The 55,886-nt window shown below is 68.1% G+C and carries 52 protein-coding genes and 3 pseudogenes (2 of these 55 only partly in view); 26 read left to right on the top strand and 29 right to left on the bottom strand.

Translation table 11 applies throughout. From position 1 onward, the window contains the following. Positions 1-601, bottom strand: partial view of a hypothetical protein gene (locus DU484_RS09995; RefSeq protein ID WP_114585912.1) — the 5' portion only. It extends 62 nt beyond the left edge of the window; the window shows 601 of its 663 coding nt (coding positions 1-601); its start codon is at positions 599-601; its stop codon lies off the left edge, out of view. A gap of 131 nt (positions 602-732) precedes the next feature. Between DU484_RS09995 and DU484_RS09990 the strand changes: the two genes are divergently transcribed. The 5 genes from DU484_RS09990 to DU484_RS09970 are packed head-to-tail and all read left to right on the top strand — an operon-like array spanning position 733 to position 5,386. Beyond that, positions 733-1,581, top strand: a complete 849-nt coding sequence (locus DU484_RS09990) for a 16S ribosomal RNA methyltransferase A (RefSeq protein WP_114585911.1) — start codon at positions 733-735, stop codon at positions 1,579-1,581. Continuing rightward, on the top strand, positions 1,574-2,695 hold the full coding sequence (locus tag DU484_RS09985; protein ID WP_114585910.1) for a mechanosensitive ion channel family protein: 1,122 nt from the start codon (positions 1,574-1,576) through the stop codon (positions 2,693-2,695). Before DU484_RS09990 ends, DU484_RS09985 begins: the two co-directional genes overlap by 8 nt. Continuing rightward, on the top strand, positions 2,688-3,281 hold the full coding sequence (locus DU484_RS09980; protein WP_114585909.1) for a HemK2/MTQ2 family protein methyltransferase: 594 nt from the start codon (positions 2,688-2,690) through the stop codon (positions 3,279-3,281). The genes DU484_RS09985 and DU484_RS09980 overlap by 8 nt, the downstream gene beginning before the upstream one ends. A 57-nt stretch (positions 3,282-3,338) precedes the next feature. Further along, positions 3,339-4,325, top strand: a complete 987-nt coding sequence (locus tag DU484_RS09975; RefSeq protein ID WP_114605826.1) for a 5-methyltetrahydropteroyltriglutamate--homocysteine methyltransferase — start codon at positions 3,339-3,341, stop codon at positions 4,323-4,325. Next, positions 4,322-5,386 carry a methionine synthase gene (locus tag DU484_RS09970; RefSeq protein ID WP_114605825.1) on the top strand — a complete coding sequence of 355 codons (1,065 nt, stop codon included), beginning with the start codon at positions 4,322-4,324 and terminating at the stop codon, positions 5,384-5,386. Before DU484_RS09975 ends, DU484_RS09970 begins: the two co-directional genes overlap by 4 nt. Here the strand turns inward: DU484_RS09970 and DU484_RS09965 are convergent. From DU484_RS09965 to DU484_RS09940, 6 genes and pseudogenes are all read right to left on the bottom strand, one after another. Then, the gene (locus DU484_RS09965; protein WP_114605824.1) at positions 5,383-5,589 is read right to left on the bottom strand and encodes a TOBE domain-containing protein; all 207 of its coding nucleotides are present in this window, start codon (positions 5,587-5,589) and stop codon (positions 5,383-5,385) included. The genes DU484_RS09970 and DU484_RS09965 overlap by 4 nt on opposite strands. A gap of 71 nt (positions 5,590-5,660) precedes the next feature. Beyond that, entirely contained in the window at positions 5,661-6,104 is a 444-nt protein-coding gene (locus tag DU484_RS09960; RefSeq protein WP_114605823.1) for a metal-dependent hydrolase, read from the bottom strand. Between the two features lie 92 nt (positions 6,105-6,196). Beyond that, complete coding sequence (locus DU484_RS09955) at positions 6,197-7,447, bottom strand: RNA-guided endonuclease InsQ/TnpB family protein (RefSeq protein ID WP_114605822.1); 1,251 nt, start codon at positions 7,445-7,447, stop codon at positions 6,197-6,199. 157 nt (positions 7,448-7,604) lie between these two features. Then, positions 7,605-8,345, bottom strand: a complete 741-nt coding sequence (locus tag DU484_RS09950; RefSeq protein WP_114605821.1) for a hypothetical protein — start codon at positions 8,343-8,345, stop codon at positions 7,605-7,607. A 22-nt stretch (positions 8,346-8,367) separates the two neighbouring features. Beyond that, a pseudogene (locus tag DU484_RS09945) lies at positions 8,368-10,033 on the bottom strand (ammonium transporter). 1 nt (position 10,034) lies between these two features. Continuing rightward, positions 10,035-11,978, bottom strand: coding sequence for a primary-amine oxidase (locus tag DU484_RS09940; protein ID WP_222844825.1), 1,944 nt, complete (start codon positions 11,976-11,978; stop codon positions 10,035-10,037). A gap of 237 nt (positions 11,979-12,215) precedes the next feature. Between DU484_RS09940 and DU484_RS09935 the strand changes: the two genes are divergently transcribed. After that, on the top strand, positions 12,216-13,001 hold the full coding sequence (locus tag DU484_RS09935; protein ID WP_114585902.1) for a TrmB family transcriptional regulator: 786 nt from the start codon (positions 12,216-12,218) through the stop codon (positions 12,999-13,001). Here DU484_RS09935 and DU484_RS09930 read toward each other — a convergent pair whose 3' ends face one another. Genes DU484_RS09930 through DU484_RS09920 form a run of 3 tightly spaced genes read right to left on the bottom strand, consistent with a single transcriptional unit; the run spans position 13,002 to position 15,436 of the window. Continuing rightward, positions 13,002-13,712 (bottom strand): hypothetical protein, encoded by a 711-nt coding sequence (locus DU484_RS09930; RefSeq protein ID WP_114585901.1) that lies wholly within the window; start codon positions 13,710-13,712, stop codon positions 13,002-13,004. Continuing rightward, entirely contained in the window at positions 13,709-14,026 is a 318-nt protein-coding gene (locus DU484_RS09925; RefSeq protein WP_114585900.1) for a 2Fe-2S iron-sulfur cluster-binding protein, read from the bottom strand. Before DU484_RS09925 ends, DU484_RS09930 begins: the two co-directional genes overlap by 4 nt. A gap of 6 nt (positions 14,027-14,032) precedes the next feature. Continuing rightward, positions 14,033-15,436, bottom strand: coding sequence for a selenium-binding protein SBP56-related protein (locus DU484_RS09920; protein ID WP_114585899.1), 1,404 nt, complete (start codon positions 15,434-15,436; stop codon positions 14,033-14,035). Positions 15,437-15,590: 154 nt separating this feature from the next. Here DU484_RS09920 and DU484_RS20815 point away from each other — a divergent pair, with 154 nt between their 5' ends. Continuing rightward, positions 15,591-16,346: a bacterio-opsin activator gene (locus DU484_RS20815; protein ID WP_262342765.1), complete on the top strand. Its 756-nt coding sequence runs from the start codon at positions 15,591-15,593 to the stop codon at positions 16,344-16,346. Here DU484_RS20815 and ndk read toward each other — a convergent pair. Genes ndk through rpl7ae form a run of 4 tightly spaced genes read right to left on the bottom strand, consistent with a single transcriptional unit; the run spans position 16,310 to position 17,561 of the window. Continuing rightward, positions 16,310-16,774 carry a nucleoside-diphosphate kinase gene (gene ndk, locus DU484_RS09910; RefSeq protein ID WP_114585897.1) on the bottom strand — a complete coding sequence of 155 codons (465 nt, stop codon included), beginning with the start codon at positions 16,772-16,774 and terminating at the stop codon, positions 16,310-16,312. The genes DU484_RS20815 and ndk overlap by 37 nt on opposite strands. Then, positions 16,771-16,968 carry a 50S ribosomal protein L24e gene (locus DU484_RS09905; protein WP_114585896.1) on the bottom strand — a complete coding sequence of 66 codons (198 nt, stop codon included), beginning with the start codon at positions 16,966-16,968 and terminating at the stop codon, positions 16,771-16,773. The genes ndk and DU484_RS09905 overlap by 4 nt, the downstream gene beginning before the upstream one ends. Next, entirely contained in the window at positions 16,968-17,192 is a 225-nt protein-coding gene (locus tag DU484_RS09900; RefSeq protein WP_049936843.1) for a 30S ribosomal protein S28e, read from the bottom strand. Before DU484_RS09900 ends, DU484_RS09905 begins: the two co-directional genes overlap by 1 nt. A gap of 6 nt (positions 17,193-17,198) precedes the next feature. After that, positions 17,199-17,561 (bottom strand): 50S ribosomal protein L7Ae, encoded by a 363-nt coding sequence (rpl7ae, locus tag DU484_RS09895; protein WP_049936844.1) that lies wholly within the window; start codon positions 17,559-17,561, stop codon positions 17,199-17,201. 228 nt (positions 17,562-17,789) lie between these two features. Between rpl7ae and tmcA the strand changes: the two are divergent. Then, positions 17,790-20,005, top strand: a pseudogene (gene tmcA, locus DU484_RS09890) (tRNA(Met) cytidine acetyltransferase TmcA). Between the two features lie 6 nt (positions 20,006-20,011). On the opposite strand, the gene DU484_RS09885 reads toward tmcA, so the two are convergent. Then, positions 20,012-20,761 carry a GNAT family N-acetyltransferase gene (locus DU484_RS09885; RefSeq protein WP_114585894.1) on the bottom strand — a complete coding sequence of 250 codons (750 nt, stop codon included), beginning with the start codon at positions 20,759-20,761 and terminating at the stop codon, positions 20,012-20,014. 41 nt (positions 20,762-20,802) lie between these two features. Further along, positions 20,803-21,132 carry a 4Fe-4S dicluster domain-containing protein gene (locus DU484_RS09880; protein ID WP_114605820.1) on the bottom strand — a complete coding sequence of 110 codons (330 nt, stop codon included), beginning with the start codon at positions 21,130-21,132 and terminating at the stop codon, positions 20,803-20,805. 134 nt (positions 21,133-21,266) lie between these two features. Here DU484_RS09880 and DU484_RS09875 point away from each other — a divergent pair, with 134 nt between their 5' ends. Beyond that, positions 21,267-21,482 carry a hypothetical protein gene (locus tag DU484_RS09875; protein WP_114585892.1) on the top strand — a complete coding sequence of 72 codons (216 nt, stop codon included), beginning with the start codon at positions 21,267-21,269 and terminating at the stop codon, positions 21,480-21,482. A 17-nt stretch (positions 21,483-21,499) separates the two neighbouring features. Here the strand turns inward: DU484_RS09875 and DU484_RS09870 are convergent, their stop codons facing one another. From DU484_RS09870 to DU484_RS09860, 3 genes are read right to left on the bottom strand one after another with little or no spacing between them, the layout of a single operon-like run. Then, a complete protein-coding gene (locus DU484_RS09870; protein WP_114605819.1) occupies positions 21,500-23,176 on the bottom strand; it encodes an aldehyde ferredoxin oxidoreductase family protein in 1,677 nt (558 codons plus the stop codon). A gap of 57 nt (positions 23,177-23,233) precedes the next feature. After that, a complete protein-coding gene (locus tag DU484_RS09865) occupies positions 23,234-24,562 on the bottom strand; it encodes an aminotransferase family protein (RefSeq protein WP_114585890.1) in 1,329 nt (442 codons plus the stop codon). 50 nt (positions 24,563-24,612) lie between these two features. Then, entirely contained in the window at positions 24,613-26,367 is a 1,755-nt protein-coding gene (locus DU484_RS09860; RefSeq protein ID WP_114605818.1) for a glutamate--tRNA ligase, read from the bottom strand. 182 nt (positions 26,368-26,549) lie between these two features. Here DU484_RS09860 and DU484_RS09855 point away from each other — a divergent pair. The 3 genes and pseudogenes from DU484_RS09855 (at position 26,550) to DU484_RS09845 (ending at position 29,454) form a co-directional block, all read left to right on the top strand. Further along, a pseudogene (locus DU484_RS09855) lies at positions 26,550-27,961 on the top strand (APC family permease). Beyond that, positions 27,962-28,705: a universal stress protein gene (locus DU484_RS09850; RefSeq protein ID WP_114585887.1), complete on the top strand. Its 744-nt coding sequence runs from the start codon at positions 27,962-27,964 to the stop codon at positions 28,703-28,705. A 23-nt stretch (positions 28,706-28,728) separates the two neighbouring features. Continuing rightward, entirely contained in the window at positions 28,729-29,454 is a 726-nt protein-coding gene (locus tag DU484_RS09845) for a fumarylacetoacetate hydrolase family protein (RefSeq protein ID WP_114605817.1), read from the top strand. 3 nt (positions 29,455-29,457) lie between these two features. On the opposite strand, the gene DU484_RS09840 is transcribed toward DU484_RS09845, so the two are convergent. Next, on the bottom strand, positions 29,458-30,414 hold the full coding sequence (locus DU484_RS09840) for a D-2-hydroxyacid dehydrogenase (RefSeq protein WP_114605816.1): 957 nt from the start codon (positions 30,412-30,414) through the stop codon (positions 29,458-29,460). A gap of 82 nt (positions 30,415-30,496) precedes the next feature. On the opposite strand from DU484_RS09840, the gene DU484_RS09835 reads away from it, so the two are divergent. Beyond that, on the top strand, positions 30,497-31,864 hold the full coding sequence (locus DU484_RS09835) for an NAD(P)/FAD-dependent oxidoreductase (protein WP_114585884.1): 1,368 nt from the start codon (positions 30,497-30,499) through the stop codon (positions 31,862-31,864). A 517-nt stretch (positions 31,865-32,381) separates the two neighbouring features. Here DU484_RS09835 and DU484_RS09830 read toward each other — a convergent pair. The 4 genes from DU484_RS09830 to DU484_RS09815 form a co-directional block, all read right to left on the bottom strand. After that, entirely contained in the window at positions 32,382-32,777 is a 396-nt protein-coding gene (locus tag DU484_RS09830) for a hypothetical protein (RefSeq protein WP_114585883.1), read from the bottom strand. Between the two features lie 287 nt (positions 32,778-33,064). Continuing rightward, positions 33,065-34,054: a ring-cleaving dioxygenase gene (locus tag DU484_RS09825; RefSeq protein ID WP_114605815.1), complete on the bottom strand. Its 990-nt coding sequence runs from the start codon at positions 34,052-34,054 to the stop codon at positions 33,065-33,067. Between the two features lie 69 nt (positions 34,055-34,123). Further along, positions 34,124-34,357, bottom strand: a complete 234-nt coding sequence (locus DU484_RS09820; protein WP_114585881.1) for a hypothetical protein — start codon at positions 34,355-34,357, stop codon at positions 34,124-34,126. 120 nt (positions 34,358-34,477) lie between these two features. After that, positions 34,478-35,890, bottom strand: coding sequence for a cytochrome P450 (locus DU484_RS09815; RefSeq protein ID WP_114605814.1), 1,413 nt, complete (start codon positions 35,888-35,890; stop codon positions 34,478-34,480). Between the two features lie 101 nt (positions 35,891-35,991). Between DU484_RS09815 and DU484_RS09810 the strand changes: the two genes are divergently transcribed. After that, a complete protein-coding gene (locus tag DU484_RS09810; protein WP_114585879.1) occupies positions 35,992-37,062 on the top strand; it encodes a hypothetical protein in 1,071 nt (356 codons plus the stop codon). A 3-nt stretch (positions 37,063-37,065) separates the two neighbouring features. Here the strand turns inward: DU484_RS09810 and DU484_RS09805 are convergent, their stop codons facing one another. Beyond that, positions 37,066-38,079, bottom strand: coding sequence for a sodium:calcium antiporter (locus DU484_RS09805; protein ID WP_245957226.1), 1,014 nt, complete (start codon positions 38,077-38,079; stop codon positions 37,066-37,068). A gap of 120 nt (positions 38,080-38,199) precedes the next feature. Here DU484_RS09805 and DU484_RS09800 point away from each other — a divergent pair, with 120 nt between their 5' ends. Together DU484_RS09800 and DU484_RS09795 are read left to right on the top strand one after the other, a co-directional pair. After that, entirely contained in the window at positions 38,200-39,516 is a 1,317-nt protein-coding gene (locus DU484_RS09800) for an MFS transporter (protein WP_114605812.1), read from the top strand. 3 nt (positions 39,517-39,519) lie between these two features. Next, entirely contained in the window at positions 39,520-41,163 is a 1,644-nt protein-coding gene (locus tag DU484_RS09795; RefSeq protein WP_114605811.1) for a potassium channel family protein, read from the top strand. Positions 41,164-41,221: 58 nt separating this feature from the next. On the opposite strand, the gene DU484_RS09790 is transcribed toward DU484_RS09795, so the two are convergent. After that, positions 41,222-42,238 carry an alcohol dehydrogenase catalytic domain-containing protein gene (locus DU484_RS09790; RefSeq protein WP_114605810.1) on the bottom strand — a complete coding sequence of 339 codons (1,017 nt, stop codon included), beginning with the start codon at positions 42,236-42,238 and terminating at the stop codon, positions 41,222-41,224. 132 nt (positions 42,239-42,370) lie between these two features. Between DU484_RS09790 and eif1A the strand changes: the two genes are divergently transcribed. Both eif1A and ggt read left to right on the top strand, forming a co-directional pair. Further along, entirely contained in the window at positions 42,371-42,655 is a 285-nt protein-coding gene (eif1A, locus tag DU484_RS09785) for a translation initiation factor eIF-1A (RefSeq protein WP_049936888.1), read from the top strand. A gap of 216 nt (positions 42,656-42,871) precedes the next feature. Beyond that, complete coding sequence (ggt, locus tag DU484_RS09780) at positions 42,872-44,494, top strand: gamma-glutamyltransferase (protein ID WP_114605809.1); 1,623 nt, start codon at positions 42,872-42,874, stop codon at positions 44,492-44,494. Here the strand turns inward: ggt and DU484_RS09775 are convergent. Then, complete coding sequence (locus tag DU484_RS09775) at positions 44,491-45,588, bottom strand: putative sulfate/molybdate transporter (protein WP_114605808.1); 1,098 nt, start codon at positions 45,586-45,588, stop codon at positions 44,491-44,493. The two genes, ggt and DU484_RS09775, sit on opposite strands and share 4 nt — an antisense overlap. Positions 45,589-45,871: 283 nt before the next feature. Here DU484_RS09775 and DU484_RS09770 point away from each other — a divergent pair, with 283 nt between their 5' ends. The 8 genes from DU484_RS09770 to DU484_RS09735 all read left to right on the top strand — a co-directional run bounded on the left by DU484_RS09770 (position 45,872) and on the right by DU484_RS09735 (position 53,637). Next, positions 45,872-46,135: a hypothetical protein gene (locus tag DU484_RS09770; protein ID WP_114585872.1), complete on the top strand. Its 264-nt coding sequence runs from the start codon at positions 45,872-45,874 to the stop codon at positions 46,133-46,135. A 96-nt stretch (positions 46,136-46,231) separates the two neighbouring features. Next, a complete protein-coding gene (gene hisD, locus DU484_RS09765; RefSeq protein WP_114605807.1) occupies positions 46,232-47,500 on the top strand; it encodes a histidinol dehydrogenase in 1,269 nt (422 codons plus the stop codon). A gap of 164 nt (positions 47,501-47,664) precedes the next feature. Beyond that, entirely contained in the window at positions 47,665-48,030 is a 366-nt protein-coding gene (locus DU484_RS09760) for a HesB/IscA family protein (protein WP_114605806.1), read from the top strand. A 116-nt stretch (positions 48,031-48,146) separates the two neighbouring features. Next, positions 48,147-50,084: a methyl-accepting chemotaxis protein gene (locus DU484_RS09755; protein ID WP_114605805.1), complete on the top strand. Its 1,938-nt coding sequence runs from the start codon at positions 48,147-48,149 to the stop codon at positions 50,082-50,084. Between the two features lie 157 nt (positions 50,085-50,241). Continuing rightward, positions 50,242-51,630 (top strand): FAD-binding oxidoreductase, encoded by a 1,389-nt coding sequence (locus DU484_RS09750; protein WP_114605804.1) that lies wholly within the window; start codon positions 50,242-50,244, stop codon positions 51,628-51,630. 79 nt (positions 51,631-51,709) lie between these two features. Further along, the gene (locus DU484_RS09745) at positions 51,710-52,045 is read left to right on the top strand and encodes a DUF7116 family protein (RefSeq protein WP_114585867.1); all 336 of its coding nucleotides are present in this window, start codon (positions 51,710-51,712) and stop codon (positions 52,043-52,045) included. A 31-nt stretch (positions 52,046-52,076) separates the two neighbouring features. Beyond that, positions 52,077-52,628, top strand: a complete 552-nt coding sequence (locus DU484_RS09740) for a mechanosensitive ion channel domain-containing protein (RefSeq protein WP_222844823.1) — start codon at positions 52,077-52,079, stop codon at positions 52,626-52,628. A 55-nt stretch (positions 52,629-52,683) separates the two neighbouring features. Then, positions 52,684-53,637 carry a metal-dependent hydrolase gene (locus tag DU484_RS09735; RefSeq protein ID WP_114605803.1) on the top strand — a complete coding sequence of 318 codons (954 nt, stop codon included), beginning with the start codon at positions 52,684-52,686 and terminating at the stop codon, positions 53,635-53,637. A gap of 12 nt (positions 53,638-53,649) precedes the next feature. Here the strand turns inward: DU484_RS09735 and idsA3 are convergent, their stop codons facing one another. Beyond that, on the bottom strand, positions 53,650-54,696 hold the full coding sequence (gene idsA3 / locus DU484_RS09730; RefSeq protein ID WP_114585865.1) for a geranylfarnesyl diphosphate synthase: 1,047 nt from the start codon (positions 54,694-54,696) through the stop codon (positions 53,650-53,652). Beyond that, positions 54,693-55,886: the 3' portion of a ribonuclease J gene (locus DU484_RS09725; RefSeq protein WP_114605802.1), read on the bottom strand. 159 nt of this gene lie beyond the right edge of the window; 1,194 of the gene's 1,353 nt are visible here — the last part of the coding sequence; its start codon lies off the right edge, out of view; the stop codon is at positions 54,693-54,695. Before DU484_RS09725 ends, idsA3 begins: the two co-directional genes overlap by 4 nt.

The raw sequence follows: 55,886 nt of genomic DNA, 5'->3' as shown, positions 1-55,886 counted from the left end.
CGACGGCGACGACGCTCCGGGGGAGGAGGCGTGGGGACGGCGCCAGCACCCGGTCGACGATGGGAACGAACACGCGGAGGTCGACGGCGACGATAACGACGGCACCGAAGACGTCGACGAGCAGGTCGACGAGCGTGTCGCGCCGGCCGTAGTGGACGAGTACGGGTTCGACGTCGAACGCCTCGCCGAGTTCGCGCGCGACGAGTTCGAGGAGTTCCCACCACAGACCGGCGACGAAGGTGAACAGAATCGTCGCGACGGCGGGCCACGGGACGCCGCCGACGAGGGCGCCGGCGTAACACACGGCGGCGACGAAGGTGGCGGAGAGCAAGTGCGTGACGGTGTCCCACCACCGGACGGTGTCGTAGGGGCCGAGCATCCCGACGGCGTGGAGGAGGCCGGCGGCCGCGAGCCACACCGCGAGCGTCGGCGCGACGACCAGGTCCGCGGTGGCGCGTAGGACGAACGGGAGGGCAGCGACGACGAGGGCGACGAGGGCGTTGACCGCGGCGGCAGCGTCCCGTCGGCGGACGCCTTCGACGAGGGTGAGGAAGATGGCGGCTAGGAGGAGCGCCGCGACGACGGAGCGGGGATCGATCATCTGGTTCCGACGTGGTGCACGTGGACCGCGAGCGGGTATGATTCTTCGGGGGCGGCGGCCGATGGCTGGTCGTCACGTCGGCGCCCGGGAAAAACGGGAAATTTACCCCGGCTCGCGCGCTATCGAGGACGATGACAGCGTCGCGCGATCCGGATCGACTGCTCGGGCGGGCGGGCGTGAGCGGCAACCCCGACCGCGATCAGCATTTCCTCGTCGACGAGCGCGTCCTCGACCGGTTGCCGACGTACCTCCCCGACGCCGCCGACCGGAGTCACGTCCTCGAAATCGGTGGCGGCACCGGCGCGCTCACCGACCGGTTGCTGGCGACGAGCGACCGGGTGACCGTGGTCGAGCGCGATCCGGACCTCGCGGCCTTCCTCCGGGAGGAGTTCTCCGACGAGCGGGCGGCGGGGCACCTGACCGTGATCGAGGGCGACGCGCTGGAGCGTGACCTCCCGACGGACGTGACCGCGAGCGTCTCGAACCTGCCGTACGGCGTCTCCAGCGAGATCACGTTCCGCCTCCTGCCGCTCGGGGTGCCGACCGTCCTGATGTTCCAGCGGGAGTTCGCGGAGCGAATGGCCGCGGAACCGGGGACGAGCGAGTACGGCCGGCTGTCGGTGAGCGCCCAGCACTACGCGTCGGTCGAGGTGGTCGAACCGGTACCGCCGACGGCGTTCTCGCCGCCGCCGGCGGTCGAGAGCGCCGTCGTGCGGACGACGCCCCGCGACCCCGACTACGAGGTCGCGGACGAGGCGTTCTTCCTCCGATTCGTGAAGGCGGTGTTCACCCAGCGCCGCAAGACGGTCCGGAACGCGATCCGCAACACCGCCCACATCTCCGGACTCGACGACCCGGACGCCGTGGTCGAGGCGGCGGACGAAGCGACCATGTCGAAGCGCGCGGGCGATCTGGCGCCGGACGACTTCGCCGCGCTCGCGGGCCTCGCCCTCGAACACGGAGTGGAGGCGGATGGCTGACCCGCTCGCCATCGTCGGCGGGTCGACGGCAGCACGGGCGGTTGCGACGGTAGCCGTCGTCGCGGTCGTACTCGCAGTCCGGCGCGGCGTCACCCGGTTGCGACGCCTCGAGGATCGCGACATCGGCCAAGGTGGCGAACTCGCGCTGTCGGCGCTGGTGACGCTGGTGACCGGCAGCGGCATCCTGATCGTCGTGTTCCTGTGGGACCTGATCGACCCGCTCGCGCGGTCGTACCGGAACCTCGGCCTGGAAGACCTCGCGGGGCGGATACTGCTCGCGGTGGTGATACTGGCGGCGACGTACGCCCTGACCGGTTTCGTCGGCCGGGTGATCGGCGAGTTTACGGGCAAACGGTCGACCATCAGCGAACACCAGCGCGAGGTCGTCTATCGGCTGACGCAGGTGACGCTCTACACGCTGGCGCTACTGGTGGTCGTGGGGTTGTTCACGCGGAACCTCGGGAGCCTCCTCGTCGGGGCCGGGTTTCTCGGTATCGTGGTCGGGATGGCGGCCCGGCAGACTCTCGGGGCCGTCCTCGCGGGCTTCGTCCTCATGTTCTCCCGGCCGTTCGAGATCGGCGACTGGGTGGAGATCGGCGAACGCGAGGGCATCGTCACCGACATCACCATCGTCACCACGCGCATCCAGACCTTCGACGGGGAGTACGTGATGCTCCCGAACGACGAGGTGAGCGGCCAGCCGATCATCAACCGGACGCGCAAGGGACGCCTCCGCATCGAGGTGGAGGTCGGCGTCGACTACGACCACGACCCGGGCCGGGCGGCCGACATCGCCCGCGAGGCGGTCCGGGGGCTGGACGAGATCCTGCAGGTGCCGACGCCGCAGGTGGTGGGCAAACGCTTCGGCGACTCCGCCATCGTCCTCGGGGTGCGGGTGTGGATCGACAACCCGAGCGCCCGCCGGATGTGGCGGGCGCGGACCGCGGTCATCGAGACCGTCACCGACGCCTTCGAACGGGAGGGCATCAAGATCCCCTTCCCGCAGCGCGAACTCATGGGCCGGACGGAGGAGGGTGGCTTCGCCATCGCGGAGGGCGAGCGACCGGCGTCGGCGCCGACGCCCGACGGGGGCGATGGGGACGCCGATGACTGACGGCGGGGGCGACACCCGGGAGGACCTCGCCGACCGGCGAGGGCTGGAGCGGGACGTCTACCAGCCGGCAGAGGACTCCCGCCTCCTCGCCGAGGCGGCGGTCGAACACGCCCGCGGGCGGACGCTCGAAGTGGGGACGGGGTCGGGCTGGGTCGCCGAACGCATCGCGACCGAGACGGACGCGACGGTGGTGGCGAGCGACTTCAACGCCGCGGCGTGTCGGCAGGCCCGCGAGCGCGGGCTGGAGGCCGTCCGCGCGGACCTCGTCGCCCCCTTCCGTGACGGGAGCTTCGACACCGTGGCGTTCAACCCGCCGTACCTGCCGACCGATTCCGACAACGAGTGGGACGACCGGATGGAGCGGGCGCTCTCGGGCGGCGAGTCGGGACGGGCGGTCATCGATCCGTTCCTCGACACGGTAGGCCGGGTCCTGCGACCGGACGGCATCGTCCTCCTCCTCGTGAGTAGCCTCACGGGGTTCGACGCCGTGGTCGACCGCGCGGAGCGCCGGGGGTTCGCCGTCTCGACCGTCCGCCAGGAGTCGTACCCCTTCGAGGTGCTGTCGATCCTCCGGCTCGATACATAACCACGAGACATATTTTGGTTTAGCAAATATTAAGCGACGGCATCACGAAGCCGGACCATGACCGAACTGGTCGCCACGACACCGGGACTGTATCCGCTTCCCGACTGGGCGAAAGACGAGCTATCGGACCTGAAAGGCCACCAGAAAGGCGATCTGATCGCCGGCGACGAGGGGCCGGAGATCGTCGACGCCTACGACCGCACGCGGGCCGAGGTCGTCGACGCGCAGGTCGACGCCGGACTCGACAGCGTCGTCGAGGGACAACTGCGCTGGGACGACATGCTCGCCCACCCGCTGACGATCCACGAGAACGTCGAGACGGGCGGCATCGTCCGCTACTACGACAACAACAACTTCTATCGCGACCCGCAGGTGCGGGGCGAACTCACGCCGTCGGGCGACGTGGCCGCCGAACTCGAGGCGGTCGACGCCGACGCCCTGCAGGCGGTCCTCCCCGGCCCGTACTCGCTCGCCGACCTCGCGACCGACGAACATTACGGCGACGAGGCTGACTTCCTCGACGCCGTCGCGGACTATCTCGCGGGCGAAATCGAGGCGTTCCCGGACCACGAGACGCTGTTCCTGCTCGAACCCTCGCTGGTCGAGAACCCACCGGACGACGACACGAACGAGCGCGCGAGCGCCGCCATCGACCACGTGGCCGAGGCGACCGACGCCGACGTGGTCGCCCACACCTACTGGGGGGCCGTGCCCGAGAAGACGTACGCCCACCTGATGGACGCGGACGTGGACGCCATCGGCTTCGACTTCGTGACCGAAACCGAGGACGCCCTCTACAACATCAACGAGTACGGCACCAAAGAGCAGGTGGCGCTGGGGCTGGTCGACGGGGGGAACACGCTCGTCGAGTCGCCCGAAACCATTCGTGACCGCGTCGAGTGGGTCGACGAGAACACCCACACCGATTTCGACCGGGCCTACGTCACCTCCAACACCGAACTGTTCTACCTGCCGGTGAACAAGTTCGAGGACAAGCTGCAGGCGCTCGGTGACGCCGCGGCGCTCGCGGAGGTGGACGCATGAGCGAGAACAACCGCGAACAGTTCCGCCCCGACGACCACCCGAACGAGCACTTCCTGCTCACCTCCATCGTCGGCTCCTACCCGAAGCCGAAGTGGCTCAACCGGGCGGCGGACCTCGCGGACGACCCCGACTCGAAGTTCACGGACGAACACCTCCACGAGGCCCACGACGACGCCTGTCGCGTCATCGTCGACGAACACGAGCGGACGGGTCTCGACACCGTCTCCGACGGCGAGATGCGCCGCAACGAGATGGTGGAGTTCTTCGCCGACCGCATCGACGGCTACGAGTTCAACGGGCCGGTGAAGGTGTGGGGTCACAACTACTTCGACAAGCCCTCGGTCGTCGACGACGTGGAGTACGGCGAGTCGTGGCTGGTCGACGAGTTCGAGTTCACGAACGCCGCCGCGAGCAAGCCGGTGAAGGTGCCGATCACCGGCCCCTACACCCTCGCCTCGTGGTCGTTCAACGAGGCCTACGCGGACGACGCCGAACTCTCCTACGCCCTCGCCGACCTCGTCAACGAAGAGATCGAGGCGCTCGTCGAGGCGGGCGCGCGCTACATCCAGATCGACGAACCCGCGCTGGCGACGACGCCCGACGACCACGCCATCGTCGGCGAGTGTCTCGACCGTATCGTCGCGAACATCCCCGACGAGGTGCGGATCGGTCTCCACGTCTGTTACGGCGACTACTCCCGCATCTACCCCGAACTGCTCGAGTACCCCATCGACGAGTTCGACGTGGAACTCTGTAACGGCGACTACGAACAGATCGACGTGTTCACCGATCCCGAGTTCACGACCGACCTCGCACTCGGCGTCGTCGACGTTCACACCACGGACGTAGAGAGCGTCGAGGAGATCAAGGAGAACATTCGGGAGGGCTTCAAGGTCGTGCCTCCCGAGCGCCTGACGGTCAGTCCGGACTGTGGCGTGAAACTGCTGCCGCGCGAAGTCGCGCGACAGAAGATCGAGAACATGGTGACGGCGACCCGTGAGATCGAGGCCGAACTCGACGCCGGCGAGATCGATCTCGGGCCGGAAGTCAGCGCCGACTAGTTCTCGACCATCACTTCGGTCGCCTTGATCACGGCGTCGAGCTCCGCCCCCTCCTCGACGCCGAGGCGGTCGACGGAGCCCGCCGTGATGACGGCGGTGACGACCTGTCCGCCGTCGAGTTCGATCTCGACTTCGGCCATCAGGCCGTCGGTTTCGACGCTTCGGACGGTACCAGCGAGCCGGTTGCGTGCACTGAGTGCCATGGACGGGTAGTCGGCGTGTGAGCTAATAAAACCATACTGAGTGACACGTTCTCGCTCGGCGCCGCTCGTCTCTACTCGCGGTCGGCCACCAGTACGTAGGCCAGCAGCCCCCAGACGACGAACTCGGCGTAGAACGACGGCGTCCAGAGGTACTGCAGGAAGAATTCGATGGGTGGGAGGTCGACCGCGGGCGTATGTTCGACCGCCGGCCACGCCAGAAAGAGGATGTCGTCCGGGCGGCCGTTGAGGATCATGTGGGCGGCGTCGAGGAGGAGATGCGACGCCCACCCGATCCAGAACGGCGCCAGCGCCCGGCGAACGAACACGACGGCGAAGCCCACGACGAGAAGGGCCACGGAGTGACCGGCCGTCTGGTAGAGGTCGACGAGGCCGACCATCGCGGCTGGTTTGTCCACGAGGTCGGGGAACGCCGCCCCCGCGACGAGCGGCGGGACCGACAGGTCCCACCGTCTCCCGAGGACAAACGCCGCGACGAGGTGGGTGGGAAACAGCATCGAGTGGCGTGTCGTCGGGGTGTCGGGCGTGTGACATCCTCCCCGTCGTGAACGACGGGGCTTCCCGTCCCGCAGTTGGGATATTTGCTGGTCTACGACACGGCTTGTTCTCTCGTGCGAAACATCCCGCTCTCGCGGTCGAACAAGTATGTCGATGGCTGTGCCACACAGCCGTTACTCCTATCCTCACCGTGAGGACTCGGAGTTATCTTCTGCCGCATATTCTCTGCCCCGTTGCAATCCGCGTTGGCTACCAACTCGCACGATGAGCAGACGTACAATCCACGTTCGACACGGTTCGACTTCGCGTCGTCTCCACATCGTGAACACGTCTTCGACGTCTCCCATTCATTCTCTTTCAGCACCTCAACGCCACGTGTCTCGCCTTTGTATTCGAGGTACTGGTAGATGCGGTCGAACGCCCACGAATGCAACTTCTTATTGCCGGTCTTGCCCCAGTCGGACTCGCGCACGTCTTCCGGCCAACTCACGGCGAGCGCCCCAACACCGCGTTCGACACACTCGGTGATGATGGTGTCCGTCAACGTGTGGTAGAAGTGCGTTTCGCGGTCAGCGAGCTTCCGACGCGCCCACCTCGACTGCTCTGACGGGCCGTCCTCACCCTCGGTATCGTACTCTGCTCGGGTGAAGTAGTGCTTGTCCTGCTTGGGCGAGTTGCCGGGATACAGGACGTATTCGTCGGGGAACGCAACCGTGGCGATGTTCGTGATTCCAAGGTCGATACCGGCAACACCGTCGCCTGCAGAGTCGTTGGTTTCGAGTTCGACTTTGCAGACGAAGTGTAGTTCCCACTCGTCGCCGTTCCAGACGGCGCGAACGTTCTGCACTCGGTTGACTTCTGAGAGGTCAAAATCGGGGCGAGTCTGGTACTCGCAGAGGATAAAGTCCGAGAAATGCTCTTTCAGAGTTGAGCCTTTGCTGAGTCGGATGCGGTTGTGTTCGGGGTCGTGTTTGAAGCCGTCTGCTTTGAACGTGACCGTACTCTTGGGTCGGGTATCGCCGTGTTTTCGGTAGCCGGGCGGATTCGCCTCTGAATCGTTCTGTCGCAGGTCGAACCACGACTGGAAAGCGTCAGAAAGTTCTTCGATGACTTTCTGACTGGATTGCGCGTTCAAGTCTTTCCAGCACTCGCGGTTCTTCATATACGATTTCAGCACGCCTTCATTGGGAATTTCGCCGGTTTCATCCCATACACGGTCGGCTGTCCAGCGTGCGATGTTCCAGATTTTCGAGGCGGAATCACCGAGCGAATCGAGGCCATTGCAGACCTGCCGGTGGTTCTGAATGGTACCAACGTAGGTGCGAGTGACCTCAATCGCCACACATAGTCTATGTAGACAAACCTACTTAATGATCCGGATTAACGTGGAATATCCGTCCTTACCATCGGCGGTGGATTTGTGGGAAGTGTCGGATCCACTCCCGCCGTAAACGGCGGGATTCTCTCCTCGGCGAAAGATAGCCCTTGCCCCCGCCGGCCTACGCCGCGTGGACCGACCGCCGGCCGGCGTAGCGGGTGTAGCCCACCCGAACGCCGACAGCGAGGAGGACGCCCCCGACGAGCGCCAGCAGGCCGGCCTCCGCGGCGGGTGAGACGGCGTCGACGGCCACCCACCCGACGGCGACGCCACCGACGAAGCCGGCCTGCAGGAGGCAGACGGCGGCGAGGGCGCGGCGTCGGGCACCGGCGTACAGCGACCCCACGGCGGCCGTCTCGGCGGCGGCGTGGACCGCGAGGACGACCGCACCGAGGAGGCCGAGCGCCGCGTCGGCGGCGTAGACGGTGGCGAGGACGACGCCCTCCAGTCCGCGGTGGAGCGTCACGGCGCCCAGCGTCGCGTCGGCACAGGCGCCACAGTCCGTGAGGGCGTGACCGCGAGCGAGGGCGACGACGCCCACGCCGGCGGCGACGCCGAGGCCCGCGCCGACCGGCGCCCCGTCGAGCGCGAGCGCGACGGAGAGACCGCCGAGGAAGAGAAAGAGCGGTGGGACGGCCCCGCGCGACCGCGGGAGGCGGTCGACGGCCGCGAGGACGACGCCGCCACCGAACAGGCTGGCGCCGACCGACGCGGCGACGACGGCGGGAAAGGCGAGGCCGGCGGCCGTCGCGGCCGTGCCGTGGGCGGCCGCCGGCGTCGACAGGAGCGCCGTCCCGAAGAGGGCGACGACGGGGCGGGTCGGGAGGGGCTGGTCACGACGGTCGAGTGAGTCGTCGAGCATCGAAGAAGCGGGGACGGTGGGTTCAGACCGCGTCGGGACCGGTCTTGCCGGTTCGGACCTGGATGGCCTCGTCGACGGGCAGGATGAAGATTTTCCCGTCGCCGGGGTCGCCGGTACGGGCCGCGTCGCCGATGGCGTCGGCCACGTCCGCGCCGTCGACGTCGGCGACGACGCACTCGACTTTCGTCTTCTGGTGGAGGTCGACCGTGTACTCCTCGCCGCGCCACTGGCCCTTCTTGGCGGGCTGGGAGCCGCGGCCGGAGACGTTCGAGACGGTGATCGAGGGGGCGCCCGCCTCGGCGACCGCCTGTTTCACCGCGCCGAGCGTGTCCGGGCGGATGTAGGCGACGACCATCTCGATCTCAGTCATCGTCGGCCACCCCGCTGTCGGCGGCGGTCGTGCTACCGGCACGTCCGGGAGTGCTGACCGAGTTGTCGCCGAACTCGGGGTAGGTGACGATGCCGTGTTCCGAGGAGTCGAGCCCCTCGCGTTCGTGTTCCTCGCTCACCCGCGCCCAGCCGAGGGCCTTCAGCAGGCCGTAGATGGCGCCGGTGATGATCGCCGCCCAAGCCGCGAGGACGACGATGCCGACGACCTGTACGCCGAGCTGGGAGATGGAGAACGCCGACGTGGTGTTCACGAAGGGGTACGCGAGCGCGCTCAGCGCGCCGGCGGAGCCGTGGACCGGGAAGACGGCACAGACGTCGTCGATGCCGACTTTCTCGAGCAGGTCGAAGACGAGGACGACCTGCACGCCGGCGACGAAGCCGACGACGAGCGTCGCGGGCCAACTCGCCACCGCCGCGATCGAACAGACGGAGACGAGTCCCGCGAGCAGACCGTTGGCGCACATGAGGCTGTCGACTTTCCCGCTGCGGAGGACGCTGACCGCCGCGGCACCGATGCTGCCGGTGGCCATCACGAGCGCGGTGTTGATGGCGACGCGGCCGGCGTAGGCGTAGTCGGCGAGGGCGAGTTCGCCGGCGTCGGTGACCTGGAAGACGTTGACTGCGGTGCCGACGTTGAAGCCGTACCAGCCGAACGCGAGGATGAGCGTCCCGAGGATGGCGTAGGGAAGCGAGTGGCCCGGGATGACGTTCGGGGAGCCGTCGGCGTCGAACTTGCCGACCCGCGGGCCGACGATGTAGGCGGCGACGAGTCCACAGACCCCGCCGGTCATGTGGACGACGGCGGCGCCAGCGAAGTCCTGGAAGCCGAGCGTGGCGAGGAAGCCGCCACCCCACGTCAGCCCCGTCGCGACGGGGTAGATGAGCGCCCCGACGAGGACGGTAAAGAGGAGGTAGCCGCGCAGTTGGGCGCGTTCGGCGACGGCGCCGGAGACGATGGACGCGGCGACCATCGAGAACGCGGCGCCGAAGAGGATGCTCGCCCACGCCGTCGAGCCCCCGGCGTAGTAGGCGAAGGGTGCCGAGAAGCCGCTCCCGGAGGTGACGCCGGCGACGATGGCCGAGACGCCGACGCCGACGACGAAGTACGCGAGGACGCCGACGCCCCACGTCAGGACGTTCTTCGTCAGCTGGTTCGCGACGTTTTTCGAACGAACCTGCCCGGATTCGAGCATGCCGAAGCCCGCGTGCATGAAGAACACGAGGAAGGTGGCGACCATCACCCAGAGCAGGTTGACGCCCTCGGCGACGACGGACGGATCGACCTGGAGCAGCGACATCTCAGTCGTCCCCCGTCGACGTCAGGTCGTGTTCGGTGTGGCACGGCTCGGGCGGGAGCGAGATGGCGGGGTTGCTGTCGAGGAAGCCCTCGGGTTTGAGGGTGAAACTCGCCACCTCGACGGGCAACACCGGCCAGTCCTCCGCGCGGGTGACGTGGTTGACGCCGAGCGTGTACCAGCAGACCACGTCCTCGCCGTCGAGGTTGCGATCCTGTTCGGTCCACTCGGCCAGCCCCGACGTCTCGTCGTTCTGGTTGGGGTAGTCGCCCGCCGCGAACTGCTCGTCCGGGTCGTACTGGGTCGCCCAGAAGTTGTTGTCGATGAACCCGGCCCGCTTTTTCGTGCTGGACGTGGGCCGCGCCGGCGAGTTGACGTTGGAGTGTGGCTCCAGCTTGTAGCCACAGGGCCGACCGTAGGAGTTCGTCGTCTCGGTGCTCTCGACCCGCCAGTACTTGCCGTTCAGCGGGTCGATGTCGTCGCGGGCCTCCATCTCGGACTCCAGGACCGTCTCCTTCGCCTTGAACCCCTTCTTGCGGTCGCTACCGACGGGTTCGTTGTGGACTTCCTTCACACGGTTCGGGGCCTCGTCGATGTCGAAGTCGAGTCGGAAGTTGAAGTGGTGCTGGTGGATGGAGGTTTTGACCTGCGGCGCGACGAGTTCGTACTCGCCGTTGGTGTCCGTGGCGTCCTCGTCGGCGGGAACCACCCCGTTGGAGTCGATACCCGTCAGGCGGACTTCACCATCGATGGAGCCGTCGGGGTAGAAGTACCAGTAGAAGCCGTAGTCGTAGTTGTAGACGGTGGCGATGAAGGAGACGACGAGGCGGCGGCGACGCCGTACCTCCGTGTGTTCCTTCCGCCACTCCGTATGCTTCCAGAGGACGCCGTCGTCCTCCTCGTGCATACAGATGGCGTTCGGCATCGTCTTCGGGTCGCCGCTGGTGTCGTTCATCGCCACGTCGAAGTAGTGCATCTCGCCGAGGCAGTCACAGCCCTCGGTGAGCACGTTCGCCATCCGGCCGACGTGGAACTCGCCGATGTCGAACGCCTCCTTCCAGGAGTGGTTGGGGTCGCTGTCGCCGTAGGGAACGGCCATCTCCGAGGCGGAGGCGCGGTGGAGCACCTTGCGCTTCTCGCCCTCGTCCTCGAAGGTGACGTCGTGGAAGACCAGCCCCTCCCGGGGCGTCCAGCCGACCTGGAACTCCCAGTCCAGCCACTCGACGGTCTGGCCATCGACCTCGAAGCTCGGACCCTCGGGCTGGACCACGTCGAGGTGCTTGAAGTCGTCCCGCGTGTCGACGCGGTCGGCCCGGAAGTCGGCGTCCTCGGGCGGCAGGGGATTGTCCTCGTCGACGACGCCGTTGTCCTCGATTTTCACGACCTCCATCTCGTCGAGGTCGACGAAGGCGAACAGCCCCTCGATGGGTCGGGCGTAGCCGTTGTCCTCCTCCTCGGTCCGAATCCACGAGATGGCGCGGACGAGGCGCCGGTCGTCGTGCGCGTCGGGTTCGAACCCGCTCGCCGGCCACGGATCGACGATGGCGAGGTCGAAGTTCTCGACGCCGCGCTTGGCGGCCGCCGCCTGCCACTCGGGGTCGTTGATGACGACCTGTTCGGCCTGATCGACCTCCGGCGGCGTGATAGCCGGCTGCACGTCCTCGATGTGAGTCACGTCGAGGAGCTCTTCACCCGTGATGGACACCGTCGCCTCGTACGTCTCGCCGTCCTGTCGAACGACGACGAACGCCTCGCGGTCGAAGTGGTCGCCGTCCTCGTAGGCGCGGACGAACTCCTTCTCGGGTTCGTCGAGGACGACGTTGTGGTAGACGGCGTCGTCCGCGACGTCCCACTCGGCTTCGAGGATGTCGGTGGCGGTGGAGATCTCCTCGGGTGCCAGTGGATCGAGCGGATGCGTCACCGCCGCCTCGTCGAGGTCCATCGCCATTACACGTTCACCTCACTTATACCGTATTTTTTTGTCCGTACGTTTCGTGCTGTGTGATCTCGTTCTCCAAACATCTATTTCGACACGAGATATGAACACGTTCTGTTAGTATTATATCTACTTCACCACTGGCGAGTTGTAAATAAGTGTTGTAATAACACATATATATTGAACTAGGACGTAGGGCGGGCGCGAACGCGGGACAAAACGCAAGTAGGACCGGCATGGAGTAGACGTGTGAGCACCCAGCCCGAGCTCTACCTGCAGGAGATGGGACTTTCCGAGTACGAGGCGGCGACGTACGTCGGACTGCTGCAGGGCGGCACGTCGACCGCGAAGGAGGTCGCCGAGCGTGCGGGCGTCCCACAGTCCCGGGTGTACGACGTCCTCGACTCGCTCAACACCAAGGGCTTCGTCGTCGTCCAGGAGGGGCGCCCGAAGAAGTTCGGCCCGGTCGATCCGAACCAGGCCGTATCGCAGTTCCGCGACTTCAAGCGGCGCGAACACGTCCGGAAACTCGACGAGATTCAGGGGCTCGGCGAACACTTCCTCGACGCCGTCGAGGGTGCGGACTACGGACGGGAGGGCGACGACGAGGTGGACATCAGTTGGTCGTACCCGAACCGACACCACATCCTCGAGAAACTGGAGCGTCTCGGGGACGATGCGACGGAGGAGATTCTGATGATCACGACGCCCGAGAGTTTCGAGCGTATCGCCAACCACCACGCCGAACTCCTCGCGACGAAAGCTGCCGCCGACGTCGAAATTCGGGCGCTGATCTCCGACGACCGGGCGCTCGATCCGTCGGTTCGCGAGCGGACGACGGAGCTGATGGCGATGCGACGGGTCCAGGACATTCGCGGCCGACTCTACACGTACGACGGCGAGAGCATCCTGCTGGCGTTCAAGTCGCCGAACGACGACGGCTACGTCGGCATCTCGACGACGAGCCCCCACCTCTACGCGACGCTCTCACAGCTGTTCGAACTCCTGTGGGAAGACGGCGACCCGGTCGCGTGATCACGCGGCGGCGACGGGGGCCGCGTGCCGACGGCGTGCCTCACGGGTCCCGACGGCGAGGAGGACGCCCCCGACGAGCGCCAACAGGCCGGCCTCCGCGACGGGCGACACCCCGTCGACGACACCCCAGCCGACGGCGACGCCGACGACGAAGCCGGCCTGCACGACGAGGACGGCGGCGAGGGCGTACCGCCGGCCGGCCGCCGCGTACATCGACCCCACGGCGGCCGTCTCGGCGGCGGCGTGGCCGGCGACGACGGCGGCGCCCGCGAGGCCGATGGCCGCGTCGGCGGCGTAGACGGTGGCGAGGACCACACCCTCCAGTCCGCGGTGGAGCGTCACGGCACCCAGCGCCGCGTCGGCACAGGCGCCACAGTCCGTAATCGCCGCGTCGCGGCCGAGGTAGACGGCGCCGATGCCGGCGGCCAGACCGACGAACGTCGCCGCCGTCGCCCGCGTCGCGGCGAGTGCCAGGGCCGCGACGCCGAGAGAGACCACGAGCAACGGGACGGCCCCACGCGTCGGCCGGGGGAGTCGGCCGTACGCGACGAGGACGACGCCGCCCCCGAGCAGACTCACGACGACGACGCCCGCGACGACGAGGGTAAAGGGGAGACCGGTCGCTGCGGCGGCGACGCCGTGGGCGGCCGCCGGTGTCGACAGGACCGCGACCCCGAGGACGGCGGCCGCCCAGCGGATACTCGCTCTCATTTCCACGGATTCGGCACGAGGTCGGCCTGAATCTCGGCGCCGACCTCGATCCGGCAGTCGGAGCGGGGTTCAGCGACGCAGAGAAACACGTAGCCCTCCCGTCGGTGCTGTGGCTTCAGCCCGTTCGGCCGGTCGACGTGGACGAGGTCTCCCTCGAGTAGGCGTCCGGTGCAGGTGCCGCAGGCACCGTAGAGACAGCCGTAGGGAACCCCGAGGCCTTCGCGCTCGGTGGCGTCGATGACCGTCTCCCCATCCCGAACCGCGACGGTCGCCGACCGGCCGTCGCGCCACTCCAGCGTGACCTCGTGGGGCATCGACGGCTACTGCCAGACGTCGCTGGTGCAGTCGCCGCCGGGCCAGCGAATCTCGTGGGCGCGGGCGGGACCGCCAGGGGCGTCGCCGAAGTCGACGAGGAAGTCCTCGTCGAGTTCCATCCGCCCCTCGTCGGGGTAGACGTCGGCTTTCATCATCAGCGACCCCTGCTCGCCGATGTCGGGGTAGAACTGGTTGTCCCACGAGGAGAACAGGGAGGTAGTCCAGTAGAGCCGCTTCCCGTCGCGGCTGAGCTGGAGCATCTGTGGAGCGCCGCGGATTTCGGTGCCCTGAATCTCCTGTCGGTCGGCGAAGTTGCCACCTGCCCAGACCTGGTCGACGAGTCGGGGGTTGCCCCAGTCGCTCACGTCGTACATCCGCACGTCGCCGTGGAGCCAGTTCGAGAAGAAGAGATACTGATCGTCGAGCGAGACGACGATGTCCGTCACGAGGCCGGGGACGGGCATGTCCCAGTCCTCGTGTTCGCGGTCCTCGATGTCGATGACCTTCTGCCACTCCCACTGACCGTCGTCTTCCTCCCAGAAGTGGAGGATGTTCGAGGAGAGCGCTGCGCCGACGAAGCCCTGGGTCTCCATGGGGTCGTGTGGCATGCGGACTTCGAGCGGAATCAGCCCTTCCTCGCCGAAGGTGAGGGTTTGCTGGTGGGTCTTCTCCTCCCAGTCCCAGATGTGGATGCTGTCACCGTATTTGCCGTCTTCGACGTCTTCGAGGTCGAAGCCCGGGTAGTAGGTGTTCGGCGCGGCCCACTCCGTCGAGACCATCACGTTGTGTCGGGGCTGGTACCAGTAGTCGTAGTTCATCTCCATGTCGCCGAGATCGGCTTCCCAGTGGCCGTCGATGGAGAAGTCGCCCTGGTCCAACTGGAGGAAGCCACCGGGGAGTTCGCCGTCGGCGTTCCCGAGCATGCTGATGACGATCTTCCCGCCGGGCACGCAGTGAACGGTGTGCGGCGCCGAGAGGTCGTGTTCGAAGATCTCCTCGGGTTCGATGACCTTCTCGATGTCCATGTTCCGTGGATCCTCGGCGTCGAGGATGTGGATGCGGGAGGACCGCTGTCCGGGGACGATGAGGTGATCGCGCATCAGCCCCTCGGCGTGACACGAGGACGAACAGGTGTTCCAGCCGAAGTGGTGGAGTTCGTCGCCCTTGTTCGGCATCTCGACGGTGTCGATCAGTTCGCTGTACGTGTCCGATTCGGGGTCGAGGTCGACGACGCCGATGAAGTCGGAGCCGTCGACGTCCATCCCGACACGGAGCGCGATGACGAAGGCCGTCTTCTCGCGCTCCGACTCGGTTCGCATCGCTCCGGGCGTCGGATAGCCCGGTCCCTCTACCTCGTGGTGTTCGTGTCCGTGCTTCTCAGCCGTCGAATCGGGTTTGTCAGTACTCATGCCAGACAGTAACGTTCACGCTACGATCATAAATAATGATTGAGTTGTCGCTCGACAACTCGTGTTGGTTGCTCGACGGTAGGGAACCCTTATGCGCTGGCCGACATACTCCGGAGTGTGTTGGCGGAGTCCCACGACGACTGGAGGCTGCCCGATGCGTGAGTTCGCGTTCGACATCGTGTACGAAACGGGTGCCGATCCGGTGATGGACGTGTTCATCGAACATCCGACGCTCGTCGCCGAGGCGCTACACGGCTGTGTGACCGAGGATCGCTTCTGGCGCATCGAACGGCTGATCGGCCCGACAGCGGCGCTCGACGCAGTCGAACGGCTCCGCCTCGACGAGACGGTGCGGACGGCGTCGGTGACCGAGACGGACTGTTCTGCCACGCGGTACCACGACGTGCTGGAGCGCTCGGACGACGAGCGGGTGATCTACAGCCACGTCGAGAACGTCGAGGACGGCGAATCCGTCCAGACGCTCGCCGGTCGGTATCTCCCACACGGATCGCTCTACTGCTCCACGCGACGGGAGAATCGCCACTGCTGGCGCATCTTCATGAAATCGGACGAGAAGGTGGGCCTGTTGTACGACGCCCTCGGCGCGAATCTACGGGAGGGCCTCTCCTTTCACATGGGCCATCTCTGTGACGCCGAGCGGTGGGGGCACGACTCGTTGGGCTCGATAGCGCTCCCCCGGATCAGCGGACCGCGATGCGCGCGGCCCTCGATCACGGCTACTACCGGACGCCACGCGAGATTACGCTCGACGAACTGGCCACGAAACTCGACGTGCCGCGGTCGACACTCTCCTATCGGTTGCGCCGGGCCGAAGAACGGCTCGTGTCGGGGTATCTCGGCGAGACCGGATAACTACTCGTACAGCCAGGTCTCGTCGATCCGCTCGTAGTCCTGCAGTTCGTCCTCGTCGAAGAAGAGGTCGATCTCGCGCTCGTTCGCGCCCTCGTCGGCATGGTCGGAGCCGTGGATGACGTTCCGGCCGAGGTCGAGGCCGAAGTCGCCGCGGATGGTGCCGGGCGCCGATTCGGCGGGGTCGGTCTCGCCCATCATGGTCCGGACCTGCCGGGTGGCGTCCTGGCCCTCCCAGACCATCGCCATGACCGGGCCGGACGTGATGAAGTCGACGAGACCGTCGAAGAACGGCTTACCCTCGTGTTCGCCGTAGTGTTCGTGCGCCAGCTCGTCGGAGATCTGCATGAACTTCGCGCCGACGAGCTTGAGGCCGCGGTCCTCGAAGCGGGAGATGATCTCACCGATCAGCCCACGCTGGACGCCGTCCGGCTTGACCATCACGAACGTGCGCTCGGCGTCGCTCATTCCTCACCCTCGCCGCCGGCGGCCTGCCCCTCCTGGGTCCACTCCAGGTCGCGGGCCTCGCGGCCGAGGAAGTAGTTCTTCTCGGCCTTGGAGTCCTTGAAGTGGAGGATGGTGCCGTCCTTCCGGACGTACATCGTTCCGGTGCCCGGTTCGATCTCCTCACCCGAGTAGTCGCAGGTGCGTGTGTCGACCATTACTGACCTCCGATGGAGTCGGCGTCGCGCTGTGTCTCGCGCAGCTGGAGCACGTCGCCCTCGCGGACGGGGCCCAGCACGTTGCGCGTGATGATTCGCCCCTGATTCGATCCCTCCTGAATGCGACATTTGACCTGCATGGCCTCACCATGCATGCCGGTCTTGCCCACGATCTCGATGACTTCCGCCGGCATCGAGTCGCTGGCACTCTCTTCGGCGCTCATGGTCGCTTACCGGAGGTCCTCGACCTTCGTGGCGATGTCTTCGACCTGTTCCTCGGCGTCGCCCGCGTCGACGATGGCGGCCGCCGCGCTCCCGACTTCGAGCCCGGCCGCGTGGCCAACGTCGTCCTGCGTCTCGACGAAGACGTACGGGATGCCCTTCTCGTCGGCGAGTTCGGGGAGATGCATCACGATCTCTTCGGGCTGGACGTCCTCCGCGATGACGACGAGGTCGGCGTTGCCGCGCTCGACCGCCTTGGTCGTCTCGTTGGTTCCTTTCTTGACACTACCTGTGTCTCGCGCTACTTCGAGCGCCTCGATGGCGCTCTCGGCGAGGTCCGCCGGGACATCGAAATTGACGTAAACTGACATTGTTTGTACCCCCCGCCCGTGGGCTCGCACACCTCACCAGGCAGAATCCCTGATGGCGAGGCGCATCATCAACCCCGGACAGGCTGTACGACTCCGTAACAGGGGACCCCATAAAAGCGTGTTCAAACCCGCTACAGCGTGTGAGGCCGGCACACGCGGTCGGGCGACAGTCGCCCGTCGTGGGTGCGGAGGGGAAGGCCCTTGGTCGCCCGCGAGGTACGCCGGGGCATGACCCTCGCCGACCTCGTCGCCGCCCTCCGGACCGAAGCCGAACGGGCGAACGAGCGGCGACTGCTGACGCTCGCGGGCGACCGGGAGTGTGGCCTCGACGCCGCCCGCGACGCCCTCGCGACGCTCGACGACCCGGACGCGACCGTCCTCACCACTCGCGAGGGAGTCGGCACGCACCCCGACGGCGCCGACCGACTCCTCGGGACGACCCAAACGGCCGTCGTCCTCGACTGTCACGACGGCTTCTCCGCGAACGTCCTCGGCCGCGTCGTGGGCGCCGTCGACGGCGGCGGCCTCCTCGTCCTCGTGACGCCGCCGCTCGACGCGTGGTCCGGCTCCGAATACGCCGACGAACGACTCGCAGTCCCGCCCTTTACCGCGGCGGACGTGACCGGCCACTTCCGCCGACGACTGGCCGACACAATCCGCGCACACCCCGGCGCCGCCGTCGTCGACGTAGACGCGGGGACCGTCGAACACGACGGGTTGACCGACCCGCCCCCGGCACGGTCCCATACGCCGCCGTCGGTCCCGGCGGACGCCACCTTCCCGCCCGACGCCTACGAGGCGTGTCTCACGGCCGATCAGGCCGACGCCCTGTCCGCGCTCGAACGCCTGCGCGACGGGGCCGCCGTCGTCGTCGAAGCCGACCGGGGCCGGGGAAGTCCGCGGCCGCCGGCCTCGCCGCCGGGAGCCTCGCCGCGGCGGGCCGGGACGTCCTCGTCACTGCCCCCGCCTACCGCAACGCCGCGGAGGTGTTCGAGCGCGCCGAGGCGTTGCTGACGACGCTGGAGACCCTAGACGGCCGCGCCGACGACCACACCCTCACCGCGACCGGCGGCGGCCGCGTGCGCTTTCTCGCCCCCGACGAGGCCGGTTGCCTCCCCGACGACCCCGACGCCGTCGTCGTCGACGAGGCGGCCGCGCTCCCCGTCCGTCGGCTGACGGCGTTTCTCGACGCGCCCGCCGTCGCCTTCGTCACGACCGTCCACGGCTACGAGGGGACGGGCCGTGGGTTCGACGTGCGCTTTCGCGACCACCTCGCGGAGAGCGACCGCGACGTCGTCGACGCCCGCCTCGACGACCCCATCCGCTACGCCGCGGGCGACCCCGTCGAGGTGTGGGCCTTCCGCGCCCTCCTGCTCGACGCCCGACCTGCCGCGGACCAACTCGTCGCGGACGCGACGCCCGCCGACGCGACGTATCGCGCGCTCGACGCCGCGGCCCTCACCGCCGACGAACACCTGCTCCGCGAGGCGTTCGGCCTCCTCGTCCTCGCGCACTACCGGACGGAACCGGACGACCTAGCGCGCCTGCTCGACGCGCCGAACCTCGACTGCCGGGCGCTCACGGTCGACGGCCACGTCGCCGCCGTCGCCCTCCTGGCCCGCGAGGGCGGCCTCTCCGAGTCGCGGCGCACCGCGATGTACGAGGGCGCTCGCGTGCGGGGCAACATGCTCCCGGACGTGCTGACGAGCCAGTTGCGCGACCTGGAAGCGGGACGGCCGGTGGGCTACCGCGTCCTCCGGATCGCGACCCACCACGCCGTCCGGTCGACGGGCTTCGGCTCCCGCCTCCTCGCCGACTGTCACGACGAGTTCGGCGACGCCGTCGACTGGTTCGGCGTCGGCTACGGCGCCACCCCCCGACTCGTCCGGTTCTGGGAACGCAACGGCTACCGGACCGTCCACTGCTCGACGACGCGCAACGCGACCAGCGGCGAGTATTCGGCGATCATGCTCCGGCCGACGAGCGACGCGGGCGCGGCCCTCCACGACCGCCACAGCCGGCAGTTCCGCGCTCGGATGCGCGACGGCCTCTCCGACGCCCTCGACGACCTCGCACCCGACGTGGCGCGGGCGGTCCTCCGGGCGACCGACGGCGCGCCGGCCCCGTCGCTCACCGACCACGAGTGGCGGGTCGTCGCCGCCGCGGCCTTCGGGCCGGGACTCTACGACGCCGCCCCCGGCGCCTTCCGCGACCTGGCGATGGCGTACCTGTGCGATCCGGACGGGCGTCTCGACGACCGGCAGGAGCGACTTCTCGTCCGCAAACCCCTCCAGGCGGGCGACTGGGAGACGGTGGCCGACGACCTGAACTACGTCTCCACGCGGCAGTGTATGCGGGCGCTGGGCGAGGCGTACCGGCCGCTGGTAAAGCGGTACGGAACTGACGCGGCCGAGGAGGAGCGCCGGCGATACGGGAGCGATTGAGAGGGCTCAGAGGCGCGCGTCGCAGTCGAGGAAGGTCGCGAGCATCACCTCGTCGACGTACTCGCCGTCGATCCGGTAGTGGTTCTCGCGGACCGCTTCCGTCTCCCACCCGTGCGCTTCGAGGAAGGAGATGGCGTCCTCGTTGGTCGCGGGGACGCTGTTGTAGAGTTTCTCGAAGCCGTGTTCGCAGGCCCACCGGAAGCCACGGTCGAGCAACGCGGTGCCGATGCCGTGGCCGCGATACCCCGGCAGGAGGCCGACGGTCAGCACCGCGGTGTGGGCGAGTTTCTCCGTCTCGGGCAGGTCGAGGTGGACCCACCCGACCACCTCGTCGTCGACGCAGGCGACGAACACCATCCGCGACCGGGTCTCGGTGTGCCGGAGGATCACCTCCTCGTGGTCGAGCAGATCCGCCACCGTCTCCGCCTCGATGTACGTCCCCTCCTCGGCGACCTGTCGGATGACACCGACGAGACCGGAGAGGTCGCGCTGTTCCGCCGCTCGGATCGTGTAGACGAGATCGCCCGCGTCGTACTCCTCTACGTCCTCCTCCCGATACGCGACGCGGAGTCGCTTCCCCTCCTGTCGGAGGTAGCCGTCGCGGCGAAGGATCGTGAGATGGTGACCGAACGCCTCCGGATCGAGGTTCAGCGCCCGCCGCGCCTGGTCGGCCCGCACCGAGCCGTGGGCCTCGACGTACTCGTAGATGTCCCGGCGATCCTTGTGATCGAAGTTGAGTTGCTCGGTCAGTTCCATGCACCTGTGTAACACGCTACCACACTTAATCGTTCGTGAGATTAGACTCGGTTCTCGCGGCTCGGGTCCACGTCGATGGCGTCCACCGGACAGACGTCGACACAGAGCATGCAATCGATACACTGGTCCTCGTAGGTGGGGTGGGCCTTGATCTCGCTTTCGGGATGTCCGGGCGTGTCCACCCACTCGAACACGTCGACCGGGCAGTCCTCGAGGCAGGCGCCGTCGGCGAGACAGATGTCGAAGTCGACGGCGACGTGGGTGCCGTGGATGCCGAGTTTCTCGGGCGGGTCGACCGGTCCCCAGACGGCGACACCCTCTTGCTCGTCGACCTTCTCGCGGGTGCGTTCGAAGTTCGGATCGATGGCCATACCCCCGCTCCGCGACCGAGACGGATAAAGTATCGTCCGTCGTCGCAACCCGGTCGGGTGTAGTGAGCAACGAGGGGGGAGGTCGATCCATTGAAACAGGTACGGCCCATCCGATAGTACGACGGAGCCCTACCATGGCTACTCGCTCCGCCAGAGCGGCACTGAAGGAAGCGCTCAGCGACTGGCGTCGCCACACCCTCGCGCTTGCCGGCGTGGCCTCGGTATTCGGGATCGCCTCCCTCCTCGACTCCAACGGGGCGTACTACGGTGCGGCGCTAGTCACCTTCACCATCTGGATGGTCTGGTTCGTGCTGACCGCCGTCGAGTGGATACGCCTCGCGGAGTTTTGACCACCTCGACGGAACTGTCAGTCCGCGCTCGCGGTGTCGACGGCGCCGTCGGGGACGACGCCCTCGTCGGTCCAGCCCCGCGTCTCGTAGTAGGCGTCGAGCGCCGCGTCGAAGTCCGGCAGGTCGTACGGCAGGGCGTCGTCCGAGCGGTCGAAGCCCCGCTGGTTGTTGAAGTGGCGTTCGAGTTCGACCACCCGCGCACCGACCGAGAGCAGGTCGTCGAAGTCGGCGTCGAACAGCTTCTCGAAGCGCTCGGCGTTCATCATGCCCCGCGAGAACCGACAGACGACGCCGCAGTCCTCCAGCGCTCGCTTGTTCTCCTGTTCGACCAGCTTCGCCGCCTTGGCGGCCGACAGCCCCGCCGGCTCGAAGGCCTCCGAGGCGTCGACGAGGGGGTACTCGTAGGCGTAAAAGGTCGCGTACATGTGGTCGGCACCGCGGTTCGCGGTGGCGAACCCGAGCCCCTGCCCGTTGAGCGTGCGCCCGTCGTGGGCCGAGAACGTCATCCCCTTGACCGTCCAGTCCTCGACGCCGAGTTCGTCGTGGAAGCGGTGGATACCCTCCGCCAACAGGTCGCCGTCGCCCTCGCGGCTGGCGATCTTTTGCACCGTCTCGTGGATCAACTCGTCGTCGCCGAAGGCATCGTTCGCCTTGAGGTAGGCCGCCACCGCGTTGCCACAGGAGATGGTGTCCATGCCCAGCCGGTCACAGAGCTGGTTCGACTGCATGATCGAGACGATGTCGTCCACCTCGCAGTTGCCGCCGAAGGCCATGATCGTCTCGAACTCCGGCCCCTCCGTCTCGACGCCCGACGCCTCGTCCCTCGTCGGGAGCTTACACGCGAAGGCACACTGCGAACAGGTTCCTTTCTTGTACTTCTTCTCCTCCACCCGGTCGCCGTTGATCTTCTCGAACGCCTCGTAACGGACGTCCTCGAAGTAGCGGGTGGGGAAGGAGCCGATCTCGTTGGCGAGGTCCGTGACGCTCGCGGTCCCCTGCCGCTTCATGATGTGGTCGCTCGTCGCGGCCTCGCGGTGGATGGCCGCCGCCTCGGCGTCGATATCCACGTCCGGCCGGGCGTCGCCGTCGAAGGTGATCGCTTTCACGTTCTTCGCGCCCATCACAGCACCCAGCCCGCCGCGGCCGAACGCCCGCGTCTCGCTGGTCATGATGCAGGCGAAGCGGACCAGGTTCTCGCCTGCCGGACCGATGCAGGCGACGTGTTCGGGGTCGAGGTCGTGTTCGGCCTCGACGTACTCGGTGACGGCCGGGACTTCGGCGCCCGCGAGGTCCGGCACCTCCTCGAAGGTCACGCCGTCCTCCCGGACGTGGAGCATCAGCAGATCGTCGCTCTCGCCGACGACTTCGACGACGGCGTTGCCGGTGCCGAGCAGGTCCCGGGAGACGAACCCCCCGGCGTTGGCCGACAGGAGACCGTCGGTCAGCGGCGAGACGGCCGTCGCGGACGTGCGACCGGTGAAACTCATCGACGAGGCCTGCATCGGCCCCGTGGTGAAGTAGAGGCGATTCTCCGGACCGAACGGGTCGGCGTCGAACGGAATCCGCTCGTGAGCGAGGTGCGTGGCGACGCCCCGACCGCCGATGAACGATTCGAGGACGTCGTCGACGGACTCGGTTTCGACGCGCCGCGATCCCACGTCGACCGTGAGGAGGGGGCCCTCCATGTGGAGCATACGCGGAACCGGGCGCCCCGCGCTATTAAACGGTTGCCTCGGGCGACGGATCGGCCGCTACTCGAAGGTCTCGGCGATGGCCGCGTCGAGGGCGTCGACCGCCCGGTCGATCTCCGCGTCCGTGACCGGCAGCGGCGGGGAGACGACGACCTGCGTGCGCGGGCGACCGCCGCCGAAGAGGGCGCCCCGCTCCTCGGCCGCGTCGATCACGTCGTCGACGGGGTTGTCCCCCGACTCGACCCACGGGTTGAGATACGGCTCGCCGGTCTCGGGGTCGGCGAAGGAGACTGCCCAGAGCAGCCCCCGGCCGCGCACGTTGCCGACGGCGTCGTGGCGCTCCAGTTCGCGCAGGCGGGCTTCGAGATGCTCGCTTCGCTCCCGTGCGTTCTCGATCAGGCCGTCCTCGTAGACGTCGAGGGCGGCGACGCCCGCCGCGCAGGCGACGGGGTGACCGGCGAAGGTCTGGCCCACGTCGATCCCCGACTCGCGGAGGTGGGCGGCGATTTCCGGCCGGACCGCGACGCCCGCGAGCGGGACGTACGCGCTCGTGACGCCCTTGGCGAAGGTGAGCAGGTCGGGCACCACGTCCTCGGTGTCGATGCCGAACCACTCGCCACACCGGCCGAAGCCGGTGATCACCTCGTCCGCGATCAGGAGGATGTCGTACTCGTCACAGAGGGCACGCACCCGCTGCCAGTAGTCGGCGGGCGCCGTGTACGCCCCGCTCGTGCCCCCGACCGGCTCCATCAGGATGGCCGCGATGGAGTCCGGCCCCTCGTTGTGGATGACGTACTCCAAGTGGTCGGCGGCCTGTTTCGCGATTGCTTCGGGCGTGTCGCCGTCGAACGGCGACCGATACGTCAGCGGCGGGAGGAACTTCGCCGCGCCCGTGGTTTCGGCCCCCCGACCCATCGCGTTTCGCGTCTCGGGGTCGCCCGTCAGCGACGCGGCGCCGTAGGTGGCGCCGTGGTAGGACTGATACCGCGTGAGTACCTTGCGGGCGCCGGTGTACTCACGGGCGAACTGCACCGCCGACTCGTTGGCCTCGCTCCCCGAGACGGAGAAGAACACGTCGTCGAGGTCGCCCGGCGTGATGTCGGCGAGGCGGCCGGCGAGTTCCGAGCGAGCGTCGTTGTGCTTCGCGGAGGCGACGTAGGCGACTTTGGAGGCCTGTTCCGCGATGGCGTCGGCGATGCGCTCCTCGCCGTGGCCGGCGTTGACGCAGTAGAGCTGTGCGATGAAGTCGAGATACGCCGTTCCGTCGTCGTCGTAGACGGTGACGCCGTCGCCGTCGACGATGGTGAGGGGGTCGTCGTCGCCGTGTGACCAGTGGGGGATGGTGCCGGTAGTGGGGCCGGCTGCCGGCTCCGGAGCTTGTTCGGACATGTACGTGACTCGGCGAGACGGCGAATAAACGTTTGGTCGGTGGCGGCGGGCTACTCGTGAGCGAAGTACGCCACCGTCTCGTCGCTGTCGGCGCCGTCGGCCTCCGGCCGACTCTCCGTGGCGCGTCGCGCCACGCCATCCACCCGCGCGAACCCGACCCGCTCGAACTGCACCACGTCGTCGACGGGCACGTCGGCGAAGTCGGGTTCCGCGACGCCCGTCACGTCGCCGTCCCTCGTCCGCAGGCGGACGGGAACGCCGTCGACGGGCGCCCAGTGGACGACCGGGACGCCCTCCTCGCGGACGGCGGTGATATCGTCGCCGACGTACTCGAACCCGGCGTCGGTGTGTCGAACGCAGCCGAAGCCCTTTAACCAGACGCGCTCGCCCGTCTCCGGGACGTCGGCGGGTTCGACGAGGACGGCGTCGCCGGCGGGCACGTCCCGCCGGCCCCGGTCCTCGTGTTCGGGGTGGACGGGCGGGTGGCCGGCCTCGGGACCGCCGTGGAGGGACTTCTCCACCCCGTCCCGGACGAAGAAGTACCGGTTCGCCCCGTCGTCGATCAGGTCGCGGTTGTTCGCGTAGACGGCGCTCATCGACAGTTCGACGTTGCTCGTCGACGTACCGAGTTCGATCATGGCGTCGACGATGGCCTGCCCCCGAATCCCACGGCGCTGCAGGCTGGCGAGGGTGGGCGCGCGCGGGTCGTCCCAGCCGTCGAGTTCGCCGTCGTCGATCAACTCCTTGATCGTCGACGTGGAGAGTTGGACGTCGTACTCGTCGACCTGAACGTGACCCCAGTGGATCACCTCGGGGTACTCCCAGTCGAAGTAGTCGTAGACGAAGCGCTGGCGCTTCGCGGAGTCCTGCAGGTCGATGCCGCGGATGATGTGGGTGACGCCCGTGAGGTGGTCGTCGACGCCGGACTGGAAGTCGAGCATGGGCCAACACCGGTAGTCCGCGGCCTCGGGCCGGGGGTGGGGGCGGTCGATCATCCGGAAGGCCACCCAGTCCCGCAACGCGGGGTTCTTGTGGGTGATGTCGGTGCGGACCCGGAGGACCATCTCGCCCGCCGAGTAGTCGCCGTCGACCATGGCTTCGAACTCCTCCCGGGTCGTCGCCGCGTCCTTCTCGCGGTGCGGGCAGGCCTCGCCCGCGTTCTTCAGGTCGGAGAACTCGCCCTGCGGGCAGGAACAGGTGTAGGCGCCGCCGAGTTCGATCAGCTCGTGGGCGTGGTCGTAGTAGGTGTCGACGCGGTCGCTCGCCCGAAGCACTTCGTCGGGGTCGAAGCCGAGGTAGTCGATGGAATCGAGGATGGCGTCGTAGGCGTCGAGGTCCGGGCGCTTGGTCTCGGGGTCGGTGTCGTCGAACCGGCAGATGAAGCGGCCGTCGTAGCGCTCCTTGTACGTCCCGATCACCGCCGGCATCCGGGCGTGACCGAGGTGCCACGGGCCGTTGGGGTTGGGCGCGGCGCGCATGACGACGCCCGTCTCCTCGTCGACGTTCGGCAGGTCGGGCAGCGGGTGGTCGTCTTCCTCGTCGTCGGCCTCGATTTCGGCGAGTTCCTCGGGCGCGAGGTCCTCGAGTTCCGCCCGCTTCTCCGCGGCGGAGAGGTCGTTCACCTCGGCGACGACGCCGCCGACGATGCCGGGAATCTCGTCGGCGTGGGGTCGGAAGTCGGGGTTCTCGCCCATCAGCGGGCCCATGACCGCGCCCACGTCCGCGTCGCTGTCGTATTTCACCGCGTTGAGGAGTGCGTGCGTCCGCGCCGCTCGTTCGACGCGTTCGCGGAGTTCGGAGTCCATTACGCGCTCGTTCCGGCCGACGGGTGAAAACTGGCGTGGATCGGGGGCAGCGGGTAGGGGTACGTTAATTGTTACCATTCCTCACGTAAGAACGTTTCGTGGCCCGTGTACCGACACGATTCGTCGGTGGGAATCCGGTCGTGGATTTATATATCGGGGTGGTGACGTTCGATCACTGACACATGGTGTCCGACGAGGGTGGGGAGGCGGGACTGACGGGGGCCATCGACGGCCCGGCGGAGCTCTCCGACGAGGCGTCAGTCACCGAGGAAGGGACGGAGCTAGAGCGGACCATCGGGCTGACCGGCGGTCTGTCCATCGGCGTGGGGACGATGATCGGTGCGGGCATCTTCGTCTTCCCCGGAATCGCCGCCGGACGGGCAGGGCCCGCCGCCGCCGGCTCCTTCGCCATCGGCGCCGTCGTCGCCCTCCTGGTCGCCCTGCCGGCGTCGGAACTGGCGACGGCGATGCCGAAATCCGGCGGCGGCTACTACTTCGTCTCGCGGGCGCTCGGCGCCCTCCCCGGCGCGGTGGTGGGCCTCAGCATCTGGCTCGGGCTGGTTTCGCGACGGCGTTTTACCTCGTCGGCTTCGGCAACTACGCCGCGGGCGTCCTCGCCGAGGCCGGGATGCCGGTCGGTGGCTCGGTGGTCGTTCCCCTAGCGCTCGTGTTCGGTGCCCTGCTCACCGGACTGAACCTCTTCGGCACCGAGAACGCGGCGACACTCCAGAACTACGTCGTCGGCCTGTTGCTCGCCATCCTCGTCCTCTTTCTGGGCTACGGCGGCCTCGACGCCCTCGGGGTGTTCGGTGCCCCGAGCGCGCCGGAACGGTTCATGCCCTTCGGCCCGCTCCCGATGTTCACCACCGCCGCGCTGGTGTTTACCTCCTACCTCGGGTTCGCGCAGGTGGCGACCGTCGCCGGCGACATCAAACGGCCGGGGCGGAACCTCCCGCTTGCGATGGTCGGATCGGTCCTCGCCGTCGGCGCGCTCTACGTCGCCACAATCTTCGTCGCCACGAGCGCGTTCGGGAGCGCCGCGCTCGCCGGCTTCGGCGAGACGGCCATCGTCGAGGTGGCGCGGGCCTTCGCCGGCCGCGTCGGCGCCGTCGCGATACTGCTGGCCGGCCTGCTGGCGACCGTCTCCAGCGCGAACGCCTCCATCCTCTCGACCTCGCGGGCGGTCTTCGCGGTCGGCCGGGACGCGATACTCCCGCCCGCGGCGAGCCGCATGAACCTCCGATACGGCACGCCACACGTCGCCCTCGCGATGGGCGGCGGGCCGACGCTGATCCTCGTCGCCATGGGCGAAGTGGAGGTCCTCGCGGAGGTGGCCTCCTTCCTCCATCTCGTCATGTACGGCTTGATCTGCGTGGCGCTGGTCGCGATGCGCCGGGACGAACCGTCGTGGTACGATCCGGACTTCCGGGTCCCGCTGTACCCGCTCGTCGCCGTCCCCGGCGCCGTCGCCAGCTTCGGCTTGATCTCGTTCATGCAGCCGCTCTCGCAGGGCGTCGGCGTCGCGATCATGGCCGCGACCGCCGGGTGGTACAAGTACTACGCGAGCGACGTGTCGCTCAGAGGGGTGTTGTAGATGACCGACCTCGCGTCCGACGACCCGCCGACGGTACTCGTCCCGGTCCGGGTACTCGAGGGGCAGGCGCTCCCGGAGACGCTCGCCGCCTTCCTCGCCCCCGCCGACGTGGTCGTCCTCGGCTATCACGTCCTGCCGGAGCAGACGCCGGCCGAGCAGGCCAGCATGCAGTTCGAGGACCGCGCCCGGAGCGCCGTCGAGGACATCGCGGACGCGTTCCGCGACGCCGGCGGCGAGGCCGAGACGCGGGTGGCCTTCACCCACGACCGCGACCAGACCGTCGAGCGCGTCGCGGCGGAGGTGGGCGCGGCGGCGATTCTCCTCCCGAACCCCGTCGGCGACGTGGAGGACGTGCTGGTCGCGGTGCGGGGCGCCATCGACACCGACCGTCTCGCCGACCTCGTGGCGACGCTGGTCGCCGAGGGAACCCAGCGGGTGACGGTGCTGGGTGTGACGGCCGGCACCGATTTCGACGCCGACGCCGCCGTCACCGACGTTCGCGACCGACTCCGTGCTCACGGCGTGGCGGCCGCCCGGATCGACACGGAGACGGCCGTCTCGGAGCGCCCCGTCGCCGACGTCGTCGCTCGCTCGGCCGAGTTCGACGCCGTCGTCACGGGCGAAAGTGAGGAGACGTTGTGGTCGATCCTCTTCGGCGACGAACCCGAACGCGTCGCGGAGGGCGCCGTCGCGCCCGTCCTCGTCGTCCGTCGCGGGCCGGCGACCGAATCCACAAGCGGTTAGTCGGTCGGGTGGGACGAGGGCGTATGAAACGCGCACGCATCGACGTCGACGGCGAGATTCACGCCGGCGAGTACCGGGACGGCGTCGTCGAAACCGACGACGACGCGTTCGTCGTCGGCGAGGACGGCGATCTCGCCGCGCCGTGCAAGCCGTCGGCGCTCTACTGCACCGGCCGCAACTTCGCGGAGACGCTCGATCAGATGGAGTACGACGTACCGGACCAGCCGGCCTTCTTCATCAAGCCGCCCGCCTCCGTCGTCGCCCACGAGGAACCCATTCCGTATCCTACTTTCTCCGACGAGGTGACGTACGCGGGCGAACTCTGTGCCGTGATCGACGAGCGATGTCACCGCCTCGACCCCGAGGAGGTGCCCGAGGTGATCCGCGGCTACACCATCATGAACGACGTGGACGCCCTCGATCAGCCCGGCCGCACGGCGCGGAAGGCCTTCGACGGCTCCGGCCCCCTCGGCCCGTGGATCGAGACCGACCTCGACCCCCACGGCATCGACATGCACACCGACATCAACGGCGAGCGACGACAGGAGGCGAACACCGAACTGATGCTGTTCGACCCCTACGACATCGTCTCCTTCCTCTCCGAACGGTTCACCTTCCGCCCGGGCGACGTCATCGCGTTCGGCAGTCCGGCCAACCCCGGCGTGATCGAACCCGGCGACACGGTCGAGATCACCTACGAGGGCGTCGGAACGCTGCGAAACGACGTGGCGCCGCCGGCGGACGAGTAGCGGCTACACCACCTGATTCTCCAGCCCGTCGACCGCGCCGGTCTCCTCCATCCGCCGGAGGTTCGTCGCGAGGATGTCCGCGAGTCGGTCGTAGTATTTCGGCGTGTTGCCGGCGTTGTGTGGCGTGATCTGGACGTTCTCGAACGACCAGAGCGGGTGGTCCGCGGGGAGGGGTTCGGGATCGGTCACGTCCAGCGTCGCGCCGCGGATGTCGACGTCGCGAAGCGCCGTCACCAGCGCGTCGGTGTCGACGACCGGGCCGCGGGCGACGTTGATCAGGAGGCCGTCGGCACGCATCGACGCCAGCGCCTCGTCGTCGATCAACCCGCGCGTCGTGTCCGTGAGCGGGCACGCGAGGATCACGTAGTCCGAACGGGCGAGGGCGTCGTGAACGTCGTCGAAGCCAACCACCTCGTCGGTCGGGCCACCCTTCTCGGGCGTGTACCGCACCCCGACCGTCTCGACGCCGAAGGCGTCCAGTTTCTCCGTCAGCGCCTCGCCGATGGCGCCGAGACCGACGACGGCGGCCGTGCTCCCCTGCAGTTCGCGGACGGGGTAGGCCTCCCAGTGGTTGCGTTCTTGGTGCTCCCACGCCTGCCGGAACTGCCGTTCGTGGGCGACGAGCGCTCCGATCACGTACTCGGAGATGTTGGGGCCGTGGACGCCCGCGGCGTTGGTGACGGCGACGCCCGCGTCCGCGAACGCGTCGATGTCGAGGTGGCCGGTGCCCGCGTACGCGCAGGCGAAGAGGTCGAGGTTCTCGGCTCGTTCGAGCCACTCGGTCTCGAAGTGGATGCCAGTCACCACGCGGGCGCGCTCGATCAGGTCGCGCTCCTCGACGGACGTGGTCGCGACGGCCACCTCGCGGTCGGGGAGTCGGTCACGGAGCGCCGCGCCGTAGGAAGACGATGCCATGCCGTGGACCTTCTGTCGCAACACGGCGATATCCGGATCGGTCATGCGGGCCGATGCACCCGCCACCGGTAAAGAGGCTCGGCATCGTTCCGGGTCATTAATACCCCCGCCCGTTTGGAGGTAGGATATGGAACACGTGGACGTGGCCGTCGTCGGCGGCGGGCCGGCCGGCGCGTCGGCGGCCCACGCGGCCGCCGAAGCCGGTGCGTCCGCACTCGTCTTCGAGAAGGGCGTCCCCCGTGCGGACCGCGAGGGACTCGGCCCGGACTCCACCGACGCGGCGGGCATCTTGGACTACTGGGTCGACATCATGGGCATCCACCCCGACGAGTTTCCGGACGGCGTCGTCCTGTCGGAACTCGATCGGGCGGCCTTCGTCGGTCCGACCGAATCCTGCGTGCTTCGGAGCACGGGCATCGAATCGTCCTACGACACCTTCGGCTACACCTTCCATCGCGCGAAGTTCGACGACTGGCTCCGAGAGCGCGCCGAGGACGCCGGCGCCGACTACCGCGTCGGCGTGAGCGTCAAGGACGTAGAGACCGACCCGGACGGCGACCCGCGGCACACCCTCCGACTGGCGAGCGGCGACGCCGTAGGCGCCGACTTCCTGATCCTCGCCGACGGCCCCCAGCGGACCGTCACCAACCGCGTCCTCGATCGCTTCCTCCCGTTCCCCGTCACCGACCACCTCGGGACGACGACGGCCAACCACATCGCGTACCAGGAACACCGGCGCCTCCCCGCCGAGGTGGCCGAGCAACTCCGCGGCGCCATCACGTTCTGGTGGGGGTACATTCCCGGCCACACCGCCTACCCGTGGATCTTCCCGAACGACGACGACGTGGCCCGAATCGGGCTGACGATGCCCATCGGCCTCGACGTCGACGCCGTGGCCGACCGGGACGCGTACGCCCTCCTCCGCCCCGAGGACGAGACGATTCCGGGCGGGAGCGAGTACCTCCGACGCCTCCTCGAACACGAGTACGGCGACCGGTACGACGTGCCCGGCGACTTCCCGCTCGTCGAGGACCGCGCCAAGGCGAAGGGCACCGAAACGTACCCCATCTCTTCGACCCGCCCCGTCGACTCGCCGGTCGAGGCGGGCATCGCCGTCGTCGGCGGCGCGATGGGCACCACCTCGGCGTTTCACGAAGGCGGCGACCACGTCGCCGTCCGTACGGGCGCCATCGCGGGCGAGTTGGCCGGGGCGGGCGATCTCTCGGGGTACAACCCCGCCTGGAAGGACGCCATCGGCGACGAGCTTCTGCGCAACGTCACGATGGCCGACATGGTGCGGGACTACCGACCCGAGGACTGGGATCGGATCTTCCGCACCGCACGGAAGATGCTCGCCGACGAGGAGGGCTACCGGATGTTCGAGCGGAAGTTCGCCGCGGGGTGGGACGCGATCAAACTCCTCGTGGGGTACCGGTGGAACAAGTATCGTAACCGCGATTTCGTGAGCATCCACGAATCGGACTACGTCTTCTGAGCCACCGTCCGCAAGGCGTTAACCCCTCGGGCGTGTACGACCGTTCGCGTGCCTCTAGTCCCCGCCCGAGCACGCCCGTCAGGGCGCGATGACCGCGCGGAGAACCCGGGCACGTGACATGGGTGACCGGCGGACGTACTGATCCGCGGTCGCCCGAGAAACGTGCCGCCGTCGCACGCGTTCGACGGCCGCCCGGCACGAGGGTTAGCCAGCCGACACGGCACGCCGCCAGGGATGAGGCTGGACGTTAGTGTTCCGGGCGTACATTTTGGTGTACTATCTAATGCATTTATGAATGAGAGGTGCGGCTTTGATTGGGAGCCTATTGTCGAGACAGGTAACCGATAGTGAACACCGTTCCCGCTGTATCTTCGGGGGGAACAGTCAGTGATGCCGATCCTGGGATGCTGTCCGTCGGGAGTCGTTTGCCTGTTAGGTTTGGATGCCCGTGCTGAATACAAAGCGTGAGTCGGCCACGAGACTCGCCTATACTCGACGTCACGGACCGAGAAGAGACTTAACACTCACCGATGGGTTTGAGTTCGAATTTCGTCGTCTCTTGATCACGAACCGCGTACTGAATACCGACACAGGGGTCGGTTACGTCTGCATATTCCGAGGGGTGGAGGTGAACCACTTGGTCGCCGATGTCGAAATAAACCGTGTAGTGTCCCGTTCCTTTCACGGGATCGTCTACCCTGCGCGTTGATTGCTCAACGCTGGTACCGAGTTGGTAGGTCTCTCTGAATACCTCCTCGTCGTTTCGCTCGATAAAGACGGTGACGTGACGGGCTTCGTCGCGGTTATTCTCGAGGTGTATCCAGGAAATTTTCGTCGTCGGCTGGTCTGTCTGACCGAGACACCCACTCGAGAGGATCCCAGCGCATAGACAGAGACACGTACGACGCCTCATACAATTCCAAAGTTCGTTCAACCGAAAAAAAATCGCGGGACGCTACAACTTTAGCTTGAACCACACGCGCGCTTGTTGGACTGCCGTTTCGACACTGAGTGATTTAGAGTAAACGAGGGGCGCTGCTAACTCTATACTCTATATCTTGCACGCACCTTCTGACACCATATCGATAGGTTCTCGAAATCCACGACCGATCATGCACGCATTCGAAGGGCTGTACTGCTAGAGGTCCTTTCCACGGTGAAACTCGCCCGGTCGTGTTCCGGGGCCGGTAGCCTGCGCGGTCAGTCGCCCGCGTCGGCCGTCGCCGCCCGCGGCACCGTCACGTCCGGCAGTCCGGCCTCGATTTCCTCGCGCCGATCCTCGAACGTCCCGGGGAGGACGAGGCGGCCGCCCAGGTCGTCGAGCGGTTCGTCGCTGGTGTAGCCCGGATCGCTCGTGGCGAGTTCGAACAGGACGCCGCCGTGTTCCCGGAAGTAGACCGAGCGGAACCAGTGGCGGTCGATCTGTTGGGTCGGGTTCAGGCCGCGCGACCGGGCGGCGCTCCGCATCGACGCCTGATCCTCGTCGGTCGGCGTCTGGAAGGCGACGTGGTGGACCGTCCCGTGACCCTGTAGCCCGCCCTCGATGGTCGGGAGCACGTCGACGTACTTGCCCACCGGACCGCCGGCGGCGAAGCGGGTGCGTTCGTCGCCCGGCGTGTCGTCCGGCGACTGCTCGGTTCCGGCGCGCTCCAGCCCCATCGTCTCGAGGAGTTCCATCGTCGGCTGGGGGTCCGCGATCCAGAGCGTCACGGAGTGGAAGCCGCGAATCGCGGCGTCTTCGGGGACGAACTCGGTCCACGGGACCGTGGGATCGTCGGCCGGAATCTCGACTTCGACGAGTTCGACCGGGAGGCCGTCGGGGTCGGTAAAGGGGAGCACCGTCTCGCCGAACCGCTCCACTCGGTCCCCGTATGAGACGCCGTAGTCGTCGAAGCGGTCCTCCCAGTAGTCCAGACTCCCCTCGGGGACGCGGAAGGCGGTCCGAGAGACCTGCCCACTCCCGACGTTCCCCTGCGGGAGGTCCGACCACGGGAAGAACGTCATGCTCGTCCCGGGCGTCCCCTCCGCGTCCGCGAAGAAGAAGTGGTAGGTGCTCGGGTCGTCCTGATTGATGGAGCGTTTGACGAGTCGGAGGCCGAGCGTCTCGACCCAGAAGTCGAGGTTTCGCTGTGGGTCGCCGGCGATGCAGGTGACGTGGTGGATGCCCGGCGTGGGCGTCGGATCGGCCATACAGCGACTACGCGCCGGAGGGACTTGAATACGTGCTGACGTGAGTGTTACCGGGTGACGGCGGGGCCATCACTCCCGCCCGCCGACGAGCGCCTGCTGGAGGACGTGACCGAGGAAGCCGACGCCGGGGACGGCGAACACCGAGACGTGTACCCACGGCTCGTAAGTCACTCCGGACGGCTTCGTCGCGAGGAAGACGCCGTAGATGGCGAGGGTGATGACGATCCAGACGACGGTGATGACGAGGAACGGGACGGCGTTGCGAACGGCGTCGGTGACGGAGCGCCGAAGACTCGGGGCCATACGCGACGGTACGGACGAACGGGGATAAAAGTGCGCGACCGACGAAGCGGTCCGTCGTCGCGGTCTACGAGTCTCGACGTGACGGTCCGGCAGGATTCCGTGATGGCGGGCGCTACCCATTCACCGCTCGACGACGCGGACGGTCGTCCCGGGTTCCATACGGGTCGTCATCCCGAGTCGTCGGGGGGGACCGTCGTCGGTCCGGTCGTCGGGCCACGCGAGGTGGTAGTCGCGACCGATCGTCGCGAGCGCGAGCTGGGCCTCCATCAGTGCGAACTGCCGTCCAATACAGGCGCGCGGGCCGCCGCCGAACGGCGCGTACGCGAAGTCCGGCAGGCGTTCCCGGAGGTCGGTCGCCCACCGCCCCGGTCGGAAGGTATCGGGGTCGTCGTAGAACCGCGGGTCGCGGTGGACCCGGTCGACGGTGAGCCAGGTCGTCGCACCCTCGGGAATACGGTAACCGTCGACGACCACGTCGGTCGTCGCCTCGCGGGGGATCGTGTACACCGGGGGAAAGAGCCGGAGCGTCTCGGTGACGACGCGTTCGGTCACGTCGAGGGCGTCGAGGTCGGCGACCGTCGGCTGGCCGTCGAGCGCGTCGACTTCGGCGTGGAACCGCTCCCGCACCTCGGGATAGCGGGCCAGCGCGTAGAACGCGAAGGCGATGGCCGTCGCGGTGGTGTCGTGGCCGGCGAAGATCATCGTCACCACTTGGTCCCGGAGGCGGTCGTCGGTCAGCGCTTCGCTCTCGACGCCCGACTCGCGGAGGGCAACGAGCAGGGAGAGGAGGTCGTCGGCCTCGCCCGGATCGGCGGGCGGGTCGTCGGCCGCGGCGTCCAGCAGTCCGTCGGCGACCGACTGGAGACGGCGCTTCCCGCGTTTGAACCGAAGGCGTGCCGGCGTGGGAATCCACGTTGGAAGCGGATACGAGGTCGGCGTGAACCAGTGTTGGAGGCGATCGGCGGCGGTTCTGATCTCCTCGTCGCCGTCGACGGCGAGTTTCCGACCCAGGAGGGTCGCGAAGAGGACATCGAGCGTCAGGTCGCTCGTCTCGGCCGCGAGGTCGATTCGGGTGCCCGGCTGCCAGTGGTCGCGACGACGACGGACCGCCTCGACCATGCCGTCGGCGTAGTCACGGAGGCTGTCGCGCGAGAACAGCGGCTGGAGTACCTCGCGCTGTCGGCGCCAAGCGTCCCCCTCGACGGCTACGAGACCGCCCTCGAAGGTGAGTCGGAAGTCCTCGGACTTGCGAAACCGTTCCCGGTCGTTCAGCAGCACGCGCTCGAAGTGGTCCGGATGGCCGAGGTGGTACACGTCCCCCGGGCCAAGGAGCTTGATCCGAATCAGGTCGTGATCGGCCATCGCTCGCTCGCGGAAGCCGAACACGTCGCGCATGGCGTGGACGGTGTGCAACAGGGGATGGCCGGCGCTCGACGGATAGGGTGGGAGCGGCCGATCCGCGGGTCGCGGGGCGGCCGCGTCGTCGGCAGCGGGATCGGGATCGACACTCCCGGACGAAACCTGTTCGGCCATGCCTCGGACATACCGTTTCCGACAGTTAGATTTTCGGGCGCAGGCAGTCGATTAGCACCCCAAAATCAAAGCCATCGAGTCGAGACGGGACGAACGGACCGATGCAGTACAACGCGCGGTCGCTGTGGGTGAGTCGGATCGTCGATTGGGGCCGGGGATACGTCGACCGGCCGTTCCTCGTCGCGTTCGTGACGCTCGGATGGATTCCGATCGTAACGTCGGCCGTCGCGCTCGACCCGTCGGAGGCGTCGACGGCATTTCTCGTCGGGCAGGCACTCGCCTGTCTGATGGTGGTCCCGGCGCCCTTCGACGTGTGGTACTACGACGAGCGACTCCTGCCGAAGTTCTTCGACGACATCCAGCTAATCACGGCAGCGAGCGACTACGACACCTTGGAACGACTGGCGACCCGGTTCGACACCTACTACGTCAAGTACTGGTGGGTGAGTACGCTGGTCTGGGTCGTGCTCGTTCTCACCGTGTTCGTCGTCGGTCAGGACTACTTCCAGGCGCAGGGAATCACCACCCTCGTCGAACGGGGTGCGTATCTCGGCTTCTTCTGTTACTGGCTGCTGTTCGCCGGCCTGCGTTCCCACGGCGGCCTGATCACGGTCTTCGTGATCTACGCGTTCGCGGAGGAGGTAACCCTCGACGTGGACCCGCTCCACCCCGACGGCCTCGGCGGCCTCAGCACCGTCGGGACGTTCGCCATTCGCATGACCGTCATCACCTCGCTCGGGTCGCTCGCGCTCCCGCTCTCCTTCCAGATTGCCAATCACATCGCGTACGAGGAAGTCGTCTACATCGGCGTCGCGCTGTTCGTCCTGCTGGTCGCGCTCAACTTCATCTATCCGACCTACAAGGTGAACCGTCGGGCACAGGAGCTCCGCGAGGAGATGCTCGACGCCCACCGAGAGCGTATCCGCAAACTGGAGGACCGTCTCGCCCTGCTGGCGACGGACGGCGAGACGGAGCTCCCGGACGACGACCTGGCCGAGACGAACGACGAACTCCTCGAACTGGAGATTCGCCGGGCCAGACGGGAGTTCGACGACTACCAGAACGTCCAGCTCTACCCGCTCTCGATCGGGATCATCACCCGGCTGGTCAGTTCGATCCTGCTCCCCGTCCTCTTCATCCTGTTCGAACTGTTCATCACCGGGTCGCTGTGAGGATCAGATGCCCTGCACCCCGTCGACGACCCCGGCCGTTTCGAGCACCATCCACAGCAGGAACACGCCGTACAGCCCGAGGAGGGCGTAGGCTTCGAGATTCGTGAGTTCGAGATGGGTCCGGGTGGCGACGATGAACACGAGCGTCGCGAACGCGAGAAAGCCCATCATGGGGATGGCGACGAGGAAGTCGATGGTCGCCGACCCCGCGAGGATGACGCCGACGGGGATGGCGACGAGGAGGTTGAACGTGTTGCTCCCGAGGACGTTCGTGAGGCTGGTCACGTCGTCGTCGTCCGCGGCGGCGCGGACGCTGACGATGGTGTCCGGCAGGCTCGTGGCGGCGGCGATGACGGTCAACCCCCAGAGGAACGGGGGCGTGTCGAAGGCGTCGCCGAACGCGAGGGCGGCACTGACGACGCCCTCGACGCCGACGGCGATGAGGACGAGGGCGACGGCGAGCAGCCCCCACTCCCGGCGTGGGTCGACCCCGTCAGCGGGCTTGGCGGCGTGGTCGCGGGTGTCCTGATACTGGAGGAAGACGTAGACGCCGTAGGTGAGGAGGGGGAGGAGCGCGAGCGTCGGCGTGAGTATCGCCGCCTCGTTCGTCCCGCCGGGGACGTACGTCGCGCCGAGGGCGAAGGTGATGAAGAGGACGAGGACGCTGATGATGTAGAACTGGGCGTCCTTGTGGACCACGTCGCGCGTGGCTTCGAGTTCCTCGCTGGCGAGCGCGGAGGCCGCGGGGATCACCAGCAGGTTGAAGATGGCGCTGCCGACGATGGCGCCGACGCCCAGCGAGAACTCGCCGTGGAGGAGCGTGCTGATGACGACGGAGCTGAGTTCGGGGAAACTGGAGCCGACGGCGACGACGACGGCGCCGTGGACGGCGACGGGCAGGCCGTAGTACCGGCTGAGTTTGGCGGCGGCGCGTTCGAGTCGGTCGCTGCCGACCCAGATGACGCCCGTCGAGACGATGGCGACGACGACCCAGCCCACGAGACCGAACGGGATCACTGGTGGCCCATCGACGGGCGGCGACAAAGGCGTGTTCCTTCGAACTGACACTCGACCGCACCGAACGACGCCACCCCGCCGAAGCAATGACATAAGTGTCGGGGACGAGAGGAACAGGGCGTGTCCGACCGCTGGCTCTACGGCTGGGGCCTCGCCGCCATCGGCCTCGGGGGGGCGTCGCTCGTCGTCCCGCTGTACGTCGTCGAACTCGGTGGCGGCCCGGTGACGCTGGGGCTACTCGCCGCCGCCGCGGCGGCCGCGGGCGCGCCCGGTGCGCTCGTCGTCGGTCGCCTCGCCGACCGCACGGGGCATCGACGTGGATACGTCCTCGGTTCCGTCGCCGTCGTCGCCGGGGGGCTCGCGGTCGTCGCGGGCGTCGAGTCCGTTCCCGTCGTCGTCGCCGCCAACGCCGCCATCTGGTTCGCCTTCGCCGCGGCCACGCCCGTGCTCACGCTCCTCGCCGTCGTCGGTGCGCCGGAAGCCGAGTGGAGCGACCGGATCACCCGCCTCAACGAGTGGCAGGGAGTCGGCTGGGCGCTCGGCCTGCTCGTCGGCTTCTGCGTCCTCGTCGGCGGCGAGCGACTGGTCGGGCTGGACGCACGGACGGCGCTCCGGGCCGTCTGTCTCGTCTGTGGCACCAGCGCGGCCGCCGGCTGGCTCGTCACGGCGCGGGCGCTCCCGGCCGGTCCCGGCCCGGAAGCGGGGCCGGCGCCGCGACGGCTCAGGCGGGCGCTCCGCGGTGCCACCCGCTTCGGCGTCCGGGGCGCCGGCTTCCCGTTCACGCCCACTCGGATGGACTTCCGTGGCCTCCACCCGCGCCGGTTCGTCCGCCGGTTCACGCCCGGCCTCGCGCTCTACTTCGCCGCCGTCGTCCTCGTCTTCGCGGGCTTTGGCGCCTTCTTCGCCCCGTTGCCGGCCTACCTCGGGGGCGTCGGTTTCGGCGACGACGCCGTCTTCGGCATCTATCTCGCCCTCAACGTCGGCGCGGCCGCCTTCTTCGGGAGCGCCGGGTGGCTGGTCGAGCGATACGAGGTGGCGCTGGTCCACGCCGGGAGCCTCGCCGTCCGGGCCGTTGCGCTCCCCGCCGTCGTGGTGGTGAGCGGAACGCTCGCGGCTACGCTCCCGCTGTTCGTCCTCGTCGGCGTCACGTGGGCGGTCATCGCCGTCTCGGCGGCTACGCTCGTGACGCGCCTGTCGCCGGCCATCGTCCGCGGCGAGGCACTCGGCGTCTACGGCGCGCTCTCGACGGTGGCGAGCGGCGTGGGGAGCGTCGTCGGTGGGTGGCTCGCGGCGTCGGGCTACGCCCGGGCGTTCGGCGTCGCCGGGGGGTTGGTCCTCGTGGGCGCCGGCATCGTGGTGGTGCTCCGGTGGCGCGTCGCCGACGGGGCCGCGTCGGGTGCGGAGCGGTCCGTTTATTCGACCGACAGTACAGAGTGACGTATGGACACCTGGCAGCGTCGAACGTCCCAGTACGTCGTCGTCCTCGTCGGCGTGATGTTCGGCTACGCGGCGGTGTACGACGCCGGGATGAGCGCCTTCGAGGGGTCGCCGGTCAGCTTCCTCCACGCGCTCCAGGTCGTCGTGGAGACGTTCACGACGACCGGCTTCGGCTCCGACGCGCCGTGGACGACCGCCGAGATGAACGTCCTCGTCATCGTGATGGACCTGACGGGCGTCGTCCTCATCTTCCTCGCGCTCCCGGTGCTCGTCTTCCCGCTGTTCGAGGAGGCCATCTCCACGACGGTGCCGACGGCGGCCCGGGAGGACCTGGAGAACCACGTGGTCGTCTGTACGCTGACGCCGCGGGGCGAGACGCTGGTGGACGAACTCGACTCGTGGGGCGTCGAGCACCTGATCCTCGAACCGGACCGCGACCGGGCGAAGGACCGCTACGAGGAGGGGTACGACGTCATCCACGCCGACCCCCAGTCGGTCGACGGGCTGGAGGCTGCCCGCCTCTCCGAGGCCCGCTGTCTCGTCGCCGACGACTCCGACCCCGTCAACACGAGTACGATCCTCACCGCGAAGGAAGTCGCCGAGGACGTGCGGACGGTGAGCGTCGTCGACGACCCGGCCCGGGAGCGCTACCACCGTCTCGCCGGCGCCGACGACGTGCTCTCGCCGCGGGCGCTCCTCGGCGAGGGGCTGGCGTCGAAGGTGACGACCGGTATCTCGACCGAGTTGGGCGAGGCCATCGAAATCGGCGAGGACTTCGAGGTGGCGGAGCTGCCGATTCAGCGGAACAGCGACCTCGTCGGCCGGACCATTGCGGAGAGCGGGGTGCGCGAGCGCGCCGGCGTGAACATCGTGGGCGCGTGGTTCCGGGGGCAGTTCGAGAGCCCACCCTCGCCGGACGCCACGCTCGACAACGGCACCGTCCTGCTGGTCACGGGGCGGGAGGCACAGCTGGAACGGCTCAAGGAACTCACGATGTCGGACGTGCGTCGGTTCCGCCGGGGCCGGACCGTCGTCGTCGGCCACGGCGAGGTCGGCACCACCGTCTCGGGGGCGCTCTCGGCGGCCGGCGTCTCGAACACCGTGATGGATCTGGCCGACGACCCCGCGGTCGACGTGGTCGGCGACGCGACCGATCCCGACGCGCTCTCGCGGGCCGGCATCGAGGACGCGCGAAGCGTCATCCTCGCCATCCCGGACGACACCCTGACCGAGTTCGCCATCCTCGTCATCCGCGACCTGAACCCCGGCATCGAACTGATCGCGAGGGCGGAGGAGACCGAGAACGTCCAGAAGATGTACCGTGCGGGCGCGGACTACGTGCTCTCGCTCGCGACGGTCAGCGGGCGGATGCTCGCCTCGACGATCCTCGAAGACGAGGAGGTCATCTCGCTCGACAAGCAGGTGGAGGTGATCCGCACCCACGCGCCGGGACTCGTCGGCCGGACGCTCGGCGAGGCGGACGTGCGGGCGCGGACGGGCTGTACCGTCGTCGGCGTCGAACGCGACGGCGCGGTGATCACCGACCTCGGCGCCGACTTCCGCATCCGGGAGGGGGACGAACTCGTCATCGCCGGCACCGACGAGGGGACCAACCGGTTCATGGAGACGCTGGCTTATACGGATTAGTGTCACTGGTTACCGGTGGTTCGCCGGACCGTACTGGTAACGGCTACACGAAACCGTATTACTCCATCGTCACGACGAGTTTCCCGAGCGTCTCCCGGTCGGCCATCCGCTCGAACGCCGCGCCCGTCTCCGAGAGCGGGAAGGTTCGGTCGATCAGGGGGTCGAGGTCGCCGGCGGCGACGAGGTCGACGAGTCGTTCGAGGTCGGTCTGGGTGCCCATCGTGCTCCCGATGACACGCTTGTGCCCCCGGAACAGGTTCGCGATGTCGATTTCGGAGGTCGGGCCGGCGGTGCGCCCGCAGACGACCATCCGGCCGCCGCGGCGCATGACGTCGAGTCCGAGGCCGGTGTAGTCGCCGCCGAGGTGGTTGATCACGGCGTCGGGCGTGCCGATGTCGTCGACGGCCTCCCGGAGGGCGTCGGGATCGGTCCCCTGGACCGTGTGATCGGCGCCGAGGTCGGCGACGGCGTCGAGTTTCGACGCCGACGACGAGGTGCCGATGGTGCGGACGCCGCGGAGGTCGGCGAGCTGGATCGCCGCGACGCCGACGCCGCCGGTCGCGCCGGGGACGAAGAGGCGGTCACCGGGTTCGACCGCGGCCCGCCGGAGCATGTGGTAGGCGGTGAGATACGCCGTGGGGAGCGCCGCGGCCGTCGTCGTGTCCACGCCGTCGGGGAGGGGAACGAGTCGGTCGGCCGCGACGCGGGCCGCCTCCGCGAGGCCGCCGTGGTACAGCGAGTAGGACGCACAGAGGTTCTCCGGACCTTCACGGCAGAACTGGCAGGTGCCACACGTCTCGTTGGGACAGAGGAGGACCCGGTCACCAGCCTCGACGCCGGTGACGCCCTCGCCGACAGCTCGGACGACGCCCGCGACGTCGAGGCCGCTGACGAAGGGGAGGTCGGTGGGGTCGACCATCGCCGACGCCCCCTCCAGAATCCAGAGGTCGTGGTGGTTGATCGAACAGGCCTCGACGTCGACGACGGCCTCGCCGGGGCCGGGGTCGGGGCGGTCCAGTTCGATCACGTCGACGCCGTCCGGTCCGATCAGGTCGGTGAAAGCTGCGGCACGCATCGACTGCCCGTTCGACCGGGGAGGTGAAAGGTTCGGGGGCGCCGGCAGGACGCCCCACGAAGCGTACGGCTCCGTGCGAAACGTTACCGAGCATCTCCGATTATTTATCCGTGTAGGCCACCTAATCCAACTATGAGCGAAGAAACGGGGCGCCGGAATCTCCGGATGCCCGACGACGACGAGCTGTTCGCGGTCGTAACCCAGCACAACGGTGGGAACCACGTCCGCGTCCGCTGTGAGGACGGCGAGGAGCGAATGGGCCGCATCCCCGGCCGCATGAAGTACCGAACGTGGATCAACGAGGGCGACGTGGTCCTCGTGGAACCGTGGTCCTGGCAGGACGAGAAGGCCAACATCGAGTGGCGCTACTCGGGACAGGACGCCGACCAGCTGCGCCGCGAAGGCCACATCGACTAACCTCGCCGACTTCTTGGAGACACCCGTTCGACGGCCGAGAGGCACACCTGCCGGTGACCGAACGTGTTTCGAGAAATGCCTTGCTGAACACCAACAGTCAGTTTTCTCGCCCAATAAAATACAAACATAACATTACTTCTGATATCATGCCGTATATTTACGGTTAGATTGGCCCGATACCCAACGACTTTGTGTAGTTGTCGGGTTGTGTGGGACATGGATCCGAATCCGGACCTCGACCGCTTCGACTCGCGGCGGTCGACGGCCTACGCGCGGAACGGGATGGTGGCGACGAGCCAGCCGCTCGCGGCACAGGCGGGCGTGGAAGCCCTTCGCGAGGGCGGCAACGCCTTCGACGCGGCGGTGACGACGGCGGCCGCCCTGAACGTCGTCGAACCCATGAGCACCGGCATCGGGGGCGACGCGTTCGCCCTCTATCGCACCGCCGACGGCGACGTGGGCGCGTTTCGGAGTTGCGGCGGCGCGCCCGCCGAGGCGACGGTCGAGACGGTGCGCGAGCGGGTGGCCGAGCGCTCGGGCGTCGATCCGTCCGCGGCGTCGATGCCGGGTGCCGGGCCGCTCGCGGTGACCGTCCCCGGCAGCGCGCGCGGGTGGGAGCGCCTCGTCGAGGATCACGGGAACCGGTCGCTCGCAGCCGCACTCGACCCCGCCGTCGAGTACGCGCGGGAGGGGTTCCCGGTCAGCGAAGTGATCGCCGACATGTGGACGACCGGCGAGGCGCTGTTCACCGAGGACGACGCCCGCGAGGAGTACCTGCTCGACGGCCGATCGCCCGAGCCCGGCGAGGTGGTGACGCTCCCGGACCTCGGGGAGACCCTCGCGACGGTCGCGGCGGAGGGCGCCGACGCCTTCTACGAGGGGCCGCTGGCCGACCGCATCGCCGGGACGGTGCAGGACCGGGGCGGACTGCTCGCGGCCGACGACCTCGCCGACTTCGAACCGGAGTACGTCGACCCCGTCTCGACCACCTACCGCGGTGCCGAGGTGTACGAACTCCCGCCGAACAACCAGGGACTGATCGCGCTGGAGGCGCTGAACGTCGCGGAGGAACTCGACGCCGGGGGCTACGACTACGACTCCCCGGAGCGGGTCCACTACTTCGCGGAGGCGCTCAAGCGCGCCTTCCACGACGGCCACCACTACATCACCGACCCCGAGTTCGAGGACGTGCCGGCGCTGGGATCGAAGGCCTACGCCGCGGAGCGGGCGGCGACGGTCGGCGAGCGCGCCGGCTCGGTCTCTATCGGCGGGCCGGGGGCGCCACCGGAGGACAGCGATACCGTCCTCCTGACCGTCGCGGACGAGGCGGGAAACGTCGTCTCCTTCATCAACTCCATCTTCGGGAACTTCGGGAGCGGCGTGGTGGTTCCGGGGACGGGCATCACGCTCCAGAACCGCGGGAGTTCGTTCTCGCTCGACCCCGACCACCCGAACCGGATCGAACCCGGCAAGCGTCCGTTCCACACGCTCATCCCGGGACTTTGCCGCTTCGCCGCCGACGACTGGGCGGCCTTCGGGGTCATGGGCGGCTACATGCAGCCCCAGGGACACCTGCAGGTGTTGTCGAACCTGCTCGACTACGGCATGCCGCTCCAGGCGGCGCTGGACGCGCCGCGCTGGCGCTACCGCGAGGACGGGAGCCTCGCCGTCGAGGACCGGTTCCCGGACGGCCTCCTGCCGAAACTCGCTCGGCGGGGCCACGAGGTGGTCGTCCGGCCGCCCGGCGACTTCGGCGGCGGGCAGATCACGCGGCTCGACGGCGACGTGATGTCGGGTGCGACGGAGCCACGGAAGGACGGCACCGCGAGCGGCTTCTAGTCCTCGCCGCGCACTCGTTTCAGGGCGTGATAGCCGACGATGCCGACGCCGAAGGCGGCGCCGACGTTGACGAGAAGGGCAGTGACGCCGACGGTACCGGTCAGCCACGGGTCCTCGGTGTCGAGGCCGGAGCGACCGAGTTGCAGGGCCACGAGAACGAGGACGACGCCGAGGACGGCCATCGGGAACGCCGCGACGGCGTCGACGGCGACGACGGCGAGGAGGAGATAGAGGCCACCGAGAATCAGGTTGGAGGTGGCGGTTCGGGCACCGAAGGCGTACTTGCCGGCGACGCCGCCGCTCCCGTGGCACATGGGCATCGCGCCGAAGGGCACGGCGAGGAGGTTCATGACGCCCATGCTGGTCGAGAGGTCGTCGGGCGACGCGTCGGCGTCGAAGTACTCCTCGACCAAGAGTGAGGTGGCGACGGCGGCGTTGCCGACGGTCATCGCCAGTTGGCCGACCGTCGCGCCGACGGCGTTCCGCGAGAGGGTGAGCGAGGCGGGGTCGAGTACGGTCAGGGCGGGGAGCCGGGGCGTGATCGGTCCGGCGGCGCCGAGGGCGAGCGCCGCGCCGAGGCCGAGGACGGCGAGCGCCGCCACCTCGCGGTGACCGGTCACGACGGTGCCGAGGGCGACGACCACGGCGAGCGCCGCGAGCGACGGCGCCTCCAGCCCGGTCGTCACGCCGGTCCGGAGGAGGATCAGCGCGACGCCGACCTGGATGCCGCGGACAACGGGTTCGCCGACGTAGGGTGCGAGTCGTGCCAGCGTGCCGGTCCGGCCGACGACGAGGAGGACGGCGCCGGCGAGCAACCCGGCAGCGACGTACTCGCCGGTGGAGAGGCCGCCGGCGATGACCAGCGCCGCGAGCGCCTTCATCGGCTCGACGGACATCGGGTGGCCGTACCGGAGCCCCCAGACCACCTGAAAGACGGCGAAGCCGACGAGGAGATGTGGGAGGGAGAGCCCCGTCAGCGCCGCGACGGCGACGACGATGGGGAGGACGGTCACGGTGTCGCCCACCGCCCCTGTCACCTCGCCCCACGCCACGTCGAATCGGGAGTCCGTCCAACTGGCGAGCGACGCGCGCATCGACTACCGGTACCGTCTCGGGACCTAAACAACTGTCGAGAAACTTATATATGTCACGATACGAAGCAGATGTTACTGGTATCGGTTACATCCGACGGGAACTCCCGAGCAGGACGCAAATCGGACCAAAACCGATTCTCGAAGAGTTATAAAATCTTTCGAACGATTAGAGGTGGTCGTAAAACGAACGTTCGCCCAGAGACCGCCCCGTTAACGGTGCAAAACGAGTTGAACACGGGGCAACGATTTACCCCCTATATGATCGCGGAGGGACATGGGGTAGATGGAGCCAGTCACCATGTCCGTCCGATCCACGTCCCTCGCACGCACCGCGACCGAATCGCTCCCGGCCCTCCAGCGAGCCGTCGAACTCGCGTTCCGCCCCGTCCGCTTTCTCGCCTTCTGGGTGGCGACGCTGTTGCCGTTCACGTACCTCCCCCTGCTGGCGACCGGCGTGGTCACGACCCACCGCGTGGCCTTCGCGGCCCTCGTCTGCCTGAACGCCGTGGCGTTCGTCGCCGGCCACGGTTACAAGCGCCCCGAGTAGCGGGGCGGCCGAGGGATGGACGCCGCCGACTGGCCCGGCGTCCCCGCCGACGGTCGGACCGGAACCCCTTTTCGCCCGCCCACAGTACCGAGGGGTATGGAAGTACGCGACATCGAGGCGCTCGGTCCCGCCGACCGGCGGGCGCTGTTCGAGCGCGACGCGGGCGTCGACGCCGTCCGCGACGACGTGCGCGACATCGTCGAGCGCGTCCGCGACGAGGGTGACGTGGCGATCCGGGACTTCTCCCGCGAGTTCGACGGCGTCGAAGTCGGCAATCTGGACGTGACGGACGCGGCCGAACGCGCCCACGAAGAACTGGACGACGACCTGTTGGCCGCCATCCGGACCGCGGCCGACAACGTCCGCGAGTTCCACGAGCGGCAGGTGCCCGAGGACTGGCGCGACGACTTCGGCGGCCGGGAACTCGGCCGCCGGTTCCGCCCGCTCTCCCGCGTCGGCGTCTACGTCCCCGGCGGCGCCGCGGCCTATCCCTCCAGCGCGCTCATGGGAATCGTTCCCGCGACGGTTGCGGGCGTCGACCACGTCGTCGTGACGACGCCGCCGGCCGAGGAGCTGAACCCGGCGACGCTCGCGGCGATCCACGAGGCGGGCGCGGACGCCGTCTACAGCGTCGGGGGCGCCCAAGCCGTCGCGGCGATGGCCTACGGCACCGAGACGGTCACGGCCGTCGAGAAAATCGTCGGCCCCGGCAACCGCTGGGTGACGGCGGCCAAGGCCGAGGTCCGGGGCGACGTGGAGATCGACTTCCTCGCCGGACCGAGCGAGGTGCTCGTCCTCGCGGACGAAACGGCCGATCCGTCGTTCGTCGCCGCCGACCTCCTCGCACAGGCCGAACACGACGACCACGCGTCCGTCGTCGCGGTGACGGCCGACGCCGAATTGGCCGAGGCGGTAGCAGAGGAAATCGACGAGCGACTGCCGGAGTGCGACCGCCGGGAGACGGTCGAGGCGGCGCTCGACAACGACGCGAGCGGTGTCTTCCTCGCACGCTCGATGTCCGAGGCCGTCCTCTTCGCCGAGGAGTACGCCGCGGAACACCTGTCGATCCAGGCCGACGACGACGAGGCGTTGCTGGACCGTATCGAGAGCGCCGGGAGCGTCTTCCTCGGTCCCTACACCCCCGTCGCCGCCGGCGACTACGCCTCGGGGACGAACCACGTCCTGCCGACGGGCGGCGGCGCCAGGCGGTTCGGCGGCCTGTCGGTGGAGACGTTCCTCCGGTCGACGACCGTCCAGCGCCTCGACCGCGACGCCCTCGACGATCTGTCGGGGACGATCACGACACTCGCGGAGGCGGAGGGCCTGACCGGCCACGCCGAGAGCGTGCGGCGACGGTTCGAGTAGACCGCGATCCCGAGACGCCATCGAGGACGGGGCCGGTGCCGCGGGCCGGACGGATCGTCGGCGCGGACGTGTCGCCCCCGTCGCTCGGGACCGTCGGCGGAAGTAACGACGACCGATTACATCTCCCCGTCAGGGTTAACAGGCTTCGCGGTGTATCCACGTCCATGAGTACCGAATCAGTCGAAGGGACGAGCGACCGGGTGGTGGAAGTGACTCCGGAGGCCGCCTCGGAAGCGCTCGCGCTGATGGACCGCGAGGGGATGGACGTCGACGTGGGTGGCCTCCGCCTGTTCGTCCAACAGGGAGGCTGTGCCGGCCTCTCGTACGGCATGCGCTTCGACGACGAACCGGAGGAGGACGACACCGTCGTCGAGCGCCACGACCTGCGCGTGTTCGTCGACCCCGCGAGCGTCGACTACATCGGCGGCTCGGTGCTCGACTACGAATCCGGCCTCCAGGCCGAGGGATTCCACGTCGAGAACCCGAACGTCGTCTCCGAGTGTGGCTGTGGCGAGTCGTTCCGGACGTAACTGTCACCGTCGCGTCCGACGCCGGTATCGCCACGCTCGGCGGAGTAGGAAGTAGAAGTATCAGGCGTGATACTGGGTGGGAAGCCCTTTTTTCCGCTGTGAGGATCTACAGCTGTATGGCGGAGATATCACGCGATGCCGGGCCGGCGGACTCCGGGGCGACGCACGGGCCGGGCGCTATCCGGGAGTTCGTGGCGTACATTCCCGACGGGCACTCCATTCCGACGGAGACGTGGCGGAGTCGACACCGAAATATTCGCATTCTGATACTGGCGGCGATCCCCGCCCTGTTTCTCATCGGGACGTACGAGGGAGCGGAGTCGCTGGTGACGGGGGCGACGCTCCCTGCGATTCCCCTCTCACACGTCCTCTTCGAACTCGGACTCCTGGCGGGGGTGGCCCTCGTGGCGGGGCTCCCGCAACTCCCCCGGCGAGTGCGGACGGCCCTCGGGACGCTCGGCGTCCTGTCTACCTCGGTCGTGCTCGTCCACTTCTCGGGTGGGTTCATCGAAGCCCACTTCCTCTTTTTCGTCGGGATGGCCGTCGTCGCCGTCTACGAGGACTGGGTGCCGTTCGCCCTCGGCATCGGCTACGTCGTCCTTACCCACGGCGTCTTCGGGATGATCAACCCCGAGCGGGTGTACAACCACACCGCCGCGATCAACAACCCGTGGGTGTGGGGGCTCATCCACGGCGTGTTCGTCTTGATGCTCGCGGCCGCCCTGATGGCACACTGGTACTCGACGGAGAAATCGCGAGAGGAGGCACAACAGCGACTCCGTGAGGCCGAGGCGAAGACCGAAGAGGTCGAGAACTTGGAAGCGAAGAAGGCCGAAATCGAACGCATGAAAGCCGAGGCGGAGGAGGCGAAAGCCGAAGCCGAGGCCAAACAGCGGGAGGTCGAGGGGTTGAACGACCACCTCGAAGCGAAGGCGGACGCCTACAGCACCGCGATGGCACGGGCCGCGGACGGGGATTTGAGCGTCCGACTGGAGGCGGACAGCGAGAGCGAGGCGATGGAACGGATCGCCGAGGCGTTCAACGAGATGATGGCGGAGACGGAGTCGGCGATGCGGGACATCCAGTCGTTCGCGGAGGAGGTGTCGGCGGCGAGCGAGGAGGCGAACGCCGGCGCCGACGAGGCCAAGCAGGCGAGCGAGGAGGTGAGCGAGACGATCCAAGAAATCGCCGACGGCGCCTACGAACAGCGGGAGATGCTGGAAACCGTCTCGACCGAGATGACGGACCTGTCGGCGACGGTCGAGGAAGTGGCCGCCTCCGCCGAGACGGTCGCCGAGCGCTCCCACGAGACGGCCGAAATCGCCGAGGCCGGCGAGCGGACGGCACAGGGGGCGATCGAGGACGCCCGCGACGTGCAGACGGCGATCGATTCCACGGTGGAAAACGTCGAGAAACTCGACGAGCGGATGGCCGAAATCGAGGAGATCATCGGCCTCATCGGCGACATCGCCGAGCAGACGAACATGCTGGCGCTGAACGCCAACATCGAAGCCGCCCGCGCCGGAAACGGCGATGGATCGGCCGACGGAAGCGGGTTCGCCGTCGTCGCGAACGAGGTGAAGCAGTTGGCCGAGAAGACGCAGGGCTCGGCGAACGAGATCGAAGACCTCATCCAGACGACACAGTCACAGACGGAGACGGCAGTCGAGAAGGCGCGGGCGGCCGAACGGGACATGGAAGAGGGCGTCGAGGCGTTCCAGGAAGTCGTCGACGCCTTCACGCAGGTGACCGAGAACGCCGAAGCGACCGATAGCGGGATTCAGGACATCAGCGAGACGGCCGACGATCAGGCCGCGAGCACCGAGGAGGCGGTGTCGATGGTCGAACAGGTGGCCGACATCAGCCGGACGACGGCCGACGAGAGCGAGAACGCGTCCGCCGCCGCCGAGGAACAGGCCGCCTCGATGTCGCAGGTGAGCGCCAACGTCACGTCGCTCAGCGATCGCGCCGAACGACTCCGGTCGCTCCTGTCGGCGTTCGACGTGAGCGACGCGGAGGCCCAAGCCGACGGGGCGAACGCGGCGCCGCTGTAACCGGAGAGCGGACTGGCTGCGGTACGGTCGCGGCAGATCGCCGACCGTGTTTTCTGCTAACATTTAACATGGATGTCGCCGAAGTGCAAGGGGGGTTTCGCGTCGGACGTGGGGAGTCGCGAGTGGCCGACGCGGAACGGCCGAAGGGGGCAACAGGATGGGGACAGCAAGTCAGCTCGACGACGCGACAGTCGAATCGTTACGCGAACGACTGCACGGGGCGGTCCTCCAACCCGATGACGACGGCTACGACGAGGCCCGGTCGGTGTGGAACGCTATGATCGACACGAAGCCCGCAGTCGTCGCCCGGTGTACGGGGGCAGCCGACGTGATGACTGCTGTCGACGTAGCGCGGGAACACGACGTTCCGCTGGCAGTCAAGGGTGGAGGCCACAACGTCGCCGGCACCGCGCTGTGTGAGGGGCTGGTGATCGACCTCGCACCGATGGACTGGATCCGGGTAGATCCGGCGGCCCGGACTGCCCGCGTCGGTGCCGGCGCAACGTGGGGTGACGTGGACCACGAGACCCAGGCGTTCGGCCTCGCCACGACGGGTGGTATCGTCACGTCGACGGGCGTCGCCGGACTCACGCTCGGCGGCGGCCTCGGCTATCTCGCCCGGAAGTTCGGCCTCGCCCACGACAACCTCCGGTCGGTGGACGTCGTGACCGCGGCGGGTGAACTCGTCCACGCCAGTGCGGACGAGCGTCCGGACCTCTTCTGGGCGATGCGTGGGGGCGGCGGCAACTTCGGCGTCGCGACGGCGTTCGAGTTCGACCTCCACGAGCTGGGGCCGGAGATACTCAGCGTCAGGCTCCTCTACCCGTACGAGGCTGTCCCCGAGACCCTACAGTTCTACGAGGAGTTCATGAGCGACGCGCCGAACGAGGTGGGGTGTTACGCGGCGATTCTGCGGGGCAGCCCCGAGTACGGCCTACCGGAGCCCCTACACGGCGAGACGCTGTTGGCGTTTCGGGGACTCTACGCCGGCGACGTGGCGGAGGCGAGGGCGGCGTTCCAGCCGCTTCGCGACTTCGGGGACCCCATCGCGGACCTGACCGAGACGATGCCGTACACGGTCTATCAAGCGCAGGCCGACGAACTCTACTGCGAGGGGCACCGCAACTACTGGAAATCTAACTTTTACGACGAAATTTCCGAAGGTTTCGTCGAGACGCTGATGAACCACGTCGAGTCGATTCCGTCGCCGTACTCCTCGATGTTCTTCGAGTGGATGGAGGGGGCAATCGCCGAGGCCGACGCAACTGCCTTCCCACACCGCGACCGGACGTTCTCCTTCACCGTCGCCCCGAAGTGGACGGATTCGGAGCGGGACGAGGAACACCTCACGTGGGCCCGGGAGTTCCACGAGGCCCTCAAACCGTACGCCGCCGACGGGGTCTACGTGAACTACATGGACGACGACGAGGACGACCGGGTTCGCGCCGCTTACGGTGATACGTACGACCGGCTAGTCGAACTGAAAGACGAGTGGGACCCCGACAACCTGTTCAGCACGAACCAGAACGTCGAACCGACCGTCTGAACACGCTCACCGGCGTTCGGCCGGCCACACGTATTATCGTGGTAACATTTATCATCCGAGCCGCCGTATCCACGCTTACATGGCCCCTGTTACCATGCCACCTGTCGAAGAGGCGCGGGACGTGTTCCGCCGCCTCGGATACTCCGTCGACGGCGACGGGGTCGATCTCAGGGCCGAACGCAAGTGGCGCACCGTCCACGTGACCGCACTCGACGCCGACGAGGCGTCTTCGCCCCCCGAACTCCGAGCGGACGGCGGGACGACGGACTATCGTCTGCGCTGTTTCGTAACGTGGATGGAGGCCGCAGGGGACCTCCGTGATCGACTCGCCGGACTCGATCCGGACTACGAGTGGGCGGTCATCGGCGTCGACGGCGACGACTACGAAGTCGTCGATCGGGCGGTCGGCGCGTAACCTTTAGTGGCGGGCGCCCGCCACGGACCGTATGCGCGGCGCCGTACTGCAGTCGAACGTTCTCGTGCGTGCACTCGACGAGTTCCTTCGCCGCCTGATCGAAGCCGTCCCCACCGTCGTCGGCGGCGTCGTCTTTCTGGTGTTGGCGGCGCTGTTCGTCAAACTCGTCCTCGCCGTCCTGAAGGCCGTCCTCGCGCGAACGATGGGCGGGGAGTCGCCGGTCTACCGCCAGTTTCTCACCACCGTCGTCGCCGTCTTCCTCTGGTTCGGCGTCGGTCTCTCGACGCTCTCCGTGGTCGGACTGGAGGGCATCGCGGCGTCGCTCGGCACCGCCGCCGGTTTCGTCGCCCTCGGCGTCTCCTACGCGACGAGCGACATGATCGCCGACGCCGTCGCCGGCGTCTACCTCCTCCGGGACCCCGACTTCGAGGCCGGCGACACCGTCCGCGTCGGCGACATGGAGGGCGTCGTCCGATCCATCGAACTCCGCAAGACGCGCTTCGCCGTCGACGACGACACCGTCGTCCGCGGGAACGCCGACATCGAGGCCCGGTGGACCAAGGTCGCCGCCGACGAGGGGTGACTCCTGTTCGCACGACGCCCACGCCATTTATGTTCTCGCCGCGAGAACGTAATGCATGTTCGTCGGCCACGCCGCACTCGCCTTCGCCCTCGTCGGTGGCGTCGCCGTCGCCCGCGGCTGGCGCACGGAACGCGCGCTCGCGCTCGGTGTCGTCGCCGGCGCGTTCGCCGCCCTCCCCGACGTGGATATGGCCTACGCCCTGGTCGGCGTCGCCGGCGCCGCCGGCGGCGACGCCCTCGCCGTCGCCGGCGCGTTCTGGTCGACCGGAAACGTCGTCCACCGTGCGGTCACCCACTCGCTCGTCCTCGCGGTCCCGGTGGCCCTGCTGGCCGCGCTCCGGGCGACCGATTCCCGGTCCGCCGGAGCGCTCTCGGTCGTGCTCGGTGGCCTCTTGATCGCAGTAGTCGGAACCATCGGCGGGGCACTCGCGGCGCTGATCACGCTCCTGTTCGTCCTCGGCGCCGCCGTCGTCGGCACGGTCGCCGGCCGGCACGCCGCGCTGACGGCGCCGCAGATACTCGGCGCCGCCCTCGTCGGCCTCGTCACGCACCCATTCGGCGACCTCTTCACCGGCGAACCGCCGGTGATGCTCTACCCCGCCGACGCGGCGCTCGTGACCGACCGGGTCGCCCTCGCGGCCGACCCGACGCTTCACTTGCTCGCCGCGTTCGGCGTCGAACTCGCGACGGTTTGGGCCGCGGTGGCCGTCGTCTGTCTCGCCACCGGCCTGCGGCCGACGACGGCCGTCAGCCCGCGGGCGACCCTCGGCGCCGGCTACGCCGCCAGCGTCCTCCTCATCCCCGCGCCGACGCTCGATCTCTCCTACCCGTTCGTGTTCTCGGTCCTCGCCGTCGGCCTCCTCGGAATCTTCCCGCGGGCCCGCCTCGTCGGCGATCCCCGTGGGCCGACGGTCGACCCCCCCGACTGGCTCGGGGCGACCCTGACCGGGCTGAGCGCGATCACGGTCGCGTGGCTGGCGTACGCGGCTGCGTACGTGGTTGTAGGATAAAGAGAGCCGCCGTCAGTAGCCCCGGGAGATGAGGTACTCCGCGATGGCTTCCAGTAGCGACCGAGCCTCGTTGTCGGGGAGGGCTTCGAGATTTCGCTTGCTCTCGTCGACGAGCGAGCGCGCCTTCTCGCGGGCGTACTCGATGCTGCCCGCTTCGTTCAGCGTCGCCACGGCCTCCTCGACTTCGGCGTCGGTCAGCGACTCGGCGTCCTCGGCGTCGACGAGGCCGTCCACGTCGACGCCCTGCTGGCGGGCGTGGAGCGTGATGAGCGTCTCCTTGTTCTCGACGAGATCCGAGCCGCGCTGTTTGCCGAGCTTCTCCGAGGGAACGGTCAGGTCGAGCACGTCGTCCTGAATCTGGAACGCCGATCCGGAGTTGATGCCGTAGGCGTAGAGCGCGTCGACCACCTCGTCGTCGGCGTCGAGGAGAATCGCCGGCGTCGCCGCGGCGTCGCCGTAGAGGACGGCGGTCTTCGACTCCACCATCTCCAGGTACTCGTCGGGGAGGACGTCGCGTCGACGCTCGAACTCCACGTCGAGGGCCTGCCCCTCACAGATGCGGGTGCAGGTCTCCGCGAGCATCCGCATCGCCTCCAAGCCGTTCTCGGGCGCGGCACCCGTGTCGGCCATGATCTCGAAGGCGGTGGAGTAGAGCGTGTCGCCCGCGAGGATGGCGGTGTCCACGTCGTAGGCCTTGTGGACGGCGGGCACGCCCCGACGGAGCGCGTCGTCGTCCATGATGTCGTCGTGGATGAGGGTAAAGGACTGGATGACTTCGAGGCTCAGCGCCCCGGCCATCACGTCCACCTCGCCGCCGTCGAGGGCGGGAAACTGACGGTAGTCGACGGAGAGCGGGGGCACGTCCGCGATGGCCTCGGCGGCCAGCAGGGAGACGGTCGGCCGGAGACGCTTGCCACCCGCCTTCAGCAGGTAGCGCGACGCCTCCCAGAGCCGTTCGGGCGCCACGAGGGGGAGGTCCTCGTCGATGGCCGCGTTGACCCGCTCCCGGCGCTCACGAACCGCGGCGAGCACCCGCTCTTCCGTCGAATCGGTCGTCATTCCACCAGCTGGATCATGTTGCCGTTGCGCGTGACGTGCAAGTCACGGCCGAGCGCGTAGCCCATGCCCTCCGCCAGGTCGACGTAGGGCGCGAACCCTTCGAGGTCCTGGTGGGCCGGGATGACGTGCTGGGGCTGCAGCGCGTCCAGCATCTCGTAGTGGCCCTCCTCGCGGAGGTGGCCGGAGACGTGGATGTCGTCGTAGATGCGCGCGCCCTGCATCCGGAGGAGGCGCTCGGACTGGTAGCGCTGGCCCTCGTTCGTCGGCTCCGGGATGACGCGGGCCGAGAACATCACCTTGTCACCGTCTTCCAGTTCGTACGGCGTCTCGCCGCGACCCATCCGCGTCAGCATCGCGCGCGGTTCGCCCTGGTGGCCCGTGACGATGGGCAGGTAGTTCTCCTTGCCCTCCTTCATGATCCGCTTGAACGTGCGGTCGACGGACTTGCGGTGGCCGTACATCCCCAGGTCGTCCGGGAAGTCGACGAAGTCGAGGCGTTCGGCGGTGCCCGAGTACTTTTCCATCGAACGACCGAGGAGGACGGGCTGGCGCCCGATGTCCTCCGCGAACTCGACGAGGCTCGTGACGCGGGCGATGTGGGAACTGAACGTGGTGGCGACGATGCCGCCGTCGTAGTCCTCGACGGAGTACATCACGTCGCGCAGGTGCTTGCGCGCGACGGACTCGCTAGGGGTGCGGCCCTTCCGGCCCGCGTTGGTGCAGTCCTCGATGTACGCGAGGACGCCCGCGCCTTCGCGACCGATCTCGCGGAAGCGGTCCATGTCGATGGGGTCGCCGATGACCGGCGTGTGGTCCATCCGCTTGTCCAGCCCGTAGACGATGGCGCCCTCCGGCGTGTGGATGACGGGGTTGATCGCGTCGATGATCGAGTGGGTCACGTTGACGAACTCGAGTTCGACGTTGCCGGAGTCGCCGATGGACATGGTCGACCCCGCCTCCATCTTCACGAGGTCGTTGCCGACGTTGAACTTGTCCTCGCCCTGGACCTGCTGTTTCACCAGTTCGATGGTAAAGGGCGTCGCGACGACGGGGGCGTCGTAGCGGTGGGCGAGTTTCGAGATGGCGCCGATGTGGTCGAGGTGACCGTGGGTCGGGACGATCGCCTGTACGTCGCCTTCGAGGTCGCTCATCACCCGGTCGTCGGGGATGGCGCCCATGTCGATCAGGTC

Source organism: Haloplanus rubicundus (assembly GCF_003342675.1).
Classification (GTDB): Archaea; Halobacteriota; Halobacteria; order Halobacteriales; family Haloferacaceae; genus Haloplanus; species Haloplanus rubicundus.
The sequence above is the reverse complement of the archived record's forward strand: the minus strand, read 5'-3'. Positions and strand labels throughout refer to the sequence as shown.

What these genes read in the sequence shown, in the direction of transcription:
- DU484_RS09960 (WP_114605823.1), bottom strand. Translation starts at nt 6,104, where the DNA reads ATGCTGTTTCCCACCCACCTCGTCGCGGCGTTTGTCCTCGGGAGACGG.
- DU484_RS20815 (WP_262342765.1), top strand. Translation starts at nt 15,591, where the DNA reads ATGCGTGAGTTCGCGTTCGACATCGTGTACGAAACGGGTGCCGATCCG.
- DU484_RS09845 (WP_114605817.1), top strand. Translation starts at nt 28,729, where the DNA reads ATGAAACGCGCACGCATCGACGTCGACGGCGAGATTCACGCCGGCGAG.
- DU484_RS09830 (WP_114585883.1), bottom strand. Translation starts at nt 32,777, where the DNA reads ATGAGGCGTCGTACGTGTCTCTGTCTATGCGCTGGGATCCTCTCGAGT.
- DU484_RS09970 (WP_114605825.1), top strand. Translation starts at nt 4,322, where the DNA reads ATGAGCGAGAACAACCGCGAACAGTTCCGCCCCGACGACCACCCGAAC.
- DU484_RS09930 (WP_114585901.1), bottom strand. Translation starts at nt 13,712, where the DNA reads ATGAGAGCGAGTATCCGCTGGGCGGCCGCCGTCCTCGGGGTCGCGGTC.
- DU484_RS09925 (WP_114585900.1), bottom strand. Translation starts at nt 14,026, where the DNA reads ATGCCCCACGAGGTCACGCTGGAGTGGCGCGACGGCCGGTCGGCGACC.
- DU484_RS09985 (WP_114585910.1), top strand. Translation starts at nt 1,574, where the DNA reads ATGGCTGACCCGCTCGCCATCGTCGGCGGGTCGACGGCAGCACGGGCG.
- DU484_RS09850 (WP_114585887.1), top strand. Translation starts at nt 27,962, where the DNA reads ATGACCGACCTCGCGTCCGACGACCCGCCGACGGTACTCGTCCCGGTC.
- DU484_RS09770 (WP_114585872.1), top strand. Translation starts at nt 45,872, where the DNA reads ATGGAGCCAGTCACCATGTCCGTCCGATCCACGTCCCTCGCACGCACC.
- DU484_RS09825 (WP_114605815.1), bottom strand. Translation starts at nt 34,054, where the DNA reads ATGGCCGATCCGACGCCCACGCCGGGCATCCACCACGTCACCTGCATC.
- hisD (WP_114605807.1), top strand. Translation starts at nt 46,232, where the DNA reads ATGGAAGTACGCGACATCGAGGCGCTCGGTCCCGCCGACCGGCGGGCG.
- DU484_RS09750 (WP_114605804.1), top strand. Translation starts at nt 50,242, where the DNA reads ATGGGGACAGCAAGTCAGCTCGACGACGCGACAGTCGAATCGTTACGC.
- DU484_RS09815 (WP_114605814.1), bottom strand. Translation starts at nt 35,890, where the DNA reads ATGGCCGAACAGGTTTCGTCCGGGAGTGTCGATCCCGATCCCGCTGCC.
- DU484_RS09880 (WP_114605820.1), bottom strand. Translation starts at nt 21,132, where the DNA reads ATGGCCATCGATCCGAACTTCGAACGCACCCGCGAGAAGGTCGACGAG.
- DU484_RS09980 (WP_114585909.1), top strand. Translation starts at nt 2,688, where the DNA reads ATGACTGACGGCGGGGGCGACACCCGGGAGGACCTCGCCGACCGGCGA.
- DU484_RS09875 (WP_114585892.1), top strand. Translation starts at nt 21,267, where the DNA reads ATGGCTACTCGCTCCGCCAGAGCGGCACTGAAGGAAGCGCTCAGCGAC.
- DU484_RS09940 (WP_222844825.1), bottom strand. Translation starts at nt 11,978, where the DNA reads ATGGCGATGGACCTCGACGAGGCGGCGGTGACGCATCCGCTCGATCCA.
- DU484_RS09795 (WP_114605811.1), top strand. Translation starts at nt 39,520, where the DNA reads ATGGACACCTGGCAGCGTCGAACGTCCCAGTACGTCGTCGTCCTCGTC.
- DU484_RS09885 (WP_114585894.1), bottom strand. Translation starts at nt 20,761, where the DNA reads ATGGAACTGACCGAGCAACTCAACTTCGATCACAAGGATCGCCGGGAC.
- DU484_RS09860 (WP_114605818.1), bottom strand. Translation starts at nt 26,367, where the DNA reads ATGGACTCCGAACTCCGCGAACGCGTCGAACGAGCGGCGCGGACGCAC.
- idsA3 (WP_114585865.1), bottom strand. Translation starts at nt 54,696, where the DNA reads ATGACGACCGATTCGACGGAAGAGCGGGTGCTCGCCGCGGTTCGTGAG.
- rpl7ae (WP_049936844.1), bottom strand. Translation starts at nt 17,561, where the DNA reads ATGTCAGTTTACGTCAATTTCGATGTCCCGGCGGACCTCGCCGAGAGC.
- DU484_RS09735 (WP_114605803.1), top strand. Translation starts at nt 52,684, where the DNA reads ATGTTCGTCGGCCACGCCGCACTCGCCTTCGCCCTCGTCGGTGGCGTC.
- DU484_RS09835 (WP_114585884.1), top strand. Translation starts at nt 30,497, where the DNA reads ATGGAACACGTGGACGTGGCCGTCGTCGGCGGCGGGCCGGCCGGCGCG.
- DU484_RS09740 (WP_222844823.1), top strand. Translation starts at nt 52,077, where the DNA reads ATGCGCGGCGCCGTACTGCAGTCGAACGTTCTCGTGCGTGCACTCGAC.
- DU484_RS09755 (WP_114605805.1), top strand. Translation starts at nt 48,147, where the DNA reads ATGGCGGAGATATCACGCGATGCCGGGCCGGCGGACTCCGGGGCGACG.
- DU484_RS09905 (WP_114585896.1), bottom strand. Translation starts at nt 16,968, where the DNA reads ATGGTCGACACACGCACCTGCGACTACTCGGGTGAGGAGATCGAACCG.
- DU484_RS09840 (WP_114605816.1), bottom strand. Translation starts at nt 30,414, where the DNA reads ATGACCGATCCGGATATCGCCGTGTTGCGACAGAAGGTCCACGGCATG.
- ggt (WP_114605809.1), top strand. Translation starts at nt 42,872, where the DNA reads ATGGATCCGAATCCGGACCTCGACCGCTTCGACTCGCGGCGGTCGACG.
- ndk (WP_114585897.1), bottom strand. Translation starts at nt 16,774, where the DNA reads ATGAGCGACGCCGAGCGCACGTTCGTGATGGTCAAGCCGGACGGCGTC.
- DU484_RS09760 (WP_114605806.1), top strand. Translation starts at nt 47,665, where the DNA reads ATGAGTACCGAATCAGTCGAAGGGACGAGCGACCGGGTGGTGGAAGTG.
- DU484_RS09775 (WP_114605808.1), bottom strand. Translation starts at nt 45,588, where the DNA reads ATGCGCGCGTCGCTCGCCAGTTGGACGGACTCCCGATTCGACGTGGCG.
- DU484_RS09950 (WP_114605821.1), bottom strand. Translation starts at nt 8,345, where the DNA reads ATGCTCGACGACTCACTCGACCGTCGTGACCAGCCCCTCCCGACCCGC.
- DU484_RS09965 (WP_114605824.1), bottom strand. Translation starts at nt 5,589, where the DNA reads ATGGCACTCAGTGCACGCAACCGGCTCGCTGGTACCGTCCGAAGCGTC.
- DU484_RS09865 (WP_114585890.1), bottom strand. Translation starts at nt 24,562, where the DNA reads ATGTCCGAACAAGCTCCGGAGCCGGCAGCCGGCCCCACTACCGGCACC.
- DU484_RS09790 (WP_114605810.1), bottom strand. Translation starts at nt 42,238, where the DNA reads ATGCGTGCCGCAGCTTTCACCGACCTGATCGGACCGGACGGCGTCGAC.
- DU484_RS09870 (WP_114605819.1), bottom strand. Translation starts at nt 23,176, where the DNA reads ATGCTCCACATGGAGGGCCCCCTCCTCACGGTCGACGTGGGATCGCGG.
- DU484_RS09975 (WP_114605826.1), top strand. Translation starts at nt 3,339, where the DNA reads ATGACCGAACTGGTCGCCACGACACCGGGACTGTATCCGCTTCCCGAC.
- DU484_RS09990 (WP_114585911.1), top strand. Translation starts at nt 733, where the DNA reads ATGACAGCGTCGCGCGATCCGGATCGACTGCTCGGGCGGGCGGGCGTG.
- DU484_RS09820 (WP_114585881.1), bottom strand. Translation starts at nt 34,357, where the DNA reads ATGGCCCCGAGTCTTCGGCGCTCCGTCACCGACGCCGTTCGCAACGCC.
- DU484_RS09810 (WP_114585879.1), top strand. Translation starts at nt 35,992, where the DNA reads ATGCAGTACAACGCGCGGTCGCTGTGGGTGAGTCGGATCGTCGATTGG.
- DU484_RS09920 (WP_114585899.1), bottom strand. Translation starts at nt 15,436, where the DNA reads ATGAGTACTGACAAACCCGATTCGACGGCTGAGAAGCACGGACACGAA.
- eif1A (WP_049936888.1), top strand. Translation starts at nt 42,371, where the DNA reads ATGAGCGAAGAAACGGGGCGCCGGAATCTCCGGATGCCCGACGACGAC.
- DU484_RS09900 (WP_049936843.1), bottom strand. Translation starts at nt 17,192, where the DNA reads ATGAGCGCCGAAGAGAGTGCCAGCGACTCGATGCCGGCGGAAGTCATC.
- DU484_RS09745 (WP_114585867.1), top strand. Translation starts at nt 51,710, where the DNA reads ATGGCCCCTGTTACCATGCCACCTGTCGAAGAGGCGCGGGACGTGTTC.